This is a genomic window from Collinsella aerofaciens, from assembly GCF_901212495.1.
GTDB lineage: Bacteria > Actinomycetota > Coriobacteriia > Coriobacteriales > Coriobacteriaceae > Collinsella > Collinsella aerofaciens_H.
Map to the genome: position 1 here is coordinate 23,718 of NZ_CAAKNY010000011.1, position 44,612 is coordinate 68,329.

The following is a 44,612-nucleotide window of genomic DNA, read 5'->3' on the forward strand; positions in this document are numbered from 1 at the left end:
TCAGTCATTGGGGACAGACTTAAATGACTAGGTGTGGCTGCTGAGACTAGGCCGTTAGGTCGAGCTCATAGAGGAAGCTTTCGCGCGGCATGGCGTGGCGGCGTTCCTCGCGGTTGGCGCGGTGCGTGGCGGTGCGCTTAAAGCCGTGCAGCTCGTAGAACTTCCACGAGCAGTTGGAGTCGGTGTACAGGTGTGCCCTTGTCGCCCCGCGCGAGGAAAGGTACGAGATCGCGGCATCGAGCAACACCGAGCCCACGCCCAGGCCATGGACGTCGCGATCCACGGCAAGCAGCGTGACTTCGTTGTCATGCGGCAGTGGGCTTTTCTCGAGCAGGCGGTTGTTGGTTCGGATGGTTGTGCGCACAAACGAGAGATACTCGGCGCACGACTCGGGTTCTAGCTCGCGCATCTGCGACAGCAACGAGCGTTCGGTATCCATCCAATGCTCGTTGATAGTGACGCCGGAGCTCTGTCCTGCACGCGCAAGCGCAATGCCGCGCGCCTCGCCGTCAATCACCGCAACCTGCGAAAACGTCGAGGACGAAAGGCAGTAGGCAAGATCGCATGCGGCTTCGAGGCGGTTGTACTCATCGTTATCCGAGTTGTTGTGCCAAAGCTGCTGCAAGATCAGCGCGATGGCGTCGAAGTCTTCGGTATCAAACGGTCGGTAGAGAACCCGCGAGACCATGGTGCCTCTTTCTTTTGCGGATGCATATCGAGCACAGTTCTACCACGCCGTTGGCATCTAATTATGGTGCCCCTGTGTTCCATCAACTCACCGTGCCCAGTGGCACACCTGCAACCCCCGCTCGCGAGCTTTTTCTGCACATGCGACCGTTGCGGGGTGCATCGTCGCGCTCGATGCGCTACATTGAATCAGTATTTTCAATGCCGCTGCGCGAGCGCTGCAGATCGACGTATCACCGACTCACAGAGCACGGCGGCGTACCAGACAGGAGGACTGCATGGGATCTGATGTGAAGATCGCACGCGCGTTGATCTCGGTTACCGATAAGACGGGCGTCGTCGATTTCGCACGGACGCTGGTTGACGACTTTGGCGTCGAGATCATCTCTACGGGCGGCACGGCTCGTGCCATCGAGGACGCGGGCATTTCCGTAACCCCCATCGAGGAGTTCACGGGCTATCCCGAGATGATGGACGGCCGCGTTAAGACCCTGCACCCCAAGGTCCACGGCGCGCTGCTGGCCCGTCGCGATTCCGAGCAGCACATGCAGGAGGCCGCTCAGCACGGCATTAAGCTGATCGACCTGGTCGTTGTCAACCTGTACGAGTTCGAGAAGACCGTCGCTAACCCCGAGGTCACCTTCGCGGACGCCATCGAGCACATCGACATCGGTGGCCCCTCCATGCTGCGCTCCGCTGCTAAGAACGCCGCGAGCGTTACCGTCATCTCCGACCCGGCCGACTACGACGCCGTCCTGGCCGAGATGCGCGAGACCGGCGGTTGCACCACGCTTTCCACCCGTCGCCGCCTGCAGGTGAAGGTCTACCAGACCACCGCCGCCTTCGACACGGCTATCTCCCGTTGGCTTGCCGCCCAGGCAAGCGACGTGGCGGATACCTCTGCCAAGCTCGAGGTTTCGCTGGAGAAGGTCGACGACCTGCGCTATGGCGAGAACCCGCAGCAGAAGGCCACGGTCTATCGCTTTGCCGAAGGCTGCGAGAACACCGCGAGCTCGCAGTTCCCGCTTGTGGGCTCCGAGCAGATCCAGGGCAAGCCGCTCAGCTACAACAACTATCTGGATGCCGACGCCGCCTGGAACCTGGTCCGCGAGTTCGACGAGCCGGCCTGTGTGATCCTCAAGCACCAGAACCCCTGCGGTTCTGCCGTTGCCGAGGGTATCACGGCCGCCTACGACCGCGCTTTCGCCTGCGATCCCAAGAGCGCCTTCGGCGGCATCATCGCCTGCAACCGCGAGGTTCCCTATGAGCTGGTTGAGCACTTCGCCGATCAGAACAAGCAGTTCGTCGAGGTTATCATCGCCCCGAGCTACACCGCCGAGGCGCTCGAACGCATGGCTAAGCGCCCCAACCTGCGCGTGCTGGCTACCGGCGGCGTGGACCACGGCGCTCAGGTGGAGCTGCGCTCCGTCGACGGCGGCATGCTGGTGCAGGAAGTCGACCACGTAACCGAGGATCCCGCGACCTTTACGTTCCCCACCGACCGCAAGCCCACCGACGCCGAGATGGCTGAGCTCGAGTTTGCCTGGAAGGTCTGCAAGGGCGTCAAGTCCAACGCCATCTTGGTCTCCAAGGGTAAGGCCGGCATTGGCGTGGGCCCGGGTCAGCCCAACCGCGTTGACTCTGCTCTGCTTGCCTGCGAGCGCGCCGAGGACTTCTGCGAACGCGAGGGCGTGGAGAAGGGCGGCTTTGCCTGCGCAAGCGACGCGTTCTTCCCGTTCCGCGACAACGTCGACGTGCTTGCCGAGCATGGTGTGACCTGCATCATCCAGCCCGGCGGCTCCAAGCGCGACGACGAGAGCATCCAGGCCTGCAACGAGCACGGCATTGCGATGGTCTTCACCGGTGCCAGGCATTTCCGCCATTAAGTAGGGAAGCGGCGCTGCGGCTTGCCCAGCCACCGCACCTTGCCCCTCAAACCGTCGCTTGCGTACATTTAGTACGCGGCGCTCCTCTTTCGGGGCAATCTCGGGCACTTGGAAAACCCTTAATGGGATGTTGTTCTATCCCATTAAGCTGATCGTTCGCCTGACCATATCGTCAAAATAATCTCTGCAAAAGACGGTCGCTCCGTTTGGAGGACCGTCTTTTTGGTATAAGAGGACGGAATGACTAACACGAAAGGTACAACCATGCCCCAGATTGATGATGCCGAGCTGTTTGGCAATGCCGAGGATCAGCGTGCGTACGAGGATTTTTGCGCCAATCAGGAGGCGGTCGAGAAGTTCACGCTCGACAAGCCTGCGCTCATCTGCCGTTGGCGCATGTCCAACAAAAAGGTACCCATGCTCAATCGTCACATCCGCGCGTTGTCCGAGCGCCTGGTGCAGGGCGAACCGCTTACCCATAACATGCTCAGCTGGGCCAAGCAGCACGTTGAGTGGTCGCTTGCCGAGGGCGACTACACCGCGCGCGACGGCGTACTCATGCTGGTAATCGACGTTAACGGCAATGCCGCCATGACGGTGGGTGAGTACGAGCCGCTGGCCGATACGTCGGCCAAGGCGCTGCGTGCCCGCTCCGCCGAGGCTCGCTCCGAGGCCGACGAGACCGGCGTGGCGCCCGAGCTGCTCGCCGCCGTCAACAACGGTGAGCTGGCCTTTGTGGCGCCAGCGGACGAGTGCCTGTGCGGCACGGCGACGCTCATCGAACAGCTGGCCCAGACCAAGGGCATCCCGGTCACGCGCGTGGACATTCCCGCTCAGCTCAAGGGCGCGCTGTTCCTGGTGAGCGACGAGCACGGCGTGGTTCCCGCCGCCGAGACGGACGCCGCCGAGGCCGACGCCGCCACGGTCGCCTTCTTCGCCGACGGCTACGAAAAGCTCCGCGCCCGCCGCTAAATGATTATTTTGGGACGGGGATTAAAGAATCATTTTGGTCCCCGCCACCGCTGCGAGTGCGAGGCGGACAAAACGCCCCCGCTCGCGAACAGTTCTGTCACCTTGGCACCGCGCGCGGTGCACACCTGCAGTTTCGCAGCCATAATGGTGGCAAGACAACCAAGAGGGGAGCGGAATCCATGGCGCTGATCTATATCGTTGAGGACGACGAGCCCATTCGTCGCGAGCTTGTCGATATCCTTGCCCGTGCCGGTTTTGAGGTTGAGGCATGCGAATCGTTTGAGCACGTCTCGCGCGATATTCTCGCCGCCGCGCCCGACCTGGTGCTGCTCGACCTCACGCTTCCCGTCAAGGACGGCCAGCATATCTGCCACGAAGTCCGTCACGAATCCGAGGTCCCCATCATCGTCCTCACGTCGCGCACGACCGAGATCGACGAGGTCATGGCCATGACGCTCGGCGCGGACGACTTCGTTCCCAAGCCCTATAGCGCGCGCGTGCTCGTGGCGCGCATCAATGCCTTGCTGCGTCGCACCGCGACGGCGGGCGAGCGCAGCACGCTCGTCCATAAGGGGCTGGAGCTCGATCTCGCCCGCTCCATAGCCAGCAATACGGCATCCGGCGACAGTACCGTGCTCACCAAAAACGAACTGCGTATCCTCTCGCTGCTTCTGAGCCGCGCGGGCAAGATCGTTTCGCGCTCGGCTATTATGCAGGACCTGTGGGACTCCGATGCCTTCGTGGACGACAATACGCTCACCGTCAACATCAACCGCCTACGCACTACACTCGAAAAAATCGGTATCAAGGGGTATCTGACCACGCACCGCGGTCAGGGCTATTCAGTCTAGGTGCCGGTCATGTCGTTTGCCAAATTCTTTAAAGACGCGCTGCTTCCCGTCGCCGTGTGGACGGGCGGCGTACTGCTGAGCTGCTTTGTGCTGACGGTCGGCGGCGCACCCGTTTCTATCGTGGTCGTGGCGGTCGGCGTGTCCTTGATCTTTGGCATGCTGGGTATTGTGATCGAGTACGCGCGTCGTCGCCGTTTTCTGCGTCAGCTGGAGCGCGCGGCCGAGGAGCTGGAGAGCCCCGCATGGGTGCAAGAGATGGTGCAATGCCCAACCTATGCCGAGGGCGAGCTCGAGTACGAGGTTTTACGACGGGTGGGCAAAGCTGCCTGCGACGAGGTTGCCGAAGGCCGGCATCAGACCGATGACTATCGCGACTATATCGAGAGCTGGGTCCACGAGGCCAAGCTGCCCCTGGCGGCGGCTCACCTGATTTTGGAAAACCTGGACGGCAGCGAAGACGACCTGTCGCGCGTGGATGACCTGGGCCGTGAGCTGGCTCGTATGGAGCGCTATATCGACCAGGCGCTGTACTACGCGCGCTCGGAAGTCGTGGAGCGCGACTACCTGATTCGCCGCTGGGATCTCAAGACCTTGGTGACGGGTGCGATAAAAGCCAACGCGCGTGAGCTCATCGCGGCGCACGTGGCCCCGGTGTGCGAGAACCTCGACTTTGAGGTCTTTACCGACGAGAAGTGGCTCGAGTTTATTCTGGGCCAGCTCATTCAGAACAGCATAAAGTATGCGCGTGAGGACGGCGCAAGGATCGTGTTTTCGGGTGCGTTGCTGGACGAGGGCCTGGCAAGCGAGCACATCGAGCTTATCGTTGCCGACAACGGCTGTGGCGTGAGCGCGGCAGATCTGCCCCGCGTGTTCGAGAAGGGCTTTACCGGCGACAACGGTCGTACCACCAAGCGCGCAACGGGCATCGGCCTCTACCTGGTGGCGCGTCTGTGCTCCAAGATGGGCATCGACGTCACCGCGGCATCCGACTCCGGCGAAGGCTTTGTCGTCACGTTTGCCTTCTCGACCAACAAGTTCCAATACTTTGAGTAGTCGGGCCGTCTTGCGGTGCGGACGGCTATGTTCCCGAACGTGAACTTAGCTAAGGCAGCTGGCGCTATGTTCCCGAACGTGAACATAGCTATGAGGCTCAAATGAATCTCCCATAACAAAAAACGTGTCATAACAAAAACGTGCCGTCCCAATCGGGGCGGCACGCCATTTTTCCATCAGCCAGCTCGCTGAAGTAAGGCTGCGAAGGCCCCGCGGCCGGGGGGAGCAACGCTACTTCACGACCAGAATGTCGCAGTCGGTGTTGCGTAGCAGGAACGTCGAAATCGAGCCCAGGAGCGCATACTTGATCGAGGACAGGCCGCGCGCGCCGCAGAGCACCAGGTCGGGCTTGACCACGTCGAGCATCTCGTCTTTGAGCGTCTCGCGAATACGGCCGGCGCGAATCATGACCTCGACCTCGGGAATGTCGGGATTGGCCTTGGCCTCTTCGAGCTGCTTGGCGATGGAGTTCTTAAATGCCTCCTCTAGGCCGTTGACCAGATCGACCGGATAGGAACCGGCGCTCTCGAGTGCGGTGGAGTCGATGACGTGGCCGATGATCAGCTTAGCGCCGTTGTTCGCGGCGACCTTGATGGCGCGTGCGAGCACAAAATCCTGCTGCTCAGTACCGTCGAGTGAAACAAATACCTTGGTGTAGCCCTCGTTCATGGTTTCCTCCTTGGTCTATCGCACGGGCGCGGGGCTCGTGCGTCGGGCGGGCGCGGGTGCGTTGACCGCTGGACACTTTACCTTGTCGCAGTTATACCCAAGGATTTCGGTTTGACCGCTCGCAATTCTGTGAACGGGCGAGTTTTTTTGGTAAGGGCGGGCGCGGTCGCACCGCCAACGGTTGATAATGGGACATCGCCCGCATCGTCCGCAGAACATCTACCGGCGGGTGTCTAACGAGGGGGTCCCTTTGGATATTATCGAGCTTCTAAAATCTGCCTTCATGGGCCTGGTCGAGGGCATCACCGAATGGCTGCCCGTTTCGTCGACGGGTCACATGATCTTGGTGGACGAGTTCGTCAAGATGAACGTGAGCGAGACGTTCTGGAATATGTTCCTGGTCGTGATTCAGCTTGGCGCCATTTTGGCCGTCTGCGTCCTGTTCTTCTACGACCTTAACCCGTTTTCTCCCAGCAAGGGCAAGGAGGGCCGTCGCGACACTTGGGTGCTGTGGGGCAAGATTGTGCTCGGCTGCATTCCCGCCGCGGCGATCGGTCTGCCGCTCAACGACTGGATGGAGGAGCATTTCTACAATGCTCCCGTCGTGGCGCTGGCGCTCATTGTGTACGGCGTGCTGTTTATCGTGATTGAGAACTGGCGCGCGAACAAGCGCGATCAGGCCGCTCTTGCCGGTTCGTTCGGTTCGCGTGCCGTGGTGGCGGGCGGACGCCCCGCTGGTGCGCATTTTGCCGCGCCCGCTGCGACTGCCGCTGCAGACGATGACGATAGCCTGGACTTTGGCTCCATCACTACGCTCGAAGATCTGAGCTGGAAGACCGCGCTGGGTATCGGTTGCTTCCAGGTACTTTCGCTGATTCCGGGCACATCGCGCTCCGGCTCCACCATCATCGGCGGCCTGCTGCTGGGCTGCACGCGCTCGGTGGCGTCTAAGTTCACGTTCTTCCTGGCTATTCCCGTTATGTTTGGCGCAAGTGCGCTCAAGCTGGTCAAGTACTTTATTAAGGGTGGTACTTTCGGCACCAACGAGGTCGCTATCTTGGGCGTGGGCTGCGTCGTCGCCTTTGTGGTGTCGCTCATTGCCATCAAGTGGCTCATGGGCTTCGTCCGCCGTCACGACTTCAAGTGCTTCGGCGTCTACCGCATCATCCTGGGCATCGTGGTGCTTGCGTACTTCTTTGTTCTGGAGCCTATGCTCGGCCTGTAACTTGGTTGACGCTGCGCGGCGGCCAGGGCGACAGCTTGTCATTCAAAGCGGGCGGCATGGACAAAAGGTCTATGCCGCCCTCTTTGTCAAAGGATTGGTGAAAAGGGGTCAGGTAATTTTGCACCAACTTGGCGCAGATTAGCTTGACCCCTTTTCACCAATCCCAGGGGGAGATGGTGATCTGGGCGAATGAGCTGGCTGTTCTTCCTGGCCACCAGCAAAAATCGAGTTGTGCGGTCTCTTGGAGGTCTCTCGCTGACCAAAAACGCCATCTCGGCACCATTAACATTCTCAGTAGTGTTTGCTTCTGTGAACTATATGCGTAAATTAGCGAGAATATTCCCAAAATAGGACAAGAACGCTCAAGTTATTTCAGTAACCCTTGCGTGGCGCCAGTGGAAAAGGCCGAACAACTCGAAAAATGTTGGTGGCGGTTTGAGGGCAATGCCGAATGCGGTAAAGGGACTGTCCCTTTACCGCATTCAGGCAACGGTGTGCTGGGGCTTGCGGTTAAAGACGAGTTTGTCGACCACGGCTTGCAACGACATGCGACGGACGGTGTCGTAGGCCTCCTGCGTGCTGTAGGCGCAATGGGGCGTGACGATGCAGCGTGGGTGGGCGATCAAGGCCTGGTTGGGTTCGGTTTCGTCGGCAAGCACGTCAAGTGCGGCGCCGCAGATACCGCGCGTGCCACCGCTGGCGATGCCCTCGTCTAGTGCGGCGACCAAGGCATTCTCATTCACAATGGGTCCGCGGGCCGTGTTGATCAAAAACGCCGTGGGTTTCATAAGCGCAAGCTCGCGCTCGCCAATGAGACTCTCGGTCTCGGGAATCAGCGGGCAGTGCAGACTGACGATATCGGAGGCACCGAGCAGCTCGTCGAGCGTCTGCGCTTTGACGCAGCTGGCGGCGGCAAGCTCTTCTGCGCTCTTGGTCGGTGCCCACACCAGCACCTTCATGCCGAGCGCCTGTGCGATGGGTGCCACGGCGCGCGCGATGCTGCCAAAAAAGACAAGCCCCAGTGTACGGCCCTGCGTGCGGTGCATGATGTAGCCACCCATCGGATTCCAGATGCCGTCGCGCACGTCGCGGTTGAGGAACGTAACTTGGCGCATCAGGTCAAGCATTAAAGCGATGGCGTGCTGAGCGACGTCGTCCGAGCAATACCCGGGGCAGTTGGTGACGGTGATGCCGTGTGAGGCAAGGCGGTCGACAGCAACGTGGTTCAGACCGATGGACATGTTCGAAACGATACGCATCCCCGTGGCGGCCATGGCGTCGGCACATGCATCATCGACGGGACCAAACTCGCCGACAAAGCCCTCGCAGCCGGCCAGCTGCTCGGCGGCGGGGCAGACATTGGGTTCATGCGCGCAGCCCACCAGCTCAATCTGATCGCCACCTTCGATTGTGTCGAGCGCCGCCTGGCCTGCCTCGGTCGAACCGTCGACCATGTAATAGAGCACCCTATGCTTCACAGCAACCCTCCTGCCATTTGGGGACGGGGTAGAAATGGTAGATATTCTATACCTCTGAGCCAATCGAAGTTGCGGTGGAATAGTTCCTGTTTGGGGGCCAGAAGGCTGGTTTCAGGAACTATTTCACCGCAACTTATTTGGTGATGCTTGGGTGGCGGCGGCGGACGGAGTCGCGGTGTGATTTACGTCGGTGTCCGCGCGGCTCGGTATACTGGTACGGCTCAAACTATGGCGCCGCCCGCAGGCGCGCCGTCCGTCAGATGAGGAGTCGCCCATGACCCAGCCCTTGCCCTGGGAAAAGAATGCCGCGGTACCCGTGCCGCCCGCGCCGGAACCCGTGCCGCTCGATGCATACACCGCCCCTGCAGCGCCGGAGCCCGAGCTCGTCCCGCTCGACATCTACGACGCTCCCGCGCCGGCACCCAAGCCCGCCAAGCCGTTCGTCGACATTGACAGCCTGAACCCCGCCCAGCGCGAGGCAGTTCTGACCACCGAGGGCCCGTTGCTGGTGCTCGCCGGTGCCGGCTCGGGCAAAACCCGCGTCTTGACCTTCCGCATCGCACATATGCTCGGCGACCTGGGTGTTAAGCCTTGGCAGGTTCTCGCCATTACGTTTACCAACAAGGCTGCGGCCGAGATGCGCGAGCGTCTGGCGGCACTCATTCCCAGCGGCACCCGCGGCATGTGGGTGTGTACCTTCCATGCCATGTGCGTGCGCATGCTGCGCGAGGACGCCGACCTGCTGGGCTACACCGGTCAGTTCACCATCTACGATGATGACGACTCAAAGCGCATGGTGCGTGATATTATGCAGGCGCTCGGCATCGAGCAAAAGCAATTCCCCATCAATATGATCCGCAGCAAGATCAGCTCGGCCAAAAACGCCATGATCGGGCCCGAGGACATGCTCAAATCCGCCGATAGCCCCAACGACAAAAAGGCCGCGCAGGTCTACTTGGAGCTGGAGCGCCGCCTGCGCGCCGCCAATGCTATGGACTTCGACGACCTGCTCGTGCGCGCGCTCGAGCTTCTGCGCACCCGCTCCGAGGTGCTCGACAAGTACCAAGAGCGCTTCCGCTACATTAGCGTCGACGAGTATCAGGACACCAACCACGTCCAGTACGAGATCGCCAACCTGCTGGCCGCCAAGTACCAAAACCTCATGGTCGTGGGCGACGACGACCAGTCCATTTATAGCTGGCGTGGCGCCGACATTACCAATATCCTGGACTTTGAGAAGGACTTTAAAGACTGCAAGACCGTTAAGCTGGAGCAGAACTACCGCTCCACGGGCCATATCCTGAGCGCCGCCAACGCCGTGGTACGCCATAACTCGCAGCGCAAGGACAAGCGCCTGTTTACGGCCGAGGGCGATGGCGAGAAGATTCAGGCCTTCCAGGCGAGTGACGAGCGCGACGAGGGTCGCTGGATTGCCGGCGAGATCGAAAAGCTGCACGCCAAGGGCACGAGCTACGACGACATCGCCGTGTTCTACCGCACCAACGCCCAGTCGCGTATCCTCGAAGATATGTTCCTGCGCGCGGGCGTGCCTTATAAGATCGTGGGCGGCACGCGATTCTTCGACCGTGCCGAGATCCGCGACGTCATGGCTTACCTCAAGATGATCGTGAACCCGGCCGACGAGATGAGCGTCAAACGCGTCATCAATACGCCGCGCCGCGGCATCGGCTCCACCTCGATCCAAAAGATCGAACAGCTGGCGCGCGACAACCGCTGCTCGTTCTTCCAGGCCTGCGAGATCGCGTGCGCCGAGACGGGCATGTTTAGCGCCAAGGTGCGCAACGGTCTGTCGAACTTTGTGTCGCTGGTGCGCGAGGGTCGCCGCATGGACGGCGAGCTCAAGGATGTTGTCGAGATGATCGTCGATAAGACGGGCCTGCTGCAGGCTTTCCGCGCCGAAGGCACCATGGAGTCCGAGAGCCGCGCCGAGAACATCCAGGAATTCCTGGGCGTCGCCGCCGAATTTGAGGAGACGCACGAGGATATAGAGGGTACGCTCGAGAGCTTGGAAGAGCTGCGTGCAGCCGGTGTTGCCGATGTGCCTGCCGGCGTCGAGTCCGAGCCCGTCGTGGTGAGTGCGCCCGCGCCCGAGCCAGGGCCGTCCGCCCCGGCATCCTCGTTTGAGGCACTTGTCGGCGCGCGCGATGCCGCAGGTTCCAATCCACTCGATAGCCTAGCCGCCCCGGTGCTCTCGCCGCAGGATGCCCTGGCCGCCGCCATCGCGGGCAACGCGTATGCCGCGCCGACAGAGCTGCCGGCGGGTGCCGTGCATGCCGACGAGATCGAGCGCACCTACGGTCCGCTCACCTGCAAGGCGCTGCCGGCACTCATGGAGTGGCTGGCCCTGCGCTCCGACTTGGATTCCCTGGCCGGCGAGACGCATGCCATCACCATGATGACCATCCACTCCGCCAAGGGCCTGGAGTTCCCGGCGGTGTTCGTGGCCGGCATGGAGGAGGGTATCTTCCCGCACGTGCACGATTTTAGCGGCAGCGATGACCCGGGTAAGCTCGAGGAGGAGCGTCGCCTGGCCTACGTCGCCATCACGCGCGCCCGTAAGCGACTGTTCTTGACCTATGCGGCCACGCGTCGCACCTACGGCTCGACCTCTGCCAACCCGCGCTCGCGCTTCCTCAACGAGATACCGTTTGAGGATATCGAGTTTAGCGGTATCGGTTCTGCTGGTTTTGAGGGCACGGGCTGGGAGAAGCGCGGCGACCGACACGGCACCTTTGGATCGGGTATGGGCTCGGATATGTACGGCGGCAAGGTGTTCGGTTCGCATACGCGCTCGACCGGCGGTTCCGGTTCGCGCGGCGGATCGAGCTTTGACGATTTCTTTGGCGGCAGCACTTATGGGACCGAGCGCCATCGTGGGGTCTCGCCCGACGCCGGCCGTGTTGCCTCGACCTTTGGCTCGGGCGCGCCGCGAGCCAAAAAGCCGTCGTCTAAGGTGTCGCCGACGGTGGAGCGCAAGGTCGATCGCGCCAGCGCATCGCAGGACTTTGCCGCGGGCGATACCGTGAGCCACAAGACCTTTGGCGCGGGTACCGTGATCTTGGTCGCCGGAGACATGATCGAGGTTCAATTCGAAAAGACCGGCCAGACCAAAAAGCTTATGAAGGGCTTTGCACCTATAGTGAAACTGACCTAGGCGGCTTTCCCAGGCACGGCACTTCGGCCTTCAATCGTCGGGCATGACCTCAAGGTCTATGCCCTCCTCTTTCAGGCCGATTTGCCGCACCTGGAAAACCCGTACATCTGGCTAGACGGGCGCGCCGGGGGCTTTGGTCGCCTGCTCGGGCAGTCCTGCGCAAGACGGAGGCCACATTAAGTGGCCTCCTTTGCGTGCAAAACCCGCGATCGATGTTGCCCTATACGCCCGCCCAGATCCTTGGGTAACGTTGCTGGACGAACGTCACTTTGCTCGTGCGCTTTTTGATCTGGAGAACCGGGTAGGCTGATAAATAGATATGGCAAGGGGCTCCCCCGTTAAAGAACGGGGGAGCCCCTTGTTGCGTTTTGAATGGTGCGCTTGGCTTTGATGATTGATGATTTTATACGATTCAGTATAATTTCAGATAGATACTAAAATCTAACTGAAATGAAAACGGTGAGTGGACATGCTGCTAAATTGTCTCCCTAAAAGACTCTTCTCTTTAGAGCTCGCCATCGACTCAGAGCCAGTTGAGATGCAGATTCCTCGCATGTATCTTGAGCGGTTTTCGCTTCGCTTGGCACGACTCGGCATGTCTGAGCAAGGCCGTTTTATTGTTGCGGAACCAAAAGAACCGCCCAGTGTCATTTCGGCGCGAAATCTCGTCAATGCAGTGCGCAAGATAGATGCTCGTCCGGTGGCAATTTGCTGGGATGCTATGGATTTAGGTTTTATGCGCGCGCTTTCTTCGGAGGGGCTTGCATATATCCGAGATGAGCGAAATGCGTTTCTGCCGTTTATCGGAGCCGTTATTTCCGATGAGGTGCTGGGTGCTTCTCTTGCTGCCCCGCTTTCGCCCCAATCTCAACGAATCGTTCTAAATCTCATTGCGGGACGATGGGTTGACTGCTCCGCCGGCGACCTAGCGCGTTTGTGTGGCAAAAGCGCGGCAAGCGTCAGCGGCTATCTTTCGGAAATCGCTGCTATAGCTCCTGGGCTGATTATGCGTGACGGCAAAAAGCGTATATTGTGCGACGCCGGGCTGTCGACCGAGACGTTGCTGGATGGGTTTGAGGACTATCTTCGCACGCCAGTTATAGAACGCATTCGGCTTAAGGGGACAATCAACAGGGTAGAATTGCGGGCCGTTGATGCGCTGCTTTCCGGTGTGTCTGCCCTTAGCTATATGTCCGATCTTGCCCATGAAGACTCTGCTCCAACCATTGCTCTCGAAAAGTATCAGCTAGAGGCCTTAAAAGAGCATATGGGCGACAAATGGCTGGAGGCCCAGTGGTACGAACCGGCTGCTATCGAGATTGAGGTCTGGTCGTATCCCGTGGACGAGCCGTTCGATGTTAGTTTTGACACGACGGGTTTGCAATGTGTCGACCCGTTCTCCTTATACGTTGCCTGCGCAAAAACGAATTACAAAGACGACCGTCTGCTCGATGCGGTCGAACAGCTCAGGAGGGCGATATGCCAAAAGTGAAGGGAATAGAGCGATTTGCCGACGCCATGAGCAGTTGCAAAGGTGGTTACGTCCTTATTGGTGGAGGGGCCTGCAGCGTTCTATTTGACAGCGAAGGTGATTCGTTTAGGGCAACCGAAGATTTGGATGTCGTCGTAATTGTTGATGGGGAAGGCGTTGAATTCGCCGCTGCATTGTGGGCATTTATCAAAGCAGCTGGATACGAGGTTGGAAAGGTCGGCGATGGAAAGTGCACTTACTATCGGTTCTGTTTGCCCAAAGGATCAAGGCGAGCCCTAGACTATCCCGGTCAAATCGAGTTGTTTGCCCGACATCCCGATTTTGTGCTCGAAGACGAAATGAGCGAGGTAGCTCCTCTTTCCTTTGACGGGGCGATATCGAGTCTTTCCGCCATTATTCTCGACGATGGCTACTACGAATTTATTCGCGACAACACAACGAACGTAGAGGGCATCACGTTGCTCGATGCGCTCCATATCATCCCCCTCAAGATGCGTGCGCACATTGATATCAACAGGAGCTATGAAGAAGGGCGTCATTGCAACGATATAGATCGGCGGAAGCATCGTTCAGATGTTGCTCGACTTGCCGGTTTGTTGTCGTCCTCAGCACGTTTGGAGCTAACGGGGCAAATGAGGGTTGATGCGGAGGATTTTCTTACGGACTTTAATTCGTATGTAAATCGGCAGACCAACCGTAAGGAAAGGGCTCGGCTTCAGGACACGTTATCGTTTCTCGAAAAGGTCTACCTATAGGCACCTTGATTCGTTATGTATAGCAGGGGCTCTTCCGTTGATGAACGGAAGAGCCCCTTGTTGCGTTTTGATTGTTGTTGCTAGTCGGAGGCTCGCCTGGATGGGGCGCGGGGTTTGGTCGATCGCGAGTTCCGCACGAGCCGGAGAGTACTTAATGTGCTCTCCGTGCGAGCAGGACTGCCCGAGCAGGCGATCAAACCCCGCGCTCATCCCGGCGAGCGCTCGGGGATCGGTAGCTTACAGGTGGCTGATGATCAGATCCATTTTGCCTTCGAGTTCGATCTGGTCCACGGTGCTCGGAGCCAGCAGGTGGCTTCCCTTGTGGACGGGGTCGCCGCAGACGGTGCCTTCGCCGTCGATGACCGACAGGCACATGAAGGGCCAGCGCTGGTCGAGGGTCTTGTTGCCGTCAACACGTACGCGATCGACGGTGTAGCAGGAGTTAGACTCGAGTTCGGTCACGCCGCCCACCTCGGGCGCGGTCACCGTGCCATCGGTCGGAGCCTGAGCATCAAAGTCGATGCAGTCGAGGCTCTGCTCAATGTGCAGCGGGCGCAGTTTGCCGTCGGTGCCGGGACGGTCGTAGTCGTACAGGCGATAGGTGACGTCGCTCGACTGCTGCGTCTCCAAAATGAGCGTGCCGGTCTTGACGGCGTGCACGGTACCGGAATCGATCTGGAAAAAGTCGCCCTTGTGAATCGGCAGCACGTTGAGCATGTCGTCCCAACGGCCTTCCTCGATCATCTGCGCGGCCTCGGCGCGGCCATGCGCGCGCTGGCCGACGATGATCGTGGCGCCGGGCTCGCAGTCCAGCACATACCAGCACTCGGTCTTGCCCAGGCTGCCGTTCTCGTGCTCGGCGGCGTACTCGTCGTTGGGATGAACCTGGATCGAAAGATCGTCCTTGGCGTCCAGAATCTTAATGAGCAGCGGGAACTCCTTGCCCTCGCAGTTGCCAAAGAGCTCGCGGTGCTCGGTCCACAGCCACGACAGCGTGTGACCGGCATACGGGCCCTCCGCAATCTGGCAGTCGCCGTTGGGATGGGCCGAGATGGCCCAGCACTCACCGATGGGGCCCTCGGGAATGTCGTAGCCAAATACGGTTTCGAGCTGGCGGCCGCCCCAGATCTTCTCGTGGAAGATCGGCGTCAGTTTAATCAAATCGGACATATTCATACCCCCATGGTGTTGTGCGGTCGCCCCTTCTAAACATAATGAGCGTCCGCATGACTACAAAACTACAAAAACCTATGCCAACGTTACATTGTGCAGCTCAAAGCGGTCGCCAACGTTGCGCGAGATCGAATGCTCAAAAGCAGTGCCGCTATCCAAGAAGCCGATCTGGCTGAGCTCGAGCAGGGGAGAGCCGGGTTTGGTGTCCAGGCGCTCAGCTTCTTCCTCGGTTGCCGCTACAGCACGGATAGTGCGGTGGAAGCTTGAAATCTTCAGCCCGCATTGCTTGTGAATGAAGCTGTAGACCGATCCGTATAGGTCTTTCTTTTTAAGGCCCGGAATCAGTTCGATTGGCATATAGGTGTACTCGATAACGATGGGCTTCTCATCGACCTGGCGCACACGAACGATGTGATAGGCGAAGTCATCCTCGGCCATTCCCAGCTGGGCGGCGACGTCCGCCGGCGGATTGACGATCGAGAAATCGTAGACCACCGAGGCAACCTTCTCCCCGCGGTGTGCATATGAAAAGCCCTGGGCGCGGTCGTTCTTGCCCTGGAAAAACGCCTTGTCAGGAAGTCCCGCCGTGTCCTTAACGTAGGTGCCCGATCCGCGCCGGCTGGTAATAAGACCTTCCTCGGTGATTTGCTCGATAGCTCGTTTGACGGTGATTTTGGAAACGCTATAGAGCTCGCAGAACTCAACGACGGTGGGAAGTTTGTCGCCCGGTTTAAGAGCGCCATTCTCGATACTTCGACGAATATCTGCAGCTATCGACTCGTATTTGGGAATCATGGAACCTCCTTTCCAACCTGATTGAGAATAAAAAAGTATAGTCAATACCTAAGTATCTCTATTGAGTTGTTGAAAAGTTCGAGAAAGATAAAATAAAAACTCGCCCTGCTTGCAAAATCAGAGCGTTTTAAGTGATAAACATCTGGGTAGTGTCGTGTTGAGAAATGATCGGTCCGAGGACGGGGCCGAACCGATATAGCACCCAGCGAACCGAATCCCGTATTCTGCGCTTCCCCGGATAAAACCTACCAAAACAAACCTGTCCCTTTTTGGTAGGTTTTTGCCTTGGGAGCGGTACCATACAGGCAATGATTAAACGAGAAAGGTGGGCCCCTATGGAACCCAAGCAGTATTACATCGGCATCGACGTCGGCGGTACCTCGGTTAAGGAGGGTCTGTTCGACGAGGACGGAAACCTGCTGGCCAAGGCCAGCGTGCCCACGCCTCCCATCGTTGACGCTGCGGGCTTTGCCGCGGTGACCGAGGCTATCGACCAGGTGGTTGCCAAGGCCCAGATTCCGCGCGCCTTTGTGGCGGGCATTGGCCTGGCCGTTCCGTGCCCCATCCCGGCGTCGGGCGATGCCAAGGTCAAGGCCAACATTGCCATTAACCTGCCCGAGCTGAGGATCGCCATTCAGGAGCACTGCCCCGACGCGGTCGTTAAGTACGAGAACGATGCCAACGCCGCTGCCATGGGCGAGGCCTGGCTCGGCTCTGCCAAGGGCGTGCAGAACGTGGTGATGGTCACCATCGGTACCGGCGTGGGCGGCGGTGTTATCGTTAACGGCGACGTGGTATCGGGCGTTGTGGGCGCCGGCGGCGAGATTGGCCACATGTGTCTGAACCCGGCTGAGGAGCGCACCTGCGGCTGCGGCGGCCATGGCCACCTGGAGCAGTATTCCAGCGCCACCGGCGTGGTGAGCAACTACCTAACCGAGTGCAAGAAGGCGGGCGTCGAGCCCATCGAGCTCACCGGTCCTTCCGATTCCAAGCACGTGTTCCAAGCCTGCCGCGAGGGCGATAAGCTTGCGCTTGCCGCAGCCGATACCATGGCCGACTATCTCGGTCGTGCTCTGGCGCTTATTGCCAACGTGGTTGACCCCGAGGTGTTCCTGATCGGTGGCGGCGCGTCCGCTTCGGCCGATGTCTACCTCGACGCTGTTCGTGAGCACTTCCAGCGCTACGCGCTTTCCGCCTCGCGCGAGACGCCCATTAAGGTCGCTTCGCTCGGCAACGACGCCGGCATCATCGGTGCCGCCTACGTAGCCCTGCGCGCCGCCGGTAAATAGTCGATGCAGGATGGCGAGTGGTGCAAGGGGGACAAACGTCGCCCCCCAGGCTCGCCCCAAATTGCGCCGTGGCCCTTCCATCTGCGAAGGCTCGGCATCGGCGTGCTACCATAGCTACGTCCAAGTACACATATCAAGTGGAGGATATCCATGGCAAACGTTCTTGTCTTTGGTCACCAGAACCCCGATAACGACGCCATCATGAGTGCCGTTGTCCTGTCTCAGCTGCTCAACCAGGTTGAGTATGCCGGCAACACCTACGAGGTCTGCGCCCTTGGCCAGCTTCCGGCCGAGTCCGCCAAGCTGCTCGCCGACGCCGGCATCGCCGAGCCCCGCATGATCGATTCCGTCGAGGCCGGTCAGCTCGTCGTCCTCACCGACCACAACGAGTCCGCCCAGTCCGTCGCCGGCCTTAAGGACGCCACGGTCTTTGGTGTCGTCGACCATCACCGCATCGGCGACTTCGAGACCGCCGGCCCGCTGCACTACATCTGCCTGCCCTGGGGCTCCAGCTGCACCATCGTCACCAAGATCGCCGGCGTGCTCGGCGTTGAGCTTTCCGACGTTCAGGCCAAGCTGCTGCTCTCGGCCATGATGACCGATACGCTCATGCTCAAGAGCCCCACCACCACCGATGTCGACCGCGCCGTCGCCGCCAAGCTCGGCGAGCAGGTGGGCGTCGACCCGGTCAAGTTTGGCATGGAGGTCTTCCTCACCCGTCCGTCCGGCTCCTTCACCGCAGCCGAGATGGTCGGCAACGACATCAAGATGTTCGAGCCCGCCGGCAAGAAGCTGCTCATCGGTCAGTACGAGACCGTCGACAAGAGCCGTGCGCTCGGCATGATCGACGAGATTCGCGAGGCCATGCGCGCCTACGCCGCCGAGAAGGGTGCTGACGGCATTGTCCTGTGCATCACCGACATCATGGAGGAGGGCTCGCAGGTCCTGCTCGAGGGCGAGACCGAGGCTGCTCAGAAGGGCCTGGGCATTGCCGACGAGCACGACGGCGTCTGGATGCCGGGCGTCCTCTCCCGTAAGAAGCAGGTCGCTGCCCCCATCATGGCCGCCTGCTAGGTTCTTTTGACCAAACGCCACGACCGGACCGCGGACGCCCCGCGCTCCGGTCGTTTTTTGTGCACGGCGCCGCGTCGTCTCTTGGACAGGCGTGCCCGTGCCGTTGGGCAAATAATGTTCAACCTGTGGTTCCGCTTTTCGGCCACGCCTGCGTGCTTGTCGTGCAGGGTAGGCTAGATGCAAGCGTAATACGTTAGAGCGCGGCTCCGCCACTTGGGCGGGCCGTGCTTTTTTAAGACGGGAACCCTCCCGTGAAAGGAGCCGCCCATGGCAGCACCCGAGCAGCTGTTCAACGTCCGTGAGCGCAAGCGTTTTGAGCGTCACGACATTTGGGAGCGCATTGCCGAGAACGGCACGATTTCCGCCGCCGTCATGGTCTGCGCCGCCATCGCCGCCGTCATCTGCGCCAACACCGATGCCTACGAGGCCATCCATCACTTTTTAGAGACCCCGCTGTATGTGGGTCTGGGCAACCTTACGGCTGGCCTTACCGTCGAGCTTTTCGTCAACGACTTTCTCATGGCGATCTTCTTTTTGTTGGTGGGCATTGAGCTCAAGTACGAGATGACGGTCGGCGAGCTCAAGAATCCGCGTCAGGCCATGCTTCCCATGCTGGCGGCCGTTGGCGGCGTCGTCGTTCCCGCCTGCATCTACCTGATCTTTAACCATGCCGGCGCCCGCAACGGTTGGGCCATTCCCATGGCAACCGATATTGCCTTTGCGCTGGGTGTGCTGTCGCTTTTGGGCAATCGCGTGCCCAACGGCGTGCGCGTGTTCTTCTCGACGCTCGCTATCGCCGACGATCTCATCTCCATCGCCGCCATCGCCATCTTCTACGGTCAGAGCCCCAATCCGTTTTGGTTGGGCGCCGCCGCGCTTGTGACCTGCGCACTCGTGTGGCTCAACAAGACGCAGCATTACCGCCTTGCCCCGTATTCGGTACTGGGTCTACTGTTGTGGTTCTGCATGTTCAAGAGCGGCGTGCATGCCACGCTTGCTGGCGTCATCTTGGCCTTTACCATCCCGGCCAAGTGCGGCGTCAAGCTCGATAACCTCACCGATTGGTTGGGCGAGTGCCTGCCGCTGCTCGATGACCGCTACGACGATGAGGCACACATCCTGGGCCAGCATGACTTTACCGTCTCGACCACCAAGGTCGAGCGCGTCATGCACCGCGTGACCCCGCCGCTCATCCGCATGGAGCGTCTGATCTCCACGCCGGTCAACTTTGTGATTCTGCCGATCTTTGCGTTCGTGAACGCACAGGTTCGTCTAGTGGGCGTGGACATGAGCACGCTGCTCTCCGACCCGGTGACGCTCGGCGTGTACTTTGGCATGCTGCTGGGCAAGCCGATCGGTATCTTTGGCATGACGTTTGCCCTGGTTAAGCTTAGGGCCTGCGAGCTGCCGCACAATGTCAACTGGCACATGATTGCCGGTGTGGGTATTTTGGGCGGCATCGGCTTTACCATGTCGATTCTCATCAGCGGCCTTGCCTTCCCGACGGCTCAGTTTGAGGTTCTGGCTGCCAAGGCCGCCATCCTTGCCGGTTCGGTCACCGCTGCCGTGCTCGGCATGATCTACATGAGCGTGGTCTGCAAACACCCCGCGCCCAAGGGCGAGTAAAAACTCGAAAAAAGACACCAGAACCGGTTTGGATGCGTTCGAAACTCGGATCCGGGTGCTACTGGCCCCCTGCCAGATACCCCGTGGTCAAAAAACGCCGTTTGTGAGTACTGTTACAAACGGCGTTTCATTTTAGGTGTGGAAAATAATGAACAAAGTTATAAGAACTGTACGTTAATGAGTGACCATCGACTTCCAATTTGGCGCTAGCTGACGTTGATTAGGGAATTTCAAGTCCAGTTTTGCCGATTACGGCCAAGAATCGCTGCTACTAAAAAGGTAACAGTACTCATATTTGCCCTTTTTTGGCCGCAAGCCCTAAAACAAGCCTCGCCAGGGTCGGGAAACGGGCCAAATCGTCGGCCTTGAGGCTTATTCCACGGTGCCGTAGACGGCGCCCCAGCCGTGGGCGGCCAAGGCGGAGTTGAGCTGGTCGCAAAGTGACTGGCGGTCATAATAGCCGGGCGGTAGCAGGTTGACGATTTCCATGAGATCGGGTGCCAGGTCCAAGATTTCGGCCTGTACGATCAGATCCAGGCGATCGATGGCGTGGCGGTCGTAAAACAGCCCGTCGACCAGGCGTTGCAGGTCACCGAATTCCTCGGCCTGGAACGATCCGTACTCCATAGTGCCTCCTTGGGCGCCCCACGCCGGCATGCGCGGCGATTCGTAATTCATTGCGATGGACTTAATCTATCACGGCTTCATAACGTTTCGACGGTGGCGGTCTATACTTAGAAGAACTGCAATGTACCGCTTCGCGAAAGGTCGCACCCATGCAGACGATCTACCAGAAGATGGAGACCACCGAACTCGATGCCGCCATCGAGACGCTCAAAGCCGAGGTCGCCGAGGTCAAGGCCAAGGGCCTGGCGCTCGATATGGCCCGCGGCAAGCCGTCACCCTCCCAGGTGGACATCTCGCGCCCCATGCTCGATATCCTCAACGCCGACGCCGATCTGCACGACGGCAGCGTCGACTGCTCCAACTATGGCTGCTTCGAGGGCATTCCCTCGGCACGCAAGTTGGCAGGGGAGTTCCTGGGCTGCCCCGCCGAGCAGACGCTCGTGCTGGGTTCGTCGAGCCTTTTGATCGAGCATGACATCGCCGGCATGTTCTGGCGTTGCGGTTCGTGCGGCAGCGAGCCCTGGGACGCCTACGAGGCCGCACACGACGGCAAGAAGGTCAAGTTCCTGTGCCCCGTTCCCGGCTACGATCGCCACTTTGGCATCACCGCCGACTTGGGCATCGAGAACGTCCCCGTCGCGATGACCGACAACGGTCCCGACATGGACGAGATCGAGCGCCTCGTTGCCGCCGACGATTCCATCAAGGGTATCTGGTGCGTGCCCAAGTACTCCAATCCCACGGGCGTCACCTTTAGCGAGGACACTGTGCGCCGCCTGGTCGAGATGCCCACGGCCGCGCCCGATTTCCGCATCTTTTGGGACAACGCCTACTGCGTGCACGACCTGTACGACGAGTCAGACGAGCTCGCAAACATCTTGGACCTCGCTCGGGCGGCGGGCACCGAGGATCGCGTGGTGGCCTTTGCCTCGACGTCCAAGATCACCTTCCCGGGCGCCGGCATCGGCTTTATCGGTGCGAGCCCCGCGGTCATCGCCGAGTTCTCCAAGCGCCTGAAGGCCGGCCTCATCAGCGCCGACAAGCTCAACCAGCTGCGTCACGTGCGCTTCCTTCCCACCATCGAGGCGGTCAAGGAGCACATGAAAAAGCATGCCGAGTTCCTGCGCCCGCGCTTTGAGGCCGTCGAGCGCAAGCTCACCGAGGGCTTGGGCGACACGGGCTGTGCCACCTGGACGCATCCCCGCGGCGGCTACTTTGTGAGCTTCGATGGTCCCGAGGGCTCGGCCAAAAAGGTCGCCGCGCTTTGCGCCGACCTGGGCGTCAAGCTCACGCCGGCCGGCGCTACCTGGCCCTATGGCAAGGACCCGCGCGACACCAACATCCGCATCGCGCCGAGCTATCCCACGGTCGAGGACCTGGAGGCCGCGCTCGATGTGCTGGTGCTGGCCGTTAAGCTGGTCGCTGCCGAGCTTGCGCGTGCCGAGCGCGCCTAACGCGCGGCTTCCCGTACTATCCGCACTTTCGATACGTAAAGGAGCGTATACATGGATTTGGGTATTTCCACCAACCCCACGCCAGAGCTCTACACCATTAAGGTAACCGGCGAGATCGATATCTCTAACGCCGATAGCCTGCGCAATGCCATCGACCTGGCGCTCGAGCAGCCTACTGAGGCCGTTGAGCTCGATTTTGCCCAGGTGAGCTACATCGATTCGACGGGCATTGGCGTGCTCGTGGGCGCCGCGCACCACGCGGTCGACCACGGCAAGCGCTTTAGCTGCACCAATGTGCAGCCCCCGGTGATGCGCGTGGTTCAGCTGTTGGGTGTCGACCAGGAGATTTCGATCACCGCTGCATAATCCCTGCCCCAAAAGGGCGTGCCGTTTGGCATATGTTTGTGATGCGCTCGGACGTTTTGGCGTCCGGGCGCTATACTTAACCGAATGAATAGACGAGTTCCGGCCGAATGGCGCGGTGCGGGCTCGACTCACATCGAGCCTTGGAGGTATGTGTGTTTGGTATTGGAGAGGGTGAGCTCGCGATCATCGTGGTCTTCGGCTTTTTGCTGTTTGGCCCGGATAAGCTCCCGCAGATGGGCCGCACGATCGGCCGTGCCATCCGTCAGTTCCGCGAGACGCAGGAAAAGATGACGGCCGTTGTTCAGTCCGAGATTATCGATCCGGTGAGCGAGGCCGCGTCGGCCCCGGTCAAGCCCAAGAAGGCTGCTGCGACCGACGACGATTCCGATGCGGACGAGGATGCCGCCGAGACGGCAGCGCCCGCCAAGAAGGAGACCTTTGCCGAGCGTCGCGCCCGTCTTGCTGCCGAGAAGGCCGCAAGCGAGGGTGCTGCTGAGGGCGAGAATGTTTCCGAGGAGCCTGCGACCGAGGGCGCCGAGCCCGCCGCTGCTGCCGAGTCCACTTCCGCTGCAGAGTCGGAGCCCGAGCCGGCAGAGCCCACAACGGCCGATCTCTATGCCCGTCGTCCCCGCAAGCGCAAGGCCGTCGTCGACCAGCTCGCCCGCGAGCTCGAAGCCGAGGACGACACCGCTGCCGCCGACGCCCCGAAGGGAGGCGATGAGTAATGCCTATCGGACCTGCGCGAATGCCGCTCTTCGATCATCTGGGAGAGCTCCGTCGCCGCTTGACCATCGTGGTCGTGTCGGTATTTGCCGCAGCCATCGTGCTGTATTTCGCCACGCCCGTGGTGCTCGACATCCTGAAAGACCCCATCCGCTCCTTTGTGCCGGACGGTAAGTTCTACATCACCACCACGCTCGGCGGTTTTGGCCTGCGCTTCTCGCTGGCCATCAAGATGGCCGTGGTCATGTGCACGCCCATGATCATCTGGCAGATCCTGGCATTTTTCCTGCCGGCGCTGCGCCCCAACGAGCGCAAGTGGGTCGTGCCCACGGTGCTCGCCTCGACGGTGCTGTTCTTCCTGGGCGCCATCTTTTGCTACCTCATCATTATCCCGGCAGGCTTTGAGTGGCTCATCGGCGAAACCTCGGCTGTCGCCACGTCGCTGCCCGATCTGGAGGACTACGTCAACATGGAGCTGCTCTTTATGATCGGCTTTGGTGTGGCGTTTGAGCTGCCACTCATCATCTTCTACCTGTCCGTTTTCCACATCGTGTCCTACGCGGCCTTCCGCAGCGCCTGGCGCTACGTGTACGTTGGCCTGCTCGTGGGTTCGGCTGTGATCACGCCCGACGGCTCGCCCGTTACGCTGGGTCTCATGTATGGCGCCCTGCTCTCGCTCTACGAGATCTCGCTCGCTATCGCCCGCGTGGTCATTACCGCGCGCGAGGGCAAGGAGGGCTTGTTTGTGAGCCATCTGGACCTGTTCTCGGACGACGAGGACGACGAGGAGTAAATCGGTATGCACGAGGTTGGCATTGTCAACGGCATACTCGATACGGTGATTCGCGCGGCGCGTGGGGCGGGGGCCTCGCGCGCCGTTTTGGTAACGCTGCGTATTGGGGATATGACCGAGGTCGTGCGCGAGGCGCTCGACTTTGCGTGGGAAACGTTTCGCGACGAGGACCCGCTCACGCGCGGCTGCGAGCTTGCCGTGGAGGAGGTCCATCCACAAAGCGAGTGCCTGGACTGCGGAGAGGTCTTTGAGCACGACCGTTTCCATTGCCGCTGCCCCCAATGTGGCGGCGCCAACGTGCGCCTGCTGCACGGCCGCGAGCTCGACATCGCCAGTATCGAAATCGAAACCCCCGACGATTAGCCCACCAGCCACCTGGGAACGGGGTATAACTGTTAGAAGTTAAGGAGTGCCGAATATGGCCGAGAAAACGATTGATATCGCATCGCCGATTCTGTCGCGCAACGAGCGCCTGGCAGATCAGCTGCGTCAGAGATTTAATGAGACAAACACCTATGTGGTCAATGTGCTGTCGAGCCCCGGTTCGGGTAAGACCACTACGATTCTGGGCACCAACGAGCGCCTGCGCGACAAGGCCGGCCTGCGTTGCGCCGTCATCGAGGGCGATATCGCCTCGGACGTCGACGCGATCACCATGAAGGAAGCCGGCATGCCCGCCATCCAGATCAACACGGGCGGCCTGTGCCACCTCGAGGGCAACATGATCATGGAGGCCGTCGACGCCTTCGACCAGGCGGTGGGCCTTCAGAATATCGACGTCATCTTTATCGAAAACGTGGGTAACCTGGTCTGCCCAGTCGACTTTGACCTGGGCGAGAACCTGTCCATCATGATCCTCTCGGTGCCCGAGGGCGACGATAAACCCATCAAGTACCCGGGCATCTTCCAGCACGCCGGCGCGCAGCTGCTCAACAAGGTCGATGTGGCCCCGGCTTTCGATTTTGACATGGATAGGTATACTAAGACACTCGATGACCTCAATCCGCAGGCGCCGCGGTTTGCCGTGAGCGCGCGCAAGGGCGAGGGCATGGATGCCTGGTGCGATTGGCTCATCGGGCAGATTGAGCAAGCAAGGGCGTAAGTCGGCCGCCATGAGCGCGGGCGTAGCCGCAGAGATACGAGATAGGAGCCTCTTTTGAAGCTCATCATCGCCGAGAAAAACGACGCCGCGCGTCAAATCGCCGAGCGGCTGTCCACGGGTAAGCCCAAAAAGGACAAGGTGTACAACACCGCCATCTACCGTTTTGAGTGGAAGGGCGAGGAGTGCGTGACCATCGGCCTTGCCGGTCACATCCTGGCGCCCGATTTTTGCGACAGCGTGCTGTTCGATAAAAAGCTGGGCTGGTATTCGGTGACCGAGGACGGTGAGATGTTGCCGGCCGATATGCCCGATGGCCTGGCCCGCCCGCCGTACGACACCAAGCGCAAGCCGTTCCTTGCCGATGGTATCTCCATCAAGGGCTGGAAGCTCGAGAGCCTGCCTTACCTCACCTGGGCGCCCGTCATTAAGTTGCCGGCCGAGAAGGAGCTCATTCGTTCGCTCAAGAACCTTGCTAAAAAGTCCGACAGCGTTATCATCGCCACGGACTTCGACCGCGAGGGCGAGCTGATCGGCTCGGACGCTCTCAACAAGGTGCGCGAGGTTGCGCCGGACTTGCCGGTTGCCCGCGCCCAATACTCTTCGTTTACCAAGGCCGAGATCACGCAGGCCTTCGATAATCTCGTCTCGCTCGACCAGAATCTGGCCGACGCCGGCGAGAGCCGTCAGCACATCGACCTCATTTGGGGCGCGGTGCTCACGCGTTACCTGACGCTCGCCAAGTTTGGCGGCTTTGGTAACGTGCGCTCCGCCGGCCGCGTGCAGACGCCGACGCTCGCCCTGGTGGTCGAGCGCGAGCGCGAGCGCATGGCGTTTGTGCCCGAGGACTATTGGCAGATTCGCGGCATGGGTGCCGCGCAGGGCGCTGCCGAGGACGATCGCTTTAAGATCGCGCACAAGACAGCGCGCTTTACCGACAAAGATGCTGCCGAGACGGCGTATGGTCACGTCGACGGCGCCAAGACGGCGACCGTTGCCGCGGTGACCAAGCGCTCGCGTAAGCAGCAGCCGCCCACGCCGTTTGCGACGACCTCGCTGCAGGCTGCCGCCGCGGCCGAGGGCATCTCGCCTGCGCGTACGATGCGCATCGCCGAGTCCCTCTACATGGCCGGTCTCATCAGCTACCCGCGTGTCGACAATACCGTGTACCCCGCGACGCTCGATCTGGGCGCCGTGGTGAGCGACCTGGCAAAGATCAACCCGGCGCTGGCGCCCGTGTGCAAAAAGGTACTCGCCGGTCCCATGAAGCCCACGCGCGGCAAGGTCGAGACTACCGACCACCCGCCTATCTATCCCACGGGCGAGGGCGATCCGTCCACGCTCGACGGCGGCCAGCGCAAGCTCTACGACCTCATTGCCCGTCGCTTCCTGGCGACGCTTATGGGTCCTGCGACCATCGAGAACACCAAGCTCGAGCTCGATGTGAACGGCGAGCCGTTCGTGGCTTCGGGCGATGTGCTCGTGACCCCGGGTTTCCGCGAGGCGTACCCGTACGGCCTTAAGCGCGACGAGCAGATGCCGCCGCTGGAGCAGGACGACACGGTCGACGTGTTCGACATGAAGCTCGAGGCCAAGCAGACCGAGCCGCCCGCGCGCTACAGCCAGGGCAAGCTCGTGCAGGAGATGGAGAAGCGCGGCTTGGGTACCAAGTCCACGCGCGCGAGCATCATCGAGCGCCTGTATGCCGTGCGCTATCTCAAGAACGATCCCGTGGAGCCGAGCCAGCTGGGCATCGCCATCATCGACGCGCTGACGCAGTTTGCCCCGCGTATCACGAGCCCCGATATGACCAGCGAGCTCGACGGCGACATGACCCGCGTGGAGCGCGGCGAGGACACCGAAGAGCATGTCGTGACGCACTCGCGCGCGCTGCTGGCCGGCGTGCTCGACGAGCTGCTCAAACACACGCAGGAGCTCGGCGACGCCATCAGCGACGCCGTCACGGCCGATGCGCGCGTGGGCGCCTGCCCCAAGTGCGGCAAGGACCTGGTCATGAAGACGAGTGCCAAGACCCGCGGCAGCTTTATCGGCTGCATGGGCTGGCCCGACTGCGACGTGACCTATCCGGTGCCGAGCGGCGTCAAGGTGAGCCCGCTTGAGGGCGAGGCCGCTGTGTGTCCCGAGTGCGGTGCGCCGCGCATTAAGTGCCAGTCGTTCCGCCAGAAGGCTTTCGAGATCTGCGTGAACCCGACGTGCCCCACCAACTACGAGCCCGATCTTAAGGTGGGCGAGTGCAAGGTGTGTGCCGAGGCAGGACGCCATGGCGATCTGATTGCGCACAAGAGCGAGAAGAGCGGCAAGCGCTTTATCCGCTGCACCAACTACGATGACTGCGGCGTGAGCTATCCGCTGCCGGCGCGTGGCAAGCTCGAGGCGACGGGCGAGACCTGTCCCGAGTGCGGCGCCCCCATCGTGGTGGTCAACACGGCGCGCGGCCCGTGGCGCATCTGCGTCAACATGGACTGCCCGACCAAGGAGAAGAAGCCCGCCCGCGGCCGCAAGACCGCGACCAAGGCTAGCACGGCGAAGAAGACCACGGCGGCAAAGAAGACGACGGCTAAGAAAGCCACTGCCGCCAAGAAGACGACCGCGAAGAAGTCGACTGCCAAAAAGACCGCTGCCGACAAGTAGCCGCACGGTCGAAACATCACCTAAAACAAAAACGAGCGAGGACCTCAAGATCCTCGCTCGTTTTTTTGGGTAGTCATTGGGGACGTTCTTTAATGACTAGTCGTTTAAGAACGTCCCCAATGACTAGTTCACTTCGACGGGCTTTGCGCCGGGGTAGCGGTCCTCAAAGTCCAGACGGTATTTGTTGTCGTTGGTGCCTGCAACGTTGTCGCGCGCCAGCGGCGCCACGATCTCATCCTTGTGGTTGGCGGGGCTGGAGTACTCAAGGCTGATCTCCCAAGCGTCGCAAATGACGTCAATGCGATTCTCCAGGTCGTCGTAGAGCGCGATGATGTCTTTCCACGAGCTGTAGTTCTGCGAGTCGACGGGAACATCCAGGTCCTCGACCTCGTCCTTGAGGGCGCCGATCTGATCCTCGAGCGCCTCGGCGGTGTCGCTGGCCGACTGACGCGAACTGCGGTCATCCTTAAGGTAATACGTGTTGAATGTGGTGGCGCAGTCGCGGATCTGCTGGTCAAGATTGGAGAGCCTGCTGTAGTAGGAGCTCAGCTGGTCGTAGATGTTCTGCTCGCCGCCAGCCTCGTCATCATCGTCAAGCTTGTTGGGGTCACCCTTAACGGAGGCATCATCGTCATCGTGGTCGATTTTGACCTTTTCGATCGTCGTGCCCTTGGTATCATCGGCGCCCTTGTCGAAAGGCTTGATCATAAAGAACATGACGAGCGCGATAATCACGACAACGAGTACGGCGATAATGCCGATGAGCAGCGCATTGTTGTTCTTGGGGGCAGCGGGGGTGCCGGCCTGTGGAGTGGCGGTCGGTATGGGCTGCTGGGGCGCGGAGCCGGCTGGCGTCGCCCATTGCTGCGTCGCACTAACTTCCGGCTGGGGAGCGGGTGCGGGCTGATGAGCGGACCGCATGGTCACGTCCGCCTGCTGGGGCTGAGTCGCCGTGGGCTGCTGCGCAGACTGAACCGTGGTCGCGGCGGTGTCGAAGGCGGCATCGGACGCGGCGGCATGTTCGGCTGCCTGCGCACCCTCTTGCGGCTGAGAGGCCTGGCCATCATCGGTTACCGGCGTTCCGCAGTTGGTGCAGAAGCGCTCGCCGTCTTTCAGAAGCTTGCCGCAATGGGTGCAAAACCGGGGCATGATGGTTCCTTCCATTCGATGTGTTGGCTAGATTATAAGGTGGTTCAGGTGCGGTTGGACCGCGCCGACCCAACTGGTTATATGAGGATAGTCATGCCGCGCAAGCCCTGTCGCATGCGTCACAAAGACCGTGCTCGCTCGTTTGATGATGGACACCGATGCCCAGGCACAAGGTCGCGAGAACTATACGAGCGCCCGTGATGCTGCGGCCGTGTTGCAGCGCCTGGCGGCGGGGACAGTCGCGACGCCCGCGCTGTGCGAGCGGGCGCGCGGATATCTGCTGGCTCAGGAAGACGCGCGCGGTATTGTCGAAGGCGTTCCCGGCGGCGTTTTGGTCGCGCACAAAACGGGCAGCCTGGCGCATGCTCAGCACGATGTCGCAATCGTCTACGCCGAGCGTCCTTACGTGCTGGCAATCCTCACCCAAGACCTCGAGCGCGAACAGGCCCTAGCCCTCGAGCGCGACATTTCCTTCGCCATCAACGCTCGCGCCCACTCCTAACTTGCGGTGAAATAGGGATTGTACTTGCTGTTAGAAGGCGTATTCAGTCCCTATTTCACCGCAACTTAGAGGGTCGGCAGCTGGGGACGTTCCTTTTCTGCCGGCACTTTAGGAACGTCCCTAACTGCCACCTAGTCATTTAAGAACGTCCCCAATGACTAGGCCCGATTTGGGGTGCGCCGGACGCTGGGGTATCATGGCTTGGTTGCTATAACTTGCATTTTCGCGCCTTGTAGGAAGGGGCTGCGCCCATGGCTTTTGAGCCCGCTCAACATAGCTTTATCACGCTCGAGGGCGTCGACGGTGCCGGCAAGTCCACGCAGGCGCGCCTGCTGGCCCGCGCGCTCGACCTCGCTGGCTATCAGGTCGTAACTCTGCGCGAGCCGGGCGGCACCGCCATCGGCGAAAAGATTCGCACTCTGCTGCTCGACCCCGCCAATACGGCGATGGGCGATACCTGCGAGCTGCTGCTCTACGAGGCCGCGCGTGCCCAGCTGGTGCACGAGGTCATAGCTCCCGCCCTCGCTGCCGGCAAGGTGGTCCTGTGCGACCGCTTCTACGATTCCACGACCTGCTATCAGGCGTTTGCCGATGGTCTCGACCGTCAGATGGTACGCGATGCCAACAACCTGGCTGTCGCCGGTACGCATCCGGCGCTCACGCTCGTCTATCACATCACGCCCGAGCAGGCGGCGCTGCGCATGGCGGCCCGCGGTGCGGCCGATCGCATGGAGGCCAAGGGCATGGCCTTCCAGGAGCTCGTCTATCAGGGATTTTGTGCCATTGCTGCCGAGGAGCCAGACCGCGTAAAGCTCATCGACGCCACCGTGCCCATCGAGGAGGTTTTCGGGAAGACGGTCGAGCAGGTTCGCGCGTATGGTCTCGGCATTCCGCAAGACGCTGTCGTCGCCGCGCTTGCCAAGGAGGCCGAGTAACATGGCCCCCGCTCAGGCAAGCCTGCTGGCCAAGCTCGACACCCAACAGCGCGTGCGCGATTTTTTGACCAACGCCGTCTCCAGCGGCCGCGCATCGCACGCCTACCTGTTTTTGGGCGCGCCCGGCGCCGGTAAGCTCGATGCCGCATGGGCGCTTGCCCAGGCATTTCTGTGCGAGCAGGACGGCTGCGGCTCGTGCGACAGCTGCGTGCGCGGCGCGCGCCATACGCACCCCGACGTGCACTATTACACCCCCGAAAGCGCTACGGGCTACCTCATCGCGCAGACTCGCGAGCTGCTCGATGACGTGCCCCTGGCGCCCATCCGCGCCAAGGCAAAGGTCTACATCATCGACCGTGCCGAGCAGCTGCGCGCCAACACCGCCAACGCGCTGCTCAAAACGCTCGAGGAACCGCCCGAGGGCGTCATGTTCATCCTGTTGGGCACCTCGGCCGACGTGATGCTGCCCACCATCGTGAGCCGCTGCCAGTGCGTACCGTTTCGGCTGGTGTCGCCCACTGTGGCCGCTCAGGCCGTGAGTCGCGCCACCGGTCAGGATCCCGCGCGCTGCCGCATGGCCGTCGCTGTGGCGGGCAGCCCTACGCGCGGTATCGAGTTCCTCAAGAGCGCCGAGCGCCAGGACGCCCGTCGCCAGATGGTCCGTGCCATCGACTCGCTCATCGCCGCCGACGAGGCCGATGTGCTCAGTCGCGCCAAGTCGCTCATCGTCGCCGTCAAGGCGCCGCTCGCCGAGGTCAAATCAACGCAGGAAAAGGTGCTCGAGCAAAATGCCGACTACCTGTCGCGTGGAGCATTGAAGCAGCTTGAGGACCGCAACAAGCGCGAACTCAACGCGCGCGAGCGTTCGGGTATCATGGAAGCGCTGGCGAGCGCGCGGACGCTCATGCGCGACGTGCTGCTGACACTTCAGGACGAGGCGGCAGACGTGGTGAACGAGGACGTGCGCGACACGATCGGGCGGCTTGCCGCGGCGACGAATGTTGCGGGTGCCACCCAGGCGCTCGAGGCGGTTGCCACCGCTGAGCGCAACATCGCCAGAAACGTTACTCCCCAGCTGGCCATCGAGGTCATGCTGTTCGATATCAGGAAGGCACTGAAATGCCGTTAGTCGTACCCGTTAAGTTTACCTACGCCTCGCGCGACCTGTGGTTCGACCCACAGGATTTGGATATCCTCGAGGCCGATTATGCCATTTGTTCTACCGAGCGCGGAACCGAGATCGGCCTGGTCACGGCCGATCCCTTCGAGGTGCCGCTCGACGAGATCGGTCAGCCGCTCAAGCCCGTGTTGCGCGTAGCGAGCGACATCGACCTGCAACTTGCCGACGACCTGGCTATCCAGGGTGACGAGGCCATGGTCGATTTCCGCCGCCTGGTCAAGGAGCTCGACCTCGAGATGAAGCCGGTCGGCGTCGAGTACCTGTTTGGCGGCGAGAAGGCCGTGTTCTACTTTGCTGCCGAGGAGCGCGTCGATTTCCGTCAGCTCGTCAAGGACCTGTCCTCGACGCTGCACATTCGCGTCGACATGCGCCAGATCGGCGTGCGTGACGAGACCCGCCTGGTGGGCGGCTATGCCCAGTGCGGCCAGGAGCTCTGCTGCACGCGCTTTGGCGGACAGTTTGAGCCGGTTTCGATCCGTATGGCAAAAGAGCAGGACTTGCCGCTCAACTCGTCCAAGATTAGCGGCGTATGCGGCCGCCTGATGTGCTGCCTGCGCTACGAGTTTGAGGCGTACAAGGACTTTAAGAGCCGCGCGCCCAAAAAGAAGACGCTTATCGATACGCCGCTTGGAAAGGCGCGCATCCAGGAATATGACACGCCGCGTGAACAGCTGGTGTTGCGCCTGGAGAACGGCAAAGTCTTTAAGGTCAACCTGGCCGACATGACCTGCTCTGAGGGCTGCAAAAAGAAGGCCGCCGAGCAGGGCTGCAACTGCCGCCCCGACTGCGTGACGCGCGATGTGCTCGAGCGTATCGAGTCGCCCGAGATGCGCCTGGCGCTTATGGAGCTCGACCGCGAGAACGGCGTCGACGTGGGCGATGGCCTGTCGAGCGCCGACCGTCTGGCGGGGACGACGATGCCCAAGCGCCGCCGTCGCGATGCAGACGCCGATACCCGTGCCGGTCAGAGCCAGGGCGAGAGTCGCGGCCGCGGCAAGGGTCGCGGAAAGGCCGAGGCACCCGAGGCTGAGGAGGCTTCCGGTGGACGTCGCCGCCGCAATCGCTCGGGTTCGGGCAATGCCGGCGAGGCCGCTCCCGCAGGCAAGAATTCCCCCCGCGAGCGCGAAGCTCAGCAGCCTCAGCAGCAAAACCGCGGCGGTGGCATGAACCCCACGCGCCGTCGCCGCCGCCATTTGTCGAGCGAGGAGCGTGAGGACGCCTTCCGCGCCGCAGCCGCTCGCGAAGCCGGTGCCGCCCCCAAGGGTGGTTTGGGTTCCGATACGCCTGCCGACAAGGGTGGCAAGCAGCGCAACGATGACGAGCGCGCCCCGCGTCCGCGTCGTCGCCATTCCTCGGGCACGCAGCAAAAGCCCTCGGTGCCCTCCGTGGCCGATCAGGTCTCGGATGGCGAGGTCAAGGTCACACGTCGTCGTCCCGGAGATGGCGGAGGGGCGGCGGCCAAGGCCGCGCACGGCGCTGCTCGCGACGAACGCGAGTCGCGCGAAGATCGCGGTGGCGAGGGTTCGGCTGACCAGGGCCAGAAGCGCCGTCGCCGTCGTCGTTCCCGCAAGCCGCGTCAAGACGGTGGCGAGGGCTCGAACCAAAACTCGTCCACACCGCAACCGCCCACCGGCGAATAGCGCCCGCAAACGGATTTAACCTGCCTGACCCCAAACGCGTCGGGGTACTATAGCGCTGAATCAACAACCCTCCCTGCGACCGAGCGTAGGGAGGGTTGTGTCGTGAAGAGACATTTGAATGTGTTGGGACGCCTGCAAGGTGCCGGCATCCTACCGTTTGCGGATGAATTGCTACCGTTTGCCGAGCGGGCGGCGCACGAGGCGCTTGAGGTGTTGTCGCCCACGCGATGCGCCGGCTGCGAGCGCGCCGGTGCTCTTATTTGCCAAGACTGCCTGGCCGCGCTCGCGCTCATCGACCCGCGGCATAGCTGCACTCGATGCGGCGCCCCGTTTGGAGACTTGCTGTGCACCGAGTGCTCGGTCGAGGGTACGTCCTCGGCGATGGCCGAAGCGCTCGACCGGTGCCTGGCATGTGCCGTTTACACGCATCCGTTGCCGCGGATTATTAAAGCGTACAAAGACGCGGGCGAGCGACGCCTGGCGCCGTATCTGGCAGAGCTGCTATACGACACCGCCTTACATGCTCAGGTCGCGGCACCCGAACGCTTGGGCGGTGTGTTGTCCGGCGCCGATGCAGTGGTGTTTGTGCCCGCGACGGCGGCGGCGTTTCGGCGACGCGGCTTCGATCATATGGAAGCCATCGCGCGCCCATTTTGCGAGCTGTCGGGTGTTCCGCTGCTCGACGCCCTCGTTAAGTACGGTCATGGCGACCAGCGTGAACTCGGTCGTGAAGAACGCCGTGAACGCGCCCGAGGCATGTACGAGACCGTTGAGGACGTGCGGGGCCGCCGCCTGCTGCTTATCGACGACGTCATCACCACGGGCGCGACGATGGCAGCGGCTTCGGCGGAACTCAAGCGCGCCGGTGCCGCGGCCGTTGATGGCCTCGCTATCGCACGCGTTTGGTAGGGGTGATTCATGTGGCGGTAACAATCAGGCGGTGCAACAAACCGACAAAAGAACAGCTAGCGGCTTCCGTGATTCTGGCGGGTGCCTCGGCGTTGCGTATGATTCGAGCCGAGCGCCGGCAGATGGGCTACATCGGCTGGAAGGACCTTGAGCCTGAGGAGGAGCGCCGCGTGCTGTGTGCGTCGTCGCCCTCGACCGAGGACATCTATCTTCCCGACTTGGTGCGAATTGGAGCCAAAAGCGGCGAGGTACAAGAAGATCTGTGCTTGCTGGTGGGATCTGCGGTGCAGCGCCGCCGCATACCTGGCGTGGGCTGGTCCGTGTGTTCCGGGTTGCCTGCCGGCTCGATTCTAGAGGTGGAACCGGGGGTGTACAGCCTGTCTCCCGAGGCCCTTTGTGTTGCCGTCGCCCGCGAGGTCGGCTGTATCCAGGCGTTTGCCCTGGCCCAGGAACTGTGTTCCAAGATTTCACTGAGCGATCGCGGGAAGTATCTGCCTCCCTACACCTCGCCTGTTGCGAATAGACTTGCAAAGGACAAGGACCAACCGGCAGACGTGGGCTACTTTGAAGTCGAGCCGGTGTTGACGCCCGATCGCCTGGCAGATTACCTTGCGGCATGCAAGGGGAATGTGGCCAAACAGCTGCTGCGCCTGTGTCCCTACCTGTCAGAAAACCTGCTCTCGCCCATGGAGTGTATCATGCTCGCTCTGTTTTCGCTTCCGTTTTCCTATGGCGGATTTGCCTGCGGTCCCTTTAAGACCGACTACAAGATCGAGTTCGATGACCGCGCGCAGGCAATCTCGGGGATGCCGCATGCAGTTTGCGATGCGTATCAGGAAGCAGCCCGGTTTGACCTGGAATACAACGGTGAGCTGGGCCATTCCTCCCGGAGGGGACGTATCCATGATGAAAAACGCAACACGGGCTTGATTACTATGGGAATCGAGGTCGCGACGGTCAACAACGAAATGCTCTGCGATATGGAAGCGATGGAAGCGCTCGCATGGCGCATCCACCAGCGCATGGGTAAGCGATATCGCAACCGTGTTGACGCTCGCAGAAAGAAACAAGAGGCGCTACCCAAATGAGGAATATCCTGGCATCAATCTGACGTTATAGAGCGTGAAAACTGCTTGCAGAGCCAAAAATTCCTGCCACTAATTTGGTAACAGTACTCATATTTACAACTTTTTGGCCACTGCACCCTAAGAAGGGTGCAGTGGAGCTCCCCGTAGGGGAGCTCCGGGCTTCATGGGGGCACGAATGGTCCGCTCCGACCTGCAAAATCTGTGCTCACGGTGCGAATGGCGTCCCTAACCTTAAACTTTAGCTTGAACTTAGCTATAATGCGCTACGTTCCTGCCAGGCTGTGGTTGCGGACGGACGTAATGTCCATCCTAGTCCAAGACAGACGCGGTCAAAGGGATCCACGTAAGCGACCGCGTGCGCGCGGCGCGATCATGGCGCGTCCTAGATGTAAGCCGCACCGTCCGTTCTACTTTCTTTGGGGCAATACCGCCTCGCGGGCGAGCGGGCCAGTCGTGAAGGTGGCTACGGCCTCCCGAGCAAACACCCCGGTGCGCAAGTGTGGGGTCAAATACCAGGTCAGCTGGTGGGAACAACCCGTTATTCCGCGCAACGCACGGATTGTATACGACACAGAAGGCAGGGTAGTGGACATGGTGAGGGGCAGCTTGATGCACGCGGCTCGGTTGGGTGCTGGGACCGCGGCGGTCATTGCCGTATTGGGCTTGAGCGGATGCGCGTTCAATCCACTGTCCACGTTCACGACACCCACGATTAACCAGATCGAGCGCGAGACCGTCACGCCGGCGGTGTCGGACGATGCCCTGGTCACTCCCGGTACCCTGACGGTTGCCCTCGATACCTCCGATGCTCCGCAGGCCATGCAGGGTTCCGATGGTAACCTCACGGGCTACGCGGTCGACGCTGCCCGCGCCCTTGCAAGCCGTATGGGCCTTAAGGTTGCCTTCGTCGATGCGTCATCTGCCAATTCCGCGCTTGGCGACAAAAAAGCTGACATCTTCATTGGTGACATCAATTCCACGGATGGTGATATCAGCACGCTTGGTACCTGCCTGTACGACGCTGCGGCGGTGTTCGGAAAGACGAGCGACGGCGAGTCACTGAGCGTTTCCACCGAAAAGCTTAACACCGCTACCCTGGGCGTTCAGGCTTCCTCGGCATCGCGGGAAGCGCTCGCCAAACAGAGCGTCACGGCCAACCAAAAGACCTTCTCCAACATTAATGAGTGCTTTGAAGCGCTCGAGTCCGGCGAGGTCGACTATGTGATCTGCGATTCCACGGCCGGCGGTTACCTCGCACGTCTGATGAGCCAGATCTCCTACGTTGGCGCTCTCGAGACGCCCTCGACGCTCGGCGTTGCAGGCCCTGCCGCCAACGATGAACTGTGCCGTGCCGTGGGCGATGCCCTCGACGGTATTACGGCCGACGGCACGCTCGATGCTGTCCACTCTGTCTGGTATGGCACGATGCCCTATGACCTTACCACTAAGACGGTTTCGGGCGCTGATGTGCAGTCGACCGACACCGGATCCAGCGAGTCCGCATCCTCCGATTCGAGCAGCGAGGGTGCAACTTCCGAGAATAAATCGTCCAGCCAGGAGGGCACTATCACCGACGATGACATTAACAAGCTTAATAGCTAGTTATTGCTAGGGGCGGTGTCTCCTATACGCTGGGAGAGATACCTCTTCACGGTTTCAACACGCATGGCCGGGCTTTCCCGACAGGGGAGCCCGGCTTTTTCGTTTCCATAAAACCAGCAGGTCAAAGACATTTTTCAGGTGCAAAACCACAGCGGCCGTCGCGCTCCCATAGCGCACTTTGCCACGGAAAAGTGCGAGACTTCGGTATGCGGTATCAAGCAATCGTTATTCGGGTCTTTGGGAATCCGCGTGATTAAATGCACGGCAATGGGTACATAGCCAGTACAGTAAGTTCCCGAGGCAGATTGGAGCCACGTATGGATATCAAGGTTTCTGGACGCAAGACGACGGTAACCGATGCTCTGCGTGCGCATGTGGATGAGAAGATCGGCGAGGCGCTCAAGGTTTTCGATATCGAGCCCATGACGGTCGACGTTGTGCTTCGTTATGAGAAGAATCCCTCGAACCCCAACCCGGCAATTGTCGAGGTCACGGTTCGTGCCCGCGGTTCTGTGATTCGCGTTGCCGAGCACGGCGCAGATATGTATGCCGCCATCGATCTCTCTGCCGATAAGGTTACCCGCCAGCTGCGCAAGTTCAAGACCAAAGTCGTGGACAACCGCCAGGGTGGTGCCAGCGCCGCGGATGTCGCACCGGTCGAGCGCGTCGAGGATCTGGCCGACCTGCTGCTGCCCGAGGAGGAGGACGACCTGCTCGTCCGCGAGAAGGTCATCGATGTCACCCCGATGACCGAGGAGCAGGCGCTGGTGCAGACCGATCTGCTCGGTCACGACTTCTACGTGTTCGAGAACGCGACGACCGGTCTCATCAATGTGGTGTATCACCGTAAGAATGGTGGATATGGCATCATCAAGCCCCGTATCGAAACACTTGACGAGTAAAATACGTTAACTTGCATGAGTTAACGGCTGGCGGCCATCCCATGCGGATGGCCGCCTTTTTTACGTAAGGAGTCGCTTTGATGGACAAGGCCGCATCCGCCGGTCATTCGGACCGTTGCCGCATCGTTGTCGATACCTGCTGCGACTTTAGCCCCGAGGTCGCCGTGAACCTCGATGTCGATATCCTGGGTTTCCCCTTCATTATCGATGGCGAGGAGCGCACGGACGACATCTGGTCGAGCATGAGCCCTAAGGAGTTCTACGACCGCATGCGCGCCGGTGCCCGCGTGTCCACCTCGGCTGTGTCGCTCGGTCGCTATATCGAGTTCTTTACCGAGTGCGCCAAAGAGGGCACGCCCACGGTCTACCTGTGCTTTACCTCGGCGCTGTCGTCGAGCTACAACTCCGCGTGCCAGGCGGCAGATGCCGTGCGCGCCGAGTATCCCAACTTTGAGCTCTACGTGGTCGATAACGCCCTACCCTGCGCGACCGGCGAGCTTCTGGCGCTCGAAGCCGTGCGCCAGCGCTCGGCGGGACTCACCGCCAGGCAGCTGGTCGATTGGGCAAACGAGGCCAAGACCTACGTGCACGGCTACTTTACGCTCGAGAGCTTTGACGCACTGGCCGCCGGCGGCCGCATTCCACCCGCGGCGGCGCAGCTCACGGCAAAGCTCGACGTCAAGCCCGAGCTCTCCTACGACCTGGCCGGCTCGCTGTCGCTGATCGGCGTCAACCGCGGCCGCAAGAAGGCACTCAAGTCCATCCTCAAGTCGTTCCGCGAGAACTACGTGCCCGATCGCACCATGCCCATCGCTATTATGACTGCCGATGCCGAGAAGGACGGTGACTGGCTCGAGGCCGCCATCCGCAAGGAGGAAGGCTGCGCCGACGCCACGATTATCCGTAGTTCCGTCGGTCCTACCATCGGCTCGCACGTGGGGCCCGGCATGGTGGCGCTTGCATTTTGGGGCAAGAATCGCGCCGAGAAAGCCTCGCTTTCCGACCGCATCGCGCGCCGTGTGCGCGGTGAGTAGACAGGCGCTACAACCACGGGCGCCCCGCAACTCAAGCGCTGGCACCGAGTATTTAACCTGGTAGCAACACCCAACCCAAAAGGAAAGGTTTCATGGCAAACAAGCTCTCTGTCGCATTTATCGGCACCGGAATCATGGGTGCCCCCATCGCCGGCCACATCTTGGACGCCGGCTATCCCGTCACGGTCAACAACCGCACCAAGTCCAAGGCCGCAGCGCTTATCGAGCGCGGTGCCGTCTGGGCCGATACGCCGGCCGAGGCCGTGGCTAACGCCGATGTCGTCTTCACCATGGTGGGCTATCCCTCCGAGGTCGAGGAACTCTACCTGGCGGGCGACGGCCTGCTCGCGTGCACCAAGCCGGGTGCGGTCTTGATCGACCTCACCACGAGCTCGCCCGAGCTCGCCCGTGACATTGCCGAGGCCGCCCAGGTATCTGGCCGCATGGCGTTTGACTGCCCCGTCACCGGCGGCGAGTCGGGCGCTATCGCCGGTACGCTCACGGCTATCGTGGGCGCTACCGAGAACGACATCGCGCCGGTTCGCGACATCCTTGCCACCTTTGCGGCCAACATCTGCTGCTTCGACGGCGCCGGCAAGGGCCAGGCTGCCAAACTCGCCAACCAGGTGTCGCTGGGCGCCTGCATGGTCGGCATGGCAGACGCCATGGCATTTGCCGAGCTGAGCGGCCTTGACCTGGAGAAGACCCGCCAGATGATCCTGGGCGGTACCGGCAAGTCCGGCGCCATGGAGAGCCTGGCTCCCAAGGCGCTCGACGGCGACTACAAGCCCGGCTTTATGGTCGAGCATTTCATTAAGGACCTGCGTCTGGCGCTCGCCTACGCCGATGACCGCGAGCTCGCGCTGCCCGGCGCCGATGTCGCCTTTACGCTCTACGACATGCTCGACGCCATCGGTGGTGCCAAGCTGGGCACCCAGGCCATCACGGTCCTCTACAAGGAGGAGGCCGACGCCATCGCCGCCGGTCTGGACTGGTCGCAGTATCGTCCCGAGGAGCACGGTGCTCACGAGGAAGGCTGCGGTTGCGGCGAACATGGCGACGACCATGAGTGCGGTTGTGGCCACCACCATGGCGAGGCCCACGAGTGTTGCGGCGGCCACGGCCATGACGACGGCCACGAGTGCTGCTGCGGCCACCATCACGGGGAGTAGCGCCCATGAGCTGGACGTTCGTGGTACTTGCGCTGGTGCTCTTTCTCTTTGCGATCTACATTGGCTTTTTGTGCGGCCAGTGGGCGTGCGAAAAGCGCGTCATCACCAAGCGCGACTACTGGATTGCCAACTTTGCGGGAGCGGCGGCAGTCGTCCTGCTGACCTGGGTGTTCTCGCTGTTCCCGCTGGTGCAGTTTGCGCCGATCGGCTGGCTCGGCGGCTTTATCGCCGGCCTTAAGATGAGCTTTGGCGAATCCGTCGGCCCATGGCGCAAGCACGACGAGGTCTTTAATGTCAACAAGGCCCATCGCGCCGCCGCCGATGCGGGCGACGCCGAGGACCGCCGTCGCGCACGCCACAATGGCGCTTCCGACCGACAGCTCATCTCAGTCACCGATGACAGCAAGGGTGCTGGCAAGCACGCCAAGAAATAAATAGAAGAGGTAACTATGGCAGAAAATAAAGACGAACAGCTCACCGACGAGGAGCTGGCACAGCTTCAGCTGGCAGAGGAGAACGAGAACGCCGTCGACCGCCTGGTCCAAGAGCTTGGCTGTCCCACGCGCCGCATCCGCCAGTTTGCCGCCCGCGTGCTGCATCTGCTTGCTGAGCGCGATCCCCAGCGCGTCGTGCCCTGCGCGCCCGCGCTGATCGAGGCGCTCGACCGCCCCGAGGCTCAGACCCGCTGGGAGGCCCTCGATGCCCTGGCGGCGCTCGCCACTACCTGCCCCGAGCAGCTGGGCGATGCCTTCGAGGGCGCCGAGACCGCGCTGTTCGACGAGATTTCCTCCACGCTGCGCTACGCCGCCTTCCGCCTGCTGTGCGTGTGGGGAGCCACGGGCGTCGAGCGGTCGCGCGAGGCTTGGCCGATTCTGGACGAGGCCATCCAGTGCTACCACGGCGACCTCGAGTATCGCGACATGCTCGGTTGCCTGTACGAGTTCGGCCGGGGCGAGATCGACGCCGAGGTTGCCGAGAAGCTCGCACTGCGCCTTAAGTTCGACGCCGAGAACGGCAAGGGCAGCTATCTCAAGGCCCGTTCGAGCGAGATCTGCGAAATGCTTGTTAAACGTTTTGGCCTGGATCTCTCCAAAAAGAAGAAGCGTGCTAGCGTTAAAAAATCCGACGACGCCGAAGACGAGGAGTAACAGATTATGGCGCACGATGTAGTCCTGATTCCCGGCGACGGTATCGGTCCCGAGATTACGCAGGCCATGCGCCGCGTGGTCGAGGCCACCGGTGTCCAGATCAACTGGAACGTCCAGGAGGCCGGCGCCGGCGTCATGGACGAGTTTGGCACGCCGCTGCCCCAGCATGTGCTCGATGCGGTCGCCGAGACCAAGGTTGCCATCAAGGGTCCCATCACCACACCGGTTGGCACGGGCTTCCGCAGCGTCAACGTGGCCCTGCGCAAGCACTTTGACCTGTACGCCTGCGTGCGCCCCTGTCTGTCGCAGCCGGGCGACGGCTCGCGTTTCCGCGACGTCGACCTGGTCATCGTGCGCGAGAACACCGAGGACCTCTACGCCGGCATCGAGTTCGATGAGGGCGCTGCCGAGGTCGAGGAGCTCTCGCATCTCGTTGAGCGTTCGGGCCAAAAGACCTTCGCCGCCGATTCCGCGATTTCGATCAAGCCGATCTCCATCGCCAAGAGTCGCCGTATTGTGGAGTATGCCTTTGAGTACGCCCGCCGCTGCGGCCGCAAAAAGGTGACGGCCGTACACAAGGCCAACATCATGAAAGCGACCGACGGCCTGTTCCTACGCGTTGCGCGCGAGGTGGCCGCCAACTATCCCGATATCGAGTTCAACGACAAGATCGTCGACGCCACCTGCATGGGCCTGGTCCAAAACCCCGACGACTTCGATGTCCTGGTGCTGCCCAATCTGTACGGTGACATTGTGAGCGATCTGTGCGCTGGCCTGGTGGGTGGCCTGGGTATGGCCCCCGGCTCCAACATCGGTGCCGACTGCGCCATCTTCGAGGCAACGCACGGCTCCGCGCCCGATATCGCTGGTCAGGATATCGCCAACCCCACGGCCGAGATTCTGTCTGCGGCTATGATGCTCGATCATCTGGGCGAGAACGATGCTGCCAATCGTATCCGCGCCGCCGTCTCTGCCACGCTCGATGAGGGTAAGCAGGTTACCGGCGACGTACGTCGTGCCCAGACTGGTTCCGTCGAGGGTGCGGTGGGTACGCAGGCCTTCGCCGATGCCGTTATTGAGCACCTGGCCTAAAGCATGCAGGCTGCAAACGCCTAAATAGTACTTAAGTGTTTGCGTATAACCTAAGAATCAATATGCCCGGCGCCTCGTCGGGCGTATTCTGTTAGGGATTGTGTTCCCAATAAGGAGTAGCTGACTATGGGTCTGATTCAAAAGAAGGACGAGAAGGACGAGATCGACGGCATCCAGATCATCGAGCGCGGCGAAGGCCCCGACGGTGATGATGACGAGAAGATCGATCTGGTCGCCGGCACGTCTGCCGAACATATTGCCGCCGGCACGACCGCCGAGGAGGAGGACGCTCGCCTGGAGGCAAAGGTCGCCGCCGACGCCGCCGACGAGAACCTCATGCCCGAAGAGCAGGACGATGACGACTGCGACGTGGACGACCATGCATCCAAGCACAAGAAGACGATGATTGCCGCCTTTGTGGTCGCCATCGTGATTGCTGCGGTGGTCGGCTTCTTTATTGGCAATGGCGGCTTTGGCGGCAAGGGTGTCGGCTCGGCTACCCTCACCGAGGACCAGCTCGATTCGACCGTGGCAAGCTATAGCTACAACGGCAAGAAGAGCGATATCACCGCGCGCGAGGCCATCGAGAGCCAGTATAGCCTCGATAAAGTCAAGAATAGCGATGGCAATTACACCGCTCCGTCCGCCGACGTCATCCTGTCCTATGTGCGCAACAAGATCCTACTCGATGCTGCCGAGGACGAGGGCATCACTGTCTCTTCTAAGGAGATGAAGAAGTACGCCGAGGATTCTATCGGCACTTCGGATTACGGCACCATGGCCAAGCAGTACGGCGTGTCCAAGGATCAGGCCAAGCAGATCGTCCGCCAGTCCGCGACGCTGCAGAAGCTCTACAAGAAGAAGGCGGGCGATAGTGCGAGTATGCCGACCGCTCCAACCGAGCCTTCCGACGGCAACGAGGACACCGCGAGCAAGGATTATGCCGACTACATCATCAACCTTGCCGGTGACGAGTGGGATAGCGAGAAGGGCACCTGGAAGGACGAGAACAGCACCTACGCTAAGGCCTTCGCCAACGATTCCTTTACCGCCGATAGCGCAACCTATAAGCAGGCCATGACCGCCTACTACACCGCCTATCAGCAGTATTCTTCGCAGGCCTCCAGCGCCAGCTCCAAGTGGACCGGGTACGCCAACGGCCTGTACGCCAAGGCCAACATCAGCATCTACGGCCTGTTTGCATAAGGTTCGCCTGAGCTTCCGAGTGCGAAGCCGGTATATCTGATTAAGCCCGTTAGAACGGACATCGTTCTAACGGGCTTTTTGCGTTGCGGGAGAGATTGGTATTACAGTGTAAAGCTTATCTACTCGTAAAAATTGAAATATATGGGTTGACCTGCTGTTATTCTATTAAAACTGCTATAGTACGTGGTGTCTGGTTACAACCAATTTCGAGTCATTTATCCGGCAGGTATCATTATGGCAATGGGAGCGCGCAAACAACCTCTGTACGATCAGCTCGTCGATTTGCTGACCGATAAGATCGATCACGAGCTTCGACCCGGCGACTATTTGCCGTCCGAGCGCGATCTGTCGGAACGCTACGGGCTTTCGCGTACGACGGTTCGCCTTGCTCTGCAGGAGCTTGAGCGCTTGGGCTTGGTGGTCCGTCAGCGCGGCCGCGGAACCATGGTGTGCGACCGCTCTCTGCAGACGGCAAACCTCACGCAAACCTATAGCTTTACCGAACAGATGAAGGCGATTGGCCGTGTGCCCAAGACGACGATTCTTGAGTTTACCGAGGTCGAAGCTGACAAGAATATTGCCGTAGAGATGAACGCGCGTCTGGGCGAGCGTCTGTACAAGATCAAGCGCCTGCGCATTGCCGATGGCGTGCCGCTGATGATTGAGTGCACGTATCTGCCAAGCCGCAAATTCTTTGCGCTTAAGCGTCCCATGATTGAGAACAAATCGCTGTACGACATGATCGAGCAGGACTATCACGAGAAAGTTCGACTGGCCGAGGAGGAGTTCTATGCGAGTATCGCCCGCCATTCCGATGCACGTCTGCTCGAGATTGCCGAAGGTGCGCCGGTCCTCGATTTGGTTCGTACCACCTATGACATGAACAACGAGATTATCGAGTATACGCGTTCGGTTGCGCGCGCCGACCAGTTTAAGTACAAGGTCTACCACAACCGCGCCGTCTAGAGTTATTGGGTATAAACGGCTTGGCGTGTTTTGCGACGGGTGCAAAGTGTGCCGAGCGGTAGAAGGCAATGAACAATCGCTCAAATTAACAATGCAGTGGTTTTTGACCCGCCCTTAAACACACTGCGGGTACGGGAGCATAGATGAGCACGTATGCTATCAAGGCCGACAAG

General features: G+C 60.8%; 40 protein-coding genes. 33 read left to right on the forward strand and 7 right to left on the reverse strand.

The window, feature by feature from the left end:
- Window positions 1-46: 46 nt before the first annotated feature.
- Complete coding sequence (locus SFLMC1_RS00650; RefSeq protein ID WP_152074992.1) at window positions 47-688, reverse strand: GNAT family N-acetyltransferase; 642 nt, start codon at window positions 686-688, stop codon at window positions 47-49.
- Between the two features lie 277 nt (window positions 689-965).
- Here SFLMC1_RS00650 and purH point away from each other — a divergent pair, with 277 nt between their 5' ends.
- The 4 genes from purH to SFLMC1_RS00670 all read left to right on the forward strand — a co-directional run bounded on the left by purH (window position 966) and on the right by SFLMC1_RS00670 (window position 5,449).
- Window positions 966-2,573, forward strand: a complete 1,608-nt coding sequence (gene purH / locus SFLMC1_RS00655) for a bifunctional phosphoribosylaminoimidazolecarboxamide formyltransferase/IMP cyclohydrolase (protein WP_152074991.1) — start codon at window positions 966-968, stop codon at window positions 2,571-2,573.
- 264 nt (window positions 2,574-2,837) lie between these two features.
- Window positions 2,838-3,545 (forward strand): hypothetical protein, encoded by a 708-nt coding sequence (locus tag SFLMC1_RS00660; RefSeq protein WP_261981416.1) that lies wholly within the window; start codon window positions 2,838-2,840, stop codon window positions 3,543-3,545.
- Window positions 3,546-3,724: 179 nt separating this feature from the next.
- The gene (locus tag SFLMC1_RS00665) at window positions 3,725-4,396 is read left to right on the forward strand and encodes a response regulator transcription factor (protein ID WP_152074989.1); all 672 of its coding nucleotides are present in this window, start codon (window positions 3,725-3,727) and stop codon (window positions 4,394-4,396) included.
- Window positions 4,397-4,405: 9 nt separating this feature from the next.
- A complete protein-coding gene (locus SFLMC1_RS00670; RefSeq protein WP_152074988.1) occupies window positions 4,406-5,449 on the forward strand; it encodes a sensor histidine kinase in 1,044 nt (347 codons plus the stop codon).
- A gap of 231 nt (window positions 5,450-5,680) precedes the next feature.
- Here SFLMC1_RS00670 and SFLMC1_RS00675 read toward each other — a convergent pair whose 3' ends face one another.
- On the reverse strand, window positions 5,681-6,118 hold the full coding sequence (locus SFLMC1_RS00675; protein ID WP_006235921.1) for a universal stress protein: 438 nt from the start codon (window positions 6,116-6,118) through the stop codon (window positions 5,681-5,683).
- Between the two features lie 250 nt (window positions 6,119-6,368).
- Between SFLMC1_RS00675 and SFLMC1_RS00680 the strand changes: the two genes are divergently transcribed.
- Window positions 6,369-7,343: an undecaprenyl-diphosphate phosphatase gene (locus SFLMC1_RS00680; protein WP_152074987.1), complete on the forward strand. Its 975-nt coding sequence runs from the start codon at window positions 6,369-6,371 to the stop codon at window positions 7,341-7,343.
- Between the two features lie 482 nt (window positions 7,344-7,825).
- Here the strand turns inward: SFLMC1_RS00680 and SFLMC1_RS00685 are convergent, their stop codons facing one another.
- Window positions 7,826-8,821, reverse strand: coding sequence for a C-terminal binding protein (locus tag SFLMC1_RS00685; RefSeq protein WP_152074986.1), 996 nt, complete (start codon window positions 8,819-8,821; stop codon window positions 7,826-7,828).
- A gap of 274 nt (window positions 8,822-9,095) precedes the next feature.
- On the opposite strand from SFLMC1_RS00685, the gene SFLMC1_RS00690 reads away from it, so the two are divergent.
- From SFLMC1_RS00690 to SFLMC1_RS00700, 3 genes are all read left to right on the forward strand, one after another.
- Window positions 9,096-11,996, forward strand: coding sequence for an ATP-dependent helicase (locus SFLMC1_RS00690; protein ID WP_152074985.1), 2,901 nt, complete (start codon window positions 9,096-9,098; stop codon window positions 11,994-11,996).
- Between the two features lie 463 nt (window positions 11,997-12,459).
- Window positions 12,460-13,488 (forward strand): hypothetical protein, encoded by a 1,029-nt coding sequence (locus SFLMC1_RS00695; RefSeq protein ID WP_152074984.1) that lies wholly within the window; start codon window positions 12,460-12,462, stop codon window positions 13,486-13,488.
- On the forward strand, window positions 13,476-14,243 hold the full coding sequence (locus tag SFLMC1_RS00700) for a hypothetical protein (protein WP_152074983.1): 768 nt from the start codon (window positions 13,476-13,478) through the stop codon (window positions 14,241-14,243). The genes SFLMC1_RS00695 and SFLMC1_RS00700 overlap by 13 nt, the downstream gene beginning before the upstream one ends.
- Window positions 14,244-14,480: 237 nt before the next feature.
- On the opposite strand, the gene SFLMC1_RS00705 is transcribed toward SFLMC1_RS00700, so the two are convergent.
- Window positions 14,481-15,413, reverse strand: coding sequence for a type I phosphomannose isomerase catalytic subunit (locus SFLMC1_RS00705; RefSeq protein ID WP_373422704.1), 933 nt, complete (start codon window positions 15,411-15,413; stop codon window positions 14,481-14,483).
- Window positions 15,414-15,491: 78 nt separating this feature from the next.
- Window positions 15,492-16,211 (reverse strand): GntR family transcriptional regulator, encoded by a 720-nt coding sequence (locus SFLMC1_RS00710; protein WP_152074981.1) that lies wholly within the window; start codon window positions 16,209-16,211, stop codon window positions 15,492-15,494.
- A gap of 335 nt (window positions 16,212-16,546) precedes the next feature.
- On the opposite strand from SFLMC1_RS00710, the gene SFLMC1_RS00715 reads away from it, so the two are divergent.
- From SFLMC1_RS00715 to nhaA, 3 genes are all read left to right on the forward strand, one after another.
- Complete coding sequence (locus tag SFLMC1_RS00715; RefSeq protein ID WP_226814313.1) at window positions 16,547-17,500, forward strand: ROK family protein; 954 nt, start codon at window positions 16,547-16,549, stop codon at window positions 17,498-17,500.
- A gap of 150 nt (window positions 17,501-17,650) precedes the next feature.
- Window positions 17,651-18,574: a manganese-dependent inorganic pyrophosphatase gene (locus SFLMC1_RS00720; RefSeq protein WP_152074979.1), complete on the forward strand. Its 924-nt coding sequence runs from the start codon at window positions 17,651-17,653 to the stop codon at window positions 18,572-18,574.
- A 267-nt stretch (window positions 18,575-18,841) separates the two neighbouring features.
- Entirely contained in the window at window positions 18,842-20,200 is a 1,359-nt protein-coding gene (nhaA, locus tag SFLMC1_RS00725) for a Na+/H+ antiporter NhaA (RefSeq protein ID WP_152074978.1), read from the forward strand.
- 372 nt (window positions 20,201-20,572) lie between these two features.
- Here nhaA and SFLMC1_RS00730 read toward each other — a convergent pair whose 3' ends face one another.
- Entirely contained in the window at window positions 20,573-20,827 is a 255-nt protein-coding gene (locus SFLMC1_RS00730) for a hypothetical protein (protein ID WP_022093864.1), read from the reverse strand.
- A gap of 149 nt (window positions 20,828-20,976) precedes the next feature.
- Here SFLMC1_RS00730 and SFLMC1_RS00735 point away from each other — a divergent pair, with 149 nt between their 5' ends.
- The 7 genes from SFLMC1_RS00735 (at window position 20,977) to SFLMC1_RS00765 (ending at window position 27,914) form a co-directional block, all read left to right on the forward strand.
- Entirely contained in the window at window positions 20,977-22,281 is a 1,305-nt protein-coding gene (locus SFLMC1_RS00735) for an aminotransferase class I/II-fold pyridoxal phosphate-dependent enzyme (RefSeq protein WP_152074977.1), read from the forward strand.
- Window positions 22,282-22,332: 51 nt separating this feature from the next.
- The gene (locus SFLMC1_RS00740; protein WP_035137695.1) at window positions 22,333-22,647 is read left to right on the forward strand and encodes an STAS domain-containing protein; all 315 of its coding nucleotides are present in this window, start codon (window positions 22,333-22,335) and stop codon (window positions 22,645-22,647) included.
- Between the two features lie 152 nt (window positions 22,648-22,799).
- Window positions 22,800-23,372 carry a twin-arginine translocase TatA/TatE family subunit gene (locus SFLMC1_RS00745; protein WP_187323789.1) on the forward strand — a complete coding sequence of 191 codons (573 nt, stop codon included), beginning with the start codon at window positions 22,800-22,802 and terminating at the stop codon, window positions 23,370-23,372.
- Entirely contained in the window at window positions 23,372-24,163 is a 792-nt protein-coding gene (gene tatC / locus SFLMC1_RS00750) for a twin-arginine translocase subunit TatC (protein WP_187323790.1), read from the forward strand. The genes SFLMC1_RS00745 and tatC overlap by 1 nt, the downstream gene beginning before the upstream one ends.
- Window positions 24,164-24,169: 6 nt before the next feature.
- Window positions 24,170-24,526 (forward strand): hydrogenase maturation nickel metallochaperone HypA, encoded by a 357-nt coding sequence (hypA, locus tag SFLMC1_RS00755; RefSeq protein WP_117565013.1) that lies wholly within the window; start codon window positions 24,170-24,172, stop codon window positions 24,524-24,526.
- Between the two features lie 55 nt (window positions 24,527-24,581).
- Window positions 24,582-25,265 carry a hydrogenase nickel incorporation protein HypB gene (gene hypB / locus SFLMC1_RS00760; protein ID WP_152074975.1) on the forward strand — a complete coding sequence of 228 codons (684 nt, stop codon included), beginning with the start codon at window positions 24,582-24,584 and terminating at the stop codon, window positions 25,263-25,265.
- A 54-nt stretch (window positions 25,266-25,319) separates the two neighbouring features.
- Entirely contained in the window at window positions 25,320-27,914 is a 2,595-nt protein-coding gene (locus SFLMC1_RS00765) for a DNA topoisomerase I (RefSeq protein ID WP_152074974.1), read from the forward strand.
- 123 nt (window positions 27,915-28,037) lie between these two features.
- Here the strand turns inward: SFLMC1_RS00765 and SFLMC1_RS00770 are convergent, their stop codons facing one another.
- On the reverse strand, window positions 28,038-29,063 hold the full coding sequence (locus tag SFLMC1_RS00770) for a zinc ribbon domain-containing protein (protein ID WP_187323791.1): 1,026 nt from the start codon (window positions 29,061-29,063) through the stop codon (window positions 28,038-28,040).
- Window positions 29,064-29,193: 130 nt separating this feature from the next.
- Here SFLMC1_RS00770 and SFLMC1_RS00775 point away from each other — a divergent pair, with 130 nt between their 5' ends.
- The 15 genes from SFLMC1_RS00775 to SFLMC1_RS00845 all read left to right on the forward strand — a co-directional run bounded on the left by SFLMC1_RS00775 (window position 29,194) and on the right by SFLMC1_RS00845 (window position 44,439).
- Complete coding sequence (locus SFLMC1_RS00775) at window positions 29,194-29,565, forward strand: serine hydrolase (RefSeq protein ID WP_152074972.1); 372 nt, start codon at window positions 29,194-29,196, stop codon at window positions 29,563-29,565.
- A 251-nt stretch (window positions 29,566-29,816) separates the two neighbouring features.
- A complete protein-coding gene (gene tmk, locus SFLMC1_RS00780) occupies window positions 29,817-30,500 on the forward strand; it encodes a dTMP kinase (protein WP_152074971.1) in 684 nt (227 codons plus the stop codon).
- Between the two features lies 1 nt (window position 30,501).
- Window positions 30,502-31,629: an ATP-binding protein gene (locus SFLMC1_RS00785; protein ID WP_154063879.1), complete on the forward strand. Its 1,128-nt coding sequence runs from the start codon at window positions 30,502-30,504 to the stop codon at window positions 31,627-31,629.
- On the forward strand, window positions 31,620-33,320 hold the full coding sequence (gene ricT / locus SFLMC1_RS00790) for a regulatory iron-sulfur-containing complex subunit RicT (RefSeq protein ID WP_152074969.1): 1,701 nt from the start codon (window positions 31,620-31,622) through the stop codon (window positions 33,318-33,320). Before SFLMC1_RS00785 ends, ricT begins: the two co-directional genes overlap by 10 nt.
- 102 nt (window positions 33,321-33,422) lie before the next feature.
- Window positions 33,423-34,229 (forward strand): ComF family protein, encoded by an 807-nt coding sequence (locus SFLMC1_RS00795; protein WP_226814312.1) that lies wholly within the window; start codon window positions 33,423-33,425, stop codon window positions 34,227-34,229.
- An 11-nt stretch (window positions 34,230-34,240) separates the two neighbouring features.
- Window positions 34,241-35,317 (forward strand): hypothetical protein, encoded by a 1,077-nt coding sequence (locus SFLMC1_RS00800; RefSeq protein WP_152074968.1) that lies wholly within the window; start codon window positions 34,241-34,243, stop codon window positions 35,315-35,317.
- A 591-nt stretch (window positions 35,318-35,908) separates the two neighbouring features.
- On the forward strand, window positions 35,909-36,919 hold the full coding sequence (locus SFLMC1_RS00805; protein WP_226814317.1) for a substrate-binding periplasmic protein: 1,011 nt from the start codon (window positions 35,909-35,911) through the stop codon (window positions 36,917-36,919).
- 317 nt (window positions 36,920-37,236) lie between these two features.
- Window positions 37,237-37,821, forward strand: coding sequence for a ribosome hibernation-promoting factor, HPF/YfiA family (hpf, locus tag SFLMC1_RS00810; protein ID WP_035137685.1), 585 nt, complete (start codon window positions 37,237-37,239; stop codon window positions 37,819-37,821).
- Between the two features lie 80 nt (window positions 37,822-37,901).
- Window positions 37,902-38,855: a DegV family protein gene (locus SFLMC1_RS00815; protein ID WP_152074966.1), complete on the forward strand. Its 954-nt coding sequence runs from the start codon at window positions 37,902-37,904 to the stop codon at window positions 38,853-38,855.
- A 92-nt stretch (window positions 38,856-38,947) separates the two neighbouring features.
- Complete coding sequence (locus tag SFLMC1_RS00820; protein WP_152074965.1) at window positions 38,948-40,027, forward strand: NAD(P)-dependent oxidoreductase; 1,080 nt, start codon at window positions 38,948-38,950, stop codon at window positions 40,025-40,027.
- Window positions 40,028-40,032: 5 nt separating this feature from the next.
- Window positions 40,033-40,461: a hypothetical protein gene (locus SFLMC1_RS00825; RefSeq protein ID WP_152074964.1), complete on the forward strand. Its 429-nt coding sequence runs from the start codon at window positions 40,033-40,035 to the stop codon at window positions 40,459-40,461.
- Between the two features lie 15 nt (window positions 40,462-40,476).
- Entirely contained in the window at window positions 40,477-41,175 is a 699-nt protein-coding gene (locus tag SFLMC1_RS00830) for a hypothetical protein (protein WP_152074963.1), read from the forward strand.
- A 6-nt stretch (window positions 41,176-41,181) separates the two neighbouring features.
- Window positions 41,182-42,267 carry an isocitrate/isopropylmalate dehydrogenase family protein gene (locus SFLMC1_RS00835; RefSeq protein WP_152074962.1) on the forward strand — a complete coding sequence of 362 codons (1,086 nt, stop codon included), beginning with the start codon at window positions 41,182-41,184 and terminating at the stop codon, window positions 42,265-42,267.
- 126 nt (window positions 42,268-42,393) lie between these two features.
- Entirely contained in the window at window positions 42,394-43,473 is a 1,080-nt protein-coding gene (locus tag SFLMC1_RS00840) for a hypothetical protein (RefSeq protein ID WP_152074961.1), read from the forward strand.
- 234 nt (window positions 43,474-43,707) lie between these two features.
- Window positions 43,708-44,439, forward strand: coding sequence for a GntR family transcriptional regulator (locus tag SFLMC1_RS00845; RefSeq protein WP_152074960.1), 732 nt, complete (start codon window positions 43,708-43,710; stop codon window positions 44,437-44,439).
- Window positions 44,440-44,612: the final 173 nt, after the last annotated feature.

Coding starts and splice junctions, on each gene's coding strand:
- hypB (WP_152074975.1), top strand. CDS start 24,582: ATGGCCGAGAAAACGATTGATATCGCATCGCCGATTCTGTCGCGCAAC.
- SFLMC1_RS00700 (WP_152074983.1), top strand. CDS start 13,476: ATGCCAAAAGTGAAGGGAATAGAGCGATTTGCCGACGCCATGAGCAGT.
- SFLMC1_RS00710 (WP_152074981.1), bottom strand. CDS start 16,211: ATGATTCCCAAATACGAGTCGATAGCTGCAGATATTCGTCGAAGTATC.
- SFLMC1_RS00770 (WP_187323791.1), bottom strand. CDS start 29,063: ATGCCCCGGTTTTGCACCCATTGCGGCAAGCTTCTGAAAGACGGCGAG.
- hypA (WP_117565013.1), top strand. CDS start 24,170: ATGCACGAGGTTGGCATTGTCAACGGCATACTCGATACGGTGATTCGC.
- SFLMC1_RS00715 (WP_226814313.1), top strand. CDS start 16,547: ATGGAACCCAAGCAGTATTACATCGGCATCGACGTCGGCGGTACCTCG.
- SFLMC1_RS00840 (WP_152074961.1), top strand. CDS start 42,394: ATGGGTCTGATTCAAAAGAAGGACGAGAAGGACGAGATCGACGGCATC.
- SFLMC1_RS00705 (WP_373422704.1), bottom strand. CDS start 15,413: ATGTCCGATTTGATTAAACTGACGCCGATCTTCCACGAGAAGATCTGG.
- SFLMC1_RS00670 (WP_152074988.1), top strand. CDS start 4,406: ATGTCGTTTGCCAAATTCTTTAAAGACGCGCTGCTTCCCGTCGCCGTG.
- purH (WP_152074991.1), top strand. CDS start 966: ATGGGATCTGATGTGAAGATCGCACGCGCGTTGATCTCGGTTACCGAT.
- SFLMC1_RS00660 (WP_261981416.1), top strand. CDS start 2,838: ATGCCCCAGATTGATGATGCCGAGCTGTTTGGCAATGCCGAGGATCAG.
- SFLMC1_RS00845 (WP_152074960.1), top strand. CDS start 43,708: ATGGCAATGGGAGCGCGCAAACAACCTCTGTACGATCAGCTCGTCGAT.
- nhaA (WP_152074978.1), top strand. CDS start 18,842: ATGGCAGCACCCGAGCAGCTGTTCAACGTCCGTGAGCGCAAGCGTTTT.
- SFLMC1_RS00835 (WP_152074962.1), top strand. CDS start 41,182: ATGGCGCACGATGTAGTCCTGATTCCCGGCGACGGTATCGGTCCCGAG.
- SFLMC1_RS00820 (WP_152074965.1), top strand. CDS start 38,948: ATGGCAAACAAGCTCTCTGTCGCATTTATCGGCACCGGAATCATGGGT.
- SFLMC1_RS00825 (WP_152074964.1), top strand. CDS start 40,033: ATGAGCTGGACGTTCGTGGTACTTGCGCTGGTGCTCTTTCTCTTTGCG.
- SFLMC1_RS00740 (WP_035137695.1), top strand. CDS start 22,333: ATGGATTTGGGTATTTCCACCAACCCCACGCCAGAGCTCTACACCATT.
- SFLMC1_RS00675 (WP_006235921.1), bottom strand. CDS start 6,118: ATGAACGAGGGCTACACCAAGGTATTTGTTTCACTCGACGGTACTGAG.
- SFLMC1_RS00785 (WP_154063879.1), top strand. CDS start 30,502: ATGGCCCCCGCTCAGGCAAGCCTGCTGGCCAAGCTCGACACCCAACAG.
- SFLMC1_RS00815 (WP_152074966.1), top strand. CDS start 37,902: ATGGACAAGGCCGCATCCGCCGGTCATTCGGACCGTTGCCGCATCGTT.
- tatC (WP_187323790.1), top strand. CDS start 23,372: ATGCCTATCGGACCTGCGCGAATGCCGCTCTTCGATCATCTGGGAGAG.
- tmk (WP_152074971.1), top strand. CDS start 29,817: ATGGCTTTTGAGCCCGCTCAACATAGCTTTATCACGCTCGAGGGCGTC.
- ricT (WP_152074969.1), top strand. CDS start 31,620: ATGCCGTTAGTCGTACCCGTTAAGTTTACCTACGCCTCGCGCGACCTG.
- SFLMC1_RS00730 (WP_022093864.1), bottom strand. CDS start 20,827: ATGGAGTACGGATCGTTCCAGGCCGAGGAATTCGGTGACCTGCAACGC.
- hpf (WP_035137685.1), top strand. CDS start 37,237: ATGGATATCAAGGTTTCTGGACGCAAGACGACGGTAACCGATGCTCTG.
- SFLMC1_RS00830 (WP_152074963.1), top strand. CDS start 40,477: ATGGCAGAAAATAAAGACGAACAGCTCACCGACGAGGAGCTGGCACAG.
- SFLMC1_RS00735 (WP_152074977.1), top strand. CDS start 20,977: ATGCAGACGATCTACCAGAAGATGGAGACCACCGAACTCGATGCCGCC.
- SFLMC1_RS00690 (WP_152074985.1), top strand. CDS start 9,096: ATGACCCAGCCCTTGCCCTGGGAAAAGAATGCCGCGGTACCCGTGCCG.
- SFLMC1_RS00650 (WP_152074992.1), bottom strand. CDS start 688: ATGGTCTCGCGGGTTCTCTACCGACCGTTTGATACCGAAGACTTCGAC.
- SFLMC1_RS00805 (WP_226814317.1), top strand. CDS start 35,909: ATGGTGAGGGGCAGCTTGATGCACGCGGCTCGGTTGGGTGCTGGGACC.
- SFLMC1_RS00720 (WP_152074979.1), top strand. CDS start 17,651: ATGGCAAACGTTCTTGTCTTTGGTCACCAGAACCCCGATAACGACGCC.
- SFLMC1_RS00665 (WP_152074989.1), top strand. CDS start 3,725: ATGGCGCTGATCTATATCGTTGAGGACGACGAGCCCATTCGTCGCGAG.